This is a genomic window from Bifidobacterium sp. (genome assembly GCF_022640935.1).
GTDB lineage: Bacteria > Actinomycetota > Actinomycetes > Actinomycetales > Bifidobacteriaceae > Bifidobacterium.
This window is the reverse complement of the sequence record NZ_JALCCV010000001.1, coordinates 1-57,671: the sequence shown is the minus strand read 5'-3', so window position 1 is coordinate 57,671 and position 57,671 is coordinate 1. Positions and strand designations below refer to the sequence as shown.

The following is a 57,671-nucleotide window of genomic DNA, read 5'->3' as shown; positions in this document are numbered from 1 at the left end:
CAGTCGGTCGTATATGCCAGGCCGATCGTACCGTCGGCGTTCCAGCCATCGGCCAGCGCTCGCTCGAAGAGATGCTCGGCGGCCTCGATGTATGGCTGAGAGTCTTCGGCGTTGGCGAAGGAACTCAGCGCCCACTGCGTGATGAGCCGCGCCCATTCGATGCCATGGCCCGGGGTGGCGCCATAGGGCTTGAATTGGTCGTCCTTCTTGTCCGCGTTGAACTCGAAATCCGGCTCCCATTGGTCGTTGAAATGCTCGGGAATGCGCCATTCGTTGCCCCTCGCCCAAGAGACGACGTGGTCGATGATGCGCCCGGCGCGCTGCCGGTAGCGGTTGTCGCCCGTGGCGTCGGCGACCGCAAGGAACGCCTCGGTGGTGTGCATGTTGGCGTTGAGGCCACGGTAGGTGTCGAGAGTCGCGAACGCGGTGTCCCATGTATCGACTGCAAGGCCTTCCTTCTCGTCCCAGAAATGCTCGTCGTAAGTGTCGAGCGCCTCGCGCAGCAGTTCCTTGGCGCCGGGCCGCTTGGCGAGCAGCGCCGAACTGGCTGCGATGATGACGAATGCGTGCGCATAGCAGACCTTGCCGGGTTCTGGCGTGCCATCGGATTGAATCGAGGGATACCAGCCGCCGTGCTCGTCGTCGTGCAGAATGCCGGTCAGGCCTTTCAAACCCGCGTCGGCGAGTTCGCCGGCATTGGGATAGCCAAGCAACGACGCGATCGAGTACACGTGCGTCATGCGCCCGGTAATCCACGTTTGGATGCCATGCGAGGGATCGATGTCCCCGTTGTCGTCCAGCCAGCCGGAGCCGCCTTGAGCGCCAGGGAAACGGCGGCCAAAATCGAGCAGCTCGTATGTCTCGGAGGCCATGAAAGTCCGGTTGGCGACAGTGCCGAGACGGTATTTTGGATTCGTAGTGGTCATGATATGTGATTCCTTCCTTGGAATGATGTTCTTATGGTTCGTCCGAGCGGGTTTGTGGGTCGGCGCAGACGAAAGCTTGCAATTGCGATGATGGGAATACATGATGCGTTGTCCGGCATGATGAGCCGTGCGGTAGCAGGCCGGCCGACAATACGCCGGTTGGCGGCGCGTCGGGCGACACGACGGCGTATCAAGCGGCAGCCGCCGCACGGCGATCGGCAGGGGATGGTCCGCATGGCTACCGCCTCACTCGAATGTCGAAATAGTCCATGACGAGCTCGCAGAACATCATGTTCGCCCAGCTGAACCATTCGCGTGTGTATGCATGCGGATCATTGACATCGATGCCTTCATGCATCACATGGGTTCCGGCATCAATGGCGACAAGGAGATCGAGCACGCGCCCTTTTTCGTCAGCGCTTGCGCTGGTCATGCCTTGCACTGCCAGCGCGATCGGCCAGATGTAGCCTTTCGGCGTATGCGGCGAGCCTATGCCTCGGGCGTGCGAACCGGCGTAATAATACGGGTTCTCGCTGCTCAGCAGCGTGCGTCTGGTGGCTTGGTACACCGGGTCGTCGATGGCGCAGTAACCCAGATACGGGGCCGCCAGAAGGCTGGGTACATTCGCGTCGTCCATGATCAAGGCGTGGCCCAGTCCATCCGTCTCATAGACGTATATGCGCTCGCCATTTCGGTTCCTCGCAAGTCCATGCGCGGCGATGCCCGCGCTGATGTCCTCACGCAGCCGTTTCGCCCGGGATGCGATGTCCGGATCGTTCAGCGGACCGGCGAAGATCTGCTCGACATAGCCCATCACCACAGCCGCGAACATGTTTGCAGGCACCAGATAGTGGTAGGTGCAGGCGTCGTCGCTAGGGCGGAACCCGGACCAGGTCATGCCGGTGACGGCGACGGGCGAGCCTTTGCCGTCGTCACCCAGCGTCTCTGTGGGCAACGTGGTATCGCGGATGAAATAGTACGGCGAACCGGCGTGGTTCTGCTCGGTCTCGAAGACATCCAGGATGCGCCGCACGGCGGTCATGAAGCTGTTGTCGAAGTGATCGGTGCGCCCGGTGTTGCAATAGAGCAGCCACGCGAGCTGAAGCGGATAGCACAGGGAATCGGTCTCGTACTTGCGTTCCCACAGCCACGGGCTGCTGCGGTCGGACCGGTCGCCATGATCCCATGAGTCGCCGCTGGGGAACTCGTTGAAGGCGTTGGCATATGGATCGATGGCAATACAGCGCATCTGCTGGCGCACCAGCCCGGCGATCATCGACGCCAGATCCTCGTCCTGCGCGGCCAGGATGAGGTAGGGCCGCACCTGCGCGCTGGAATCGCGCAGCCACATGGCGGGGATGTCGCCGGTCAGCAGGAAGGTCGTCCCGTCGTCATGGCGGCGAACCGTGGTGAGCAGCGTATTGGCGAAGGCCGCATTGAAATCACGAGACCATGCCGCATGCTCCGGCCCGCACAACTTGGCGACATGCGCCATCAGAGCCCTGGCGGATTCGGGTACTGTGTCATAGCGCATAAGTCGATATCCCTAATCCTTACAGCCCGGCTGCGGCCAGGTAATCCGGCATGTGCTCGGGGTAGCGTGGCCAGGCGCCATTCTGCGTGCAGACGAAGGCCGCGGTGTTGACGGCCGCGCGATGCGCCTCGACTAATGAGGAGCCGGTGAGGATCTTCGCGGTGAAGGTGCCGGAGAAGGAATCTCCCGCGCCCACCGTGTCGGTCACCTCGACGCGCGGGGTCGAGAGCGTTGAAACCTCGCCGTTCTTCGCCACGATCGTGCTGAACGCCGAGCCTGCGGTCAGGATCACGTAGTCGAGGCCGTATTCGCTGATGAACCAGCGGCATGCCTCGTCGTCCGAAGCCCCTCGGATGTCGAACATGTCGCGCAGCAGGAGCAGCTCCTCGTCATTGAGCTTGAACACGCTGGCAAGACCAAGCAGCTCGGCGATAAGCTCCTTAGAATAGTGGTCGCCGCGCAGATTGATGTCGAAGAATCTGAGCGCATCGTGCTTGGCGTGCTTGAGCAGTTCGATGATCGTATCGTGCGTTTCGGGGGAGCGCAGCGCCAGCGTGCCGAAGCACACTGCGTCGGCACGCTCTACTTGCCCGATGAGTTCGCGGGTGAGCAGCAGATGGTCCCACGCCACGTTCTTGACGATCGTGTACTCGGGTATGCCGTTTTTGAGCGAGATCTCGACCGTGCTGGTAGGCCAGGCGTTGCGCTGGATGACCGAACGGACCCCGGATTCCTTCGCGGCCGCGAGCAGCTCATCGCCGAGTTCGTCTTCTCCCACGGCGCTGATCGCGCAGCCCTCGGTTCCGTTCATCGCGGCGTGATAGGCGAAGTTGACGGGTGCGCCGCCGGCTCGCTTGCCGCTGGGAAGCATATCCCACAGCAGCTCTCCCAGGGAGAGCACTATTGGTTTGGTCATGGTGTGTTTCCTTTCCTTATGTGACTTTTTATGCGACATCGAAAAACATCGAAGGATGGTCGAGGAATTGCGTGGCTGCCACCGCCGCCGCGCCGCAAACGGCGGAATCGCTGCGCAGATTAGATATTGAAATCGTCGTAGCCTCCCTGAGCTCGGGCAACACATGGCTGTCGACGACTTCGCGAATGGCCTGCAGCAGCGGCTGCCCGCCTTGGGCCACGATATCGCCGATGACGATGCGTTCGGGATTGTAGGCGTTGAAAATCGTCACGCAGCCGAAGCCGGCGTAATGGCCGATCTCTTCGACGAGCAGCTTGGCGCGTCCGTCGCCGGAATCAGCCAAAGCGAACAGGGCCCGGCACGCCTCGCTGTGAGTCAGCTCTTTCGCATTCGGCACGAGACCGCGGCTCACGATGGCCTCGTGAATGACCACGGCCGAGCAATAACGTTCCAGGCAGCCGACATTGCCGCACTCGCACGGCCGGCCATTGATGTCGATGCTCACATGCCCGATTTCAGTGGCGGTTCCCAATGCTCCGTTGATGAGCCGGCCGTTGTCGATGACGCCGAGGCCTACGCCTTCTCCGAGCAGGTAGTACGCGAGATTCTCGCAAGTGTTGCGCTTGTCGAACAAGTATTGGGCGAGGGCTCCGGCACGAGCGTCCTGCTCGATGAAGACCGGGACGTCAAAGGCGTGGACGAACTCCCTAGGGAAGTTGACGTAGCGCCAGCCGCGCATCGAGGAGACGACTGCGGTGCGTCCCGCCACGCGCAGATATGGTCCAGGCACCGCCATGCCGATGGCGACGATGCCAGGGTCGCTGGCGAGCAGTGAGGCGAGCATCGTATGGATGAGCCGGATGGTGTCGGGAATCGTGCTCTCGCTGACCGTCGGCAGCTCGTGCAGTCCGATCGGCGAGCCGGCGAGGTCGAAAACGCCGATCTGCACGAGGCTGCGGGCGAATTTGACGCCGAGAAGGTGGAATCGGGCGTCGTCAAGTTTCAGTCCGATCGAACGGCGGTTTTTCGCGCCTTCGATATCGCCGGTTTCCGCGATGATGCCTGCGTCAATGAGGCGCGCCGTGATTTTCGTGATGGCTGCTGGGGTGAGCCGCAGGGCTTTGGCGATTTGGGCTCGAGAGCAGACGCCGTTGTGGTAGAGATAGTGCAGGATGCGCGAGCGATTGGATTCGGAGACGCTCGCCTGGGACGTGATGCCCTGTGCGTTGCGCATCGTGACCTCCCACACTGGATTTGGAGCTGTTGCCGGCCGCCGTTCCTCATTGAGGCGGAACCTACGGAATAGGTTAACGCAGTTAATTCTCCTATGCAAATGACTGGAGAACATGCGTGTCGGATGGCCGATATCGCGGAACGTCTCGCGAAATTTACGTTTCGCGCCCCTTAGCGACCTGGTTTTTTATCAGTTTCCCGGGAAATTGACGGTTTGCAGCGCGTTTGCGCGGCATGTTCGTGCGAGCGGGCGATGATCTGATGCGGGAGAGCGCAAATCTGAGGCGAATGCAGCGGATTTGCGCGTCGGCCCTACATGGGCGAGAAGACTCGGGCCGCCGTATACCGCGCGACGGATACGCTTTCGCCCTGCATCGTAACATCCTCACCGAAGGCGCAGCGCCTTACGACCGTGCGGGTGCGGAAGGAAGAAGCAGTGGTGGCATCGAGACGCGCCTGCACAGCCTGCATGAATCCTGCCGTCAGGATATCGTCGGGGCCGTGCAGGCAGACATCGCTGACATCCAGCAGGCCGACCGGCATGGCCAAGGCCGTGGCGAGGTAATCGCCGGCCTGCGTCAGAATCGCCTCGCGTTCCGCCTGTCTGGAGCCTCGCATGTGCTGCCGCAGCACGGTTGCCGAGATGAGCGTCTCCAGGCAGCCGCGCTTGCCGCAGGCGCACAACGGACCATTCGGATCGATGGAGATATGGCCGATCTCTCCGCCTGCGCTCGTTTCGCCGAGCACAGGGACGTCGTCGATGAGCACGGCGGCGCCGATGCCGCGCCTGATGCGCACGAAGAAGAGGTTCGGTCCGCCTTGGCCGAAGAATCGTTCGGCCAGCATGGCGCTCGTAGAATCGTTGTCGACGATGACGGGCAGTCTGAAGCGCTGTTCCAAGGGCGTGCGCAGATCGAGGTTCGACCAGCCCAGCGCCGTCGACGTGCGCACGATCATATTGTTGTCGACCACGCCGGGCACCGCGATGCCGATGCCGACCGGGTGTTCGGCGTGCGCAAGCAGCCGCTCGACCAGTGTGCTGATCGTTGTCATGCCAAGCATGGTGCCGGCCGTGATCGCCAGCTGCTCGCAGTATCGCTGCGCACCCAGCAGATCGGTCACTGCGCCCTCGAGAAGTTGGGGTCGGGATGCGTCGATGCTGATGATGTCGAGCCTATCGGGGTCTATGCCCAGCAGCGTGCCGCGCTTGCCTTTACCGCGGGAATTTTCGCGCCCGCACTCGCGCAGCAGTCCGTCGTCCAGCATCGAGGCGACCACGTCGGATACCGCCACGCGCGACAGCCCGGTCAGCCGGCCCAGATCGGCCCGCGAATACTGATGGTCAGGCAGCAGCAGATCAAAGATCAGCGCGCGGTTGCTGCGTCGGATGTCCCCGGGGCCGGATTTTCCCAATCGGCGCGGAACGGGGGAGTGCACCGTATGCTCTGCCTGCTGTATTTGCATGGGCCCTCTTCGACAGTGGCGCAGGAACGAATCGGTCCTGCGTTCTCGTACAATTGTTTATGTAAGGTAAGTTAACAAATTGCAGCGACTCAATTCGTACGCGCAAAGAATCGTCGCCGTGTTATTGTGACGCGGTCTTGACGAGAAAGGTCGGAAAATGGCCGAAGTGATCATTGTCAAAGACGAAGACGAGGCTGGCGAACTGTACGCGTCGTGCGTGGCCGATCTCATCCGCTCAAAGCCTGACGCGGTGCTGGGGCTGGCCACGGGCTCCAGCCCGCTGGCCGCATACCGCCATCTCGCGCGGCGTGTCGCGCAAGATGGCATCGATGTCAGCAAGGTGCGAGGGTTCGCCTTGGATGAATACGCCGGACTCGATCCCAGGCATCCGCAGTCCTACCGCAGCACAATCACCCGCACCGTCGTCGAGCCAGTGGGCCTCAATCCCGATCTCGTGCATGTGCCCGATGGCAATTTGAAAACGATCGCAGGCGCCGGACGCGCCTATGATGCGACGATCGAGGCCGCGGGCGGCGTCGATTTGCAGATCCTCGGCATCGGCACCGACGGCCATATCGGTTTCAACGAGCCTGGTTCCTCGTTGGCTTCCGGCACCAGGATCAAGACCTTGGCCGAACAGACGCGCATCGACAACGCCCGTTTCTTCGATGGCGATATCGAACGGGTTCCCACGCATTGCATCACGCAGGGCATCGGCACGATACTCAAGGCGCGCCATCTGGTGTTGCTGGCATTCGGCGCAGGCAAGGCCGAGGCTATCGAAGAGACATGCGAGGGCGGCATTTCGGCGTTCTGCCCGGCTTCGGCGCTGCAGCTGCATCCGCACGCCACGGTCATCGTCGATGAAGCCGCTGCATCCCGGCTGCGCCACAAGGATTATTACAAGTATGCATTCGCGCATAAGCCGGCTTGGCAGGGCATCTGATCTGCCACATGCCCACACAGGCCACCGGCCGGGCATAGCGCGCCGTGGCAGTAGCATCAGCGGCCCGCATTGGCGAGCCGTGCGAAGGGAGTTCATATGGAAATCGTGCGGCACGAGCATGTCGACGAAATCACGGCAGCTCTGAAGGCATCGCCAGCGGGCCTCGCGATCCGCAACGCCAAGCTGATTGACGCCAATGGTGTGCGCGAGCATGCTTGGGCAGTGGCCGATCACGGCGTGATCTCGGCAGTGGGAAGCAATGACCCCGACTTTGCCCGCGCCTGTGAGCAGGCCGGCATCGCCCCCGAAGGCACGGAGGTCGTCGATGCGCGAGGCCGGATTCTGGCTCCTGGCTATATCGACACCCATGCCCATGGCGGCTGGGGCATGTCATTCGACGATGGGCCTCAGGGCATCGAGACCGCTCGCGCCGCGCACGCCTTCCATGGCACGACGCGCGCCGTGGTCTCGCTGATCACGAACCCGATCGACACCATATGCCGCAACCTGACAGCGTTGCATGCGGCGATGGCAGGCCGCCCGGACATCCTCGGCGTGCATCTGGAAGGCCCGTTCCTGGCGCCCACCCGCCGTGGCGCGCATGACCCCGAATGCCTGCGCGACCCACAGCCCGAGCTGGTCGAGCAATTGCTTGAGGCCGGCCAAGGGGCGATCCGTCAGATCACGATCGCTCCGGAACTGCCGCATGGGCTCGACGCGATCGGGCGTTTCGCCAAGGCTGACGTCATTCCCGCCGTAGGCCATTGCGAGGCCGATTACGAAACTGCGCGCAAGGCCTTCGACGCCGGTGCCGGGATCCTGACCCACATCTTCAATGCGATGAACGGCTTGAAGCACCGCGCCCCGGGTCCGGTCGCAGCCGCGATCGAGGATACGCGGATCTCCATCGAGCTGATTAATGACGGCTTCCATGTGCAGGATCCCATGGTCAAAATAGCCTTCCAGCTGGCCCCACACCGCATCGAGCTGATCACCGATGCCATGTCCGCAACCGGTTGCCCGGACGGCCATTATCTGCTTGGCGCGCTGTCGGTCAACGTCGTCGGCGGCCATGCGCGGCTTGTCGAAGGCGGGGCCATCGCCGGTTCGACGCTGCTGCTCGAAAAAGCTGTAAGCAGGGCTGTCCTCGAACTTGGCGTGGATCCCATCCAAGCCGTCGAGGCCGCCACGCTTAGCCCAGCGAAAACCTATGGTTTCGACCGGCCGAACGCGATCACCGGTGCCCCGTTGGGCCTTGTGGCCCCCGGGTACGCCGCCGATCTGCTGCTGCTCGACGACACGCAGTGGAGCGTGCAACGCGTGTGGTGCGGTGGCCGCTCGCTGCGGTGAAAAAGCATTCTCGGTAGCCTAGTCATCGATTTAGAGCGCCAGCAGCGCCCCGGCCGCGCCCCGATCGGCGACCAGGGCCGGACAGGTACCTGCCGACCGGGCAGACATGGATGGCCGGGACCTTTTCTCTGCCCAGGCCGCGCCGATGGCCAGCGGTATACGTTTGAGCCGTTCGAATTCCACAGAGACCGTCCTGCCGCACAATTCCGTGTGCGCGTGGCAGTCTTCGGCGCCGATGAGATAGATGCCCGCATAGGGTCCCGATCGCTCCAGGCTCCTTCATGTTCTAGATCATGCTGGCGGCGACGTAGGGATCGAAAATGGGCTGAGCCGGCCGTTGATGATGCCACCCGCCCTTTACCATGTCGGCATCGCCGCCGAGCGTTGGCGCCGCGGCCGATGCACAAACTGCAGCTATGAGACCACGCCGTTCGATGGGCAGGACGGTCCGCAGGCTCGGCACATCTGTGGCGGCAATAGCGTTTTGCGTTGTGTGGTTCTTCCCGGTGTATTGGATGGCCATCACATCATTCAAGTCACGCAGCGAAGTCATGACGGCGAACCCGACCTTCTGGCCGACTCACCCGACATTGTTCAATTACAAGCAGGCGATGTTCGCCACGACCTTCTTCACCAACTTGCGCAACAGCGTCATCGTGACGGCATTTGCGGTGATTTTCTCCATCATCGTTTCGTTCCTCGCGTGCTCGGCGTTGACGCAATACCGTTTTGGCTCGCGCAAGGCGATCATGATCGGCATCCTCGCCGTACAGATGATCCCGGGAACCGCGTTGCTCATACCCCAGTTCATCGTGTTCAACAGGCTCGGCCTCCTCGACAACTATTTCGGCTTGATACTTGCATATATTGGCGCAACGCTGCCTTTTTCAATATGGACGTTGCGCGGATTCTTCCTAGCGATACCGACCGAAATCTTTGAGGCGGCGAAGGTCGACGGAGCGAACGACTGGAAGATCTTGTGGAGGATCACTTTCCCGCTCGTCGCCCCAGGAGTCGTGTCCACATCAGTGTTCGCGTTCATCAGCGCCTGGAATGATTATCTTACTGCCTACACATTCATGAAAGACCAGAGCCGCTACACGTTGCCGTTGTGGTTGGCATCGTTTTCGACGCCGCCGACCGGGACCGATTATGGCGGGCAGATGGCTGCTTCGGTCATCTTCTCGCTGCCAGTCGTCATATTCTTCATGATCGTTCAGCGCAATATGGTCAAAGGCATTACGGCCGGCGCGATGAAGTGACATCACCTCAGAGGCGGTTGTCTGGGACAGTCTCGGCAGCCGGCCTGTTGCATTCGTCTATCGCATGCAACAGGCCAGCTCATTGCCCGCTACTGGGTAATCCAATATTCTTTACGAAATGCATCACAGAAAGGCACGACATGCGATATCGCACCGCGGGAGTGGAACGCGAACTGGAGCTGATACCTGAGCCTCGCCGGATCTCGGGGATAGGAGACGGCGCACAAGCACAAGAGGATACAGAAAAAAATGCACCTGAGACGGTGCTGCTGCCGTATTCAGACAGAATCGTTGAAGATCTTGATGGCCTAGACTTACCTTGCGTTCTCAGCTCGCAGCTTGCGGACGATATCGAGGCGGCCAGCGGTCTGCGCTGGGACGTGGCGCACGGCTCGCATTGGCGTGCCTTCATACGGCTCGAGCTTGACCATAATCTTGGCGCTGGGTCATATCAGGTGTCCATACAGGCTGATGGCATCGTGGTATCAGGCGGCGATTTCGAGACTGTACGTGACGGCGTGCAGACGCTTCGCCAGATCATTCGCCAATGCGGCATGGCGTTGCCCGCTCTCGAGATCGAAGATGCGCCGGGCTATGCGGTGCGCGGTTATTACCTTGATGCGACGCGCGGGCGGGTGCCTACGCTCGATTGGCTTAAAACATGGGCCGACAAACTGTGCCTATACAAATACAATCAGCTGCAGCTTTACATTGAACACAGCTTCATGTTCGACGGATTAAGCGAGGCGTGGCGTGGCGTCAGCCCGCTCAAACCGGCCGATATCATCGCCTTCGACGAATACTGCGCACGACTGGGCATCGAGCTGATTCCGTCCGTTTCCACATTCGGGCATCACTACATGGCGCTGCGCACCAAAGAATTGCGCGGGCTGGGAGAGTTTCCTCAGGACGCCGATCGGCCTTACAGCTTGGTCGAGCGGCAGGAGCATCATACGCTCAACATCACGAAGCCCGAGGCCTTCGCATTCTCCACCACACTGATCGATGCCTACCTGGAATTGTTCCGCACCAAGAAATTCAACATCTGTGCGGATGAGACCTTTGATTTGGCAAAGGCGAGTCGAAGGCTCGGGCCGATGAGGTGGGCGTGCCGACGATGTACGCCGATTACGTGTCCGCGCTGTGCCAGCATCTTGCCGAACGCGGCCACGAGGCGCTCTTGTGGGGCGACATCGCGGTGGAGATGCCGGAGATCTTGGGCAAGCTGCCGCATGACGCGATGCTGCTCAATTGGCTCTATTCGCCTGAAATCACCGAGGAGAAGGTCAGGCTCGTTGCTGAATCGGGTGCGCAGCAGTATGTGTGCTCCGCAGTGCACTGCTGGAATGCGTTGCTGCCGCATCTCGATGATGCCTGGAACAACATTTCACGGCTGGCGCGCTACGGTGTGAAATACAAGGCGGCGGGAGTCTTGGTAACCGATTGGGGGGACTACGGGCATGTCAACGACCCGCGCATGGACATAACCGGCATGATTTACGGCGCGCAGTGTGCTTGGAACCCGCTGGCCGATACGGATGTGGAATCATTGAACCGCAGCATCTCCATCGCGGAGTATGGCGACCAGAGCGGCGAATACGTTTCGCAGCTGCGGCAGGCGACGCAATGCGTGGCCTTCGGCTGGGATGACGCCGTGCACTATCTGGAACTGGACGAGGGCGGACACGCGCTCAACCGTGACGTCCTCGCATCTATGTGGACAGACGATGAGGCTGTTACCGCGTCGATTCGCAGCAGCGACAGCCTCGACGAGGCACGACGAGGCCTGTTGCAATGGCTTGCGCCGAAGCTTGAGCATGCTCAAGATATGAATCGGGATCTGAAGACCGCTGCGCTGCGTTTGTCGGTCGCGATCAGCCATTCGGCTGCGGGCCATGCAGACATCGCGCAGGCAGCCGTCGTCGCGATCGAAGGGCAGCGACTGTTCAACGATTTCGGGCGTCTTATTGCGCAGCAGGTTGGAGTTGTTGACGGAGCATATTCCGCTGACGTTGCACGAGCTACCGCCAGAGGACTTGAGGAATGGGGCGAACAGTACTGCGATGTGTGGCGCAGCGTCAGCGAGGAATCCGAGCTCAGGCATGTCAGGGATATCATCTGGCGGTGTGCTGATGCCTTGCGCGACGGGGAGCCAGAGGCTCCTGATGCTGCAGTCTCCCAAGTGCACTAGACCGGCTTATGTAAAGTTGCAGGCGCTGTACGACGTGATATGAAGGGAATGACATGAACGCACTCGAATTGGCGTCGCGAATCGATATGCCGGAGGGCATGATGCGGCGGTTGCGCGCGTGTGCTCGGCAGCATGCCAATCATGACGGCGTGCTTGACTGGCGGCGAATAGGGCCGCTGATCAAGGCGCTTTCTGACCCGGCGCAGGGGAGTGCGGCGCGCGATGAGCTCAAGAGGGCACTCGGGCCGGACGATGAGGGTTCGCGCATGCTGTATTGCATGCTCGCGTGCGCGGGAGCCTATACGCTTGACAGGTATCATGCGCTGGGCATCGGCGGCGCTGCGGATGATACGGTTGACGGCGCTGACGACGACAGGGTATTCCTCGATACCATGGGTTGTTTCCCACGGTTCGTCAACGAGCATAAGGTCAGCTACGGCGATTACGGGTTCGACCGGGACTTCTGGACTTATCGCCAGCTCGGCGCGAGCCTGTTCCGGCTGGGGCAGCTGGAATACGAGATCATCCGCGACGCGGAGAATGTGCCGGCAGGCGTTGATGTTCCGCGTGCCGTCGCCATGCACATCCCATCCGACGCGGTGCTCGGCCCCGTGCAGTGCTCCGATTCGATCGTTCGCGCACGAAGGTTCGTCAGGCGTTTCTTTCCGCAATGGGCGGGCGCTCCATACGTCTGCGAATCCTGGCTGCTCAGCCCGGCGCTGCCCCGTCTGCTGTCTGAGAGCTCCAATATTCTCGCGTTTCAGCGCCGCTTCCATATCGTTGCAACGGACGATGCCGCCGAGGACTGGCGCGAATGGGTTTTTCGCCGCTCACCAGCGCCGCTGTCCGAACTGCCCGAAAACACATCTCTGCAGCGCGCGATGAAGCGGTACCTGCTCGCCGGCGGCACAATCGGCATCGGCGTGGGGGTGCTGAAGAGCTAAGAAGGAGAAGTTGGCAGGCGAGCTCTGACGTTGATGATGCTTCGCACTGCACCCACGATGAGGTCGTTGAATTATCTGATAACAGCCGTGACGGACTTCGCCAATCAAACCATATGCGCATCGAAACTGAATAGGGCTCGGCGATTGCCTCCCTTGGCCCGGCGTCGATATTCGGCGACGTACGTCATGCGCTCCACCGTGGTGGCAGCGAGCGGTTTAGGCAACGAATCGAGGGCGAACCAGCCGACAGCAAGACTTTCCTCGTCGCCGACGAAGGGGACACCGTTGCCTTGCGGATCGAGCGTGCACAGGAAGAGGTGATCCATGTACATCGCTTGATCGCCATTGTCATAGCGTACCATTCGCGTCGAGGATTTCACGGCCACGAGATCGGTGACGATCACGTCGATGCCGGCCTCCTCCTTGGCTTCGCGCGCCACCGTAACAGCAGGCTCCTCACCGGGTTCGTTGACGCCGTAAATCATGGCCCATTCGCGGGTGTCCGAGCGCTGGCCAAGCAACACGCGTCCCTGAGCGTCCTCGATATATCCGGTCACGCCGGAAAGCCAGAGGGGAGCATGGCCTATTTTCTTGCGAAGGTCGAGGATGAATGGTGATGTTGGCATGGGAATAAGTAGGCCTTTCAGATGTGGATGGTTCGGGCGGTGTGGGGTGGGGCGCGTCGTGTCCGGACGTTTTGGATCATGCGGTGGTTCGTCGTGTGACGTAAATATCGGTGGGTGACATTTTCCTCGGAACAGAAATGGTGGAATTCTACAGTTTTGCGTTTTCCGAAAACCGCGCACAACGACAAATACGTCATACGATGAGGAAGAACCGCACATGACGGGGTTACTGGTGTGCAGGGGGGAGGGTTCGCCTGTGCTGGTGCTGGGTGTGAATGGGTTGGTGTGGTGCTGGGTTTGAGGGAACGACACCGCAAAGAGATATCTGTTCAGTTGGGATAGGACCCGTTGCAAAAGCGTTCTTGACGGAGCTTTCAGCACGGCCTTCGCGACCTCGGCGCTCGCTCGTCTCACCTACGGGCAGCATACTGTGCTGCCCGTTTCACGGTTCGGCCCACAGAGAGCGCGCCGCGCTCTCTGCTTTACGGCTCCGCATCCAAGCCTCCACGTCCTCAATCTGCTTGGGAATACCGGCGGAGAGCCATTCGGGGCCGTGCTCGGTCATCAGGACGTCGTCCTCGATACGGATGCCGATGCCACGCAGCTGGGGCGGCAGCAGCAGATCGTTCTGTGCGAAGTACAGACCGGGCTCGATGGTGAAGATCATGCCTGGCGTGATCTTCGCGCCTTGGTATGACTCGTAGCGGGCCTGCGCGCAGTCGTGCACGTCGAGGCCGAGATGATGGGCCACGCCGCAGGCGATCCAACGGCGGTGCTGTTGCCCTTCGGGAGAAAGCGACTCCTCCACGTCGACCTGCAGAATGCCCCAATCGTGCAGCCGCTCGGCGATCACCCGCATACATGCGTGATGGATGTCCGAATACGTGGCACCGGGCTGTGCAGCCTCGAATCCGGCCTGCTGGGAATCCAGCACCGTCTGATAGAGCTTGCGTTGCAATGACGTGAACTTGCCGTTCGCCGGGAATGTGCGGCTGATATCCGCCGTGTACAGGCTCTCGACCTCTACGCCGGCGTCGATGAGCAGCAGCTCGCCGTCGCCGACCACGCCGGTATTGCGCATCCAATGCAGGATCGGCGCATCCTTGCCCGATGCGATGATCGTGTCATAACCGACCGTATTTCCCTCTTCGCGTGCCACGGCGTTGAACGCGCCCTCGAGCATGCGCTCCGAGCGTGGCTTGCCGATCGCATCGGGCAGACGGGTCAGCAGTCGGTCGAAGCCTTTCTTGGTGGCGGCGATGGCTTTGCGCATCTCGTTGATCTCGAAGGAATCCTTGACCAGCCGGGCTTCGGAGGCATATTCGAGGAATTTGTCGTCGTCGGCGTTGGCGCCCGGATCAGCGAAACCGTTGGCCTCGCGCGCCTGCTCGACCAGGCCGGTGACTTCCGGGTCGCTTTGACGGATCACGCGCACGCGCACGGCCCCCGCATCCGCGCCGACGTCTTTGCCGATCGCGTCAGGCAGCTGCGCAATGTCATGCGTCTCCAAACCGGTCATCGCGCGCAGCTCTTTGAGCCCGGCGCGCGGTCCGACCCAATATTCGCCGTAATGCGCATTGGCGTAGTAATCTTCGGTGCTGTTGTCAGCGCGGGGGGCCACGAACAGCTCAGCGGTATGGGTCTCGCCGGACTTGGCTGACGGATCATCGGGATCGATCGGGTTGAGCACAAGAACCGCGCCAGCCTCGTAATCCTGGCCCAGACCCGTGTAATACGAGAACACGGTGTCGGGGCGGAAGGCGTAATCATCGTCGTTGTTGCGCACCTTGGGCTGACCGGCCGGGATGACCAGCCGCTCACCGGGAAACTCCCTGCCGAGCGCCTCAAGCCGAGCGGGAATGTAGGCGCTGGATTCCAGCGGCTTGATATCGGGCTCCTGATTGTCCCAGCCGGTCGTCATGAACTCGCGGAACGCTTTGCTGCGCGGTCTCAATGTGCGGTTGTTTGTCCGGTCATGCATCGGCTGGTCGGCTCCCGGCGCCTTCGCCGACTCCTGCGCCTCGTATTCCTTGTCTTTGTCAGTCACGACATCTCCCATCGAAGACTCTCCTTGCATTTGCGTATACGGTTGCGTATGCAGCCCATCGTAGTTCGACCGGCCTGACAGTGTAAGACAGACTAAAGTCGAATGCCTGAAAAGATGTGGGCTGTTGTCGTGTCTATTATCTTGGATTGACAGCCGCACTCGCCGACGAAGGAATATGTATGGTGTCTCTTTCTGTGACTACCACCGCTAGGGCGTATCTCAGCACGCCGGGCGAAATCCTCGAGGAAGGAGTTCCTTGGGCCGTTGGTCGTGAGCGATTACCGGCTTGCCGAAGTCATCGGGACGGGCGAGGGAGCCATCGGTGAGTGTGTGCGCGGCAGGCGCGGCATATCGACGGCGATGGCGTTCGGACCCGCCAAGTCATTCGATATGACGCCGGAGTTCTGGATGAACCTGCAACGCGATTATGATGCGCTCACCCTCGACGCCGGCGGCATCGATGCCATCAAGCCTTTGGCCACCGGGTGAAACGTCACCCTATGAAATGCCACTGGGTGAAACACTCTCGGCTCGTCCCCGGGCGAAACGGGTTGTCGGTTCACCCGCTCGCCTAGAATAGGGCGGGTTGTGCAGGGTTAAGGAACAAGGGAACAGACGAGGTGTCGCCAAGCATGTCATATGAGCATCCGAATGAGCGCAAGTCCACGATCCGCGAGGTGGAACGCGAGATCATGAGCCGGCCGACGGAGCACAGCACTACGAATCTCGATCTCGATCGGATGGCGATGATGCTCGACCTGTTGGGCCATCCGGAGGATTCCTTCCGCATCATCCACATCACCGGCACGAACGGCAAAGGTTCGACGGCCCGTATGGCCGAGGCGATCTGCCGCGCGTACGGCATGCGCACCGGGCTATACACTTCGCCGCATCTTGAGCGCATCAACGAGCGCATCGCGATCGACGGCCAGCAGCTGAGCGACGACGATTTCATCGACGCCTGGGAGCAGATCAGGGATTTCGTCGCGCTTGTCGACGCAGCGATGGCGAAGCGGCAGAAGCCGAAGATGAGCTTCTTCGAAGTGCTCACCGCCATGGCCGTATGGAAGTTCGCCGACGCGCCGGTCGATGCCGCCGTGGTCGAAGTGGGTATGGGCGGCAAATGGGACGCGACGAACGTGCTCAACGGCGACGCGGCGATCATCGGGCCGGTCGACATGGATCACATGGAATGGCTCGGCGACACCGTAGAGAAGATCGCGACCGAGAAATCAGGCATCATCAAGCCCGAATGCACGGCAATCATCGGCGCGCAGCCCCATGCCGAGAAGGTTATGCCGATCCTCGAGGCCGCGGCGGCGAAGAACCACGCGGCGTTGATCCGCGACGGCAGCGAGATGGAGGTCGTCACGCGCACGCCTGCCGTAGGAGGCCAGGTCGTGACCATGCACACCCCCAACGGCACCTACGAGGACGTGCCAATCGCTAAATTCGGCGAGCACCAGGCCCATAATGCGCTGGCTGCGCTGGCCGCTGCCGAAACGGTCATCCCCGTCAACGGAGTGCTCGACGGCGATCTGGTCGCCGAGGGCCTAAGCGGGGTGAAGATTCCCGGGCGCATCGAGCAGATCCGCACGTCGCCTACAATCATCCTCGATGGCGGCCATAACTTGAATGCGGCCGAAGCCTTGCGCCGCGCCATCGAAGAGAACTACGACTTCAGCCAGCTCGTCGGCGTCATCGCGATGATGAAGGACAAGCAGGTCGAGGAATACCTCGGCGTGCTCGAACCGCTGCTCAGCCAAGTGGTCGTCACCGAGAATTCCTGGCGCGACCGCGTGATGCCTGCCGATGAGCTCGAAAAGATCGCGGTGGACGTTTTCGGGAGCGACCGCGTCATCCGCGCGGATGCGCTGCCGGACGCCATCCAGACCGCAGTCGACATGGTGGACGCCGAAGACGAGCTGGGCGTGGGATACGGCCGCGGCGTGCTGGTGTGCGGCAGTTTCGTCACCGCAGGCGACGCCCGCATCCTGCTCAAAGAGCACGTCGATCCTGATTTGCAGCGCACGAAGGCCGAACGGGTGCATCAGCAGGCCGTGGAACCGCAGCGCGCGCCGGAGGGCGAGCCCGAACAGCAATCGCCCTCACCGTCCCCGTCTTCGCCCCGGAACTGAGCCGCAGGCCACGTCATGTACCTCAAAGAACTGACTCTGCGCGGATTCAAATCCTTCGCCTCCGCCACCACTCTGCGTTTCGAGCCGGGGATCACGGCGGTCGTAGGTCCGAACGGCTCCGGCAAATCGAATATCGTCGACGCGCTGACTTGGGTGATGGGGGAGCAGGGCGCGAAGAATCTGCGCGGCACTTCGATGGAGGACGTGATCTTCGCCGGCACGTCGAGCAGGCCGCCGCTGGGCCGTGCGCAGGTGACGCTGACGATCGACAACACGGACCATGTGCTTGACATCGATTACACCGAAGTGACGATCAGCCGCACGATCTTCCGCAACGGCGGCTCGGAATACGCGATCAACGGCACGGCTTGCCGCCTGCTCGACATCCAGGAGCTGCTTTCGGATACCGGGCTCGGCCAGCAGATGCATGTGATCGTAGGGCAGGGTCGCCTCGACGCCATCCTGCGTGCGGACCCGAGCGGGCACCGAGCCTTCATAGAAGAGGCCGCCGGCATTCTCAAGCATCGCAAGCGCAAGGAGCGGTCCTTGCGCAAATTGACGAATACCGAGGCCAATTTGGCGCGGCTCGATGATCTGCTGCATGAGATCCACCGGCAGCTCGGGCCGCTCGGCCGGCAGGCTCGCATCTCGCGCCGCGCCGAAAACATCCAAGTGGCGCTGCGCGACGCCCAATCGCGCATTTATGCCCAAGACGCGATCGAATCGTTGAAACGGCGTGAATCGCTGCGTACGGAATTGACCGGTGTCCGGGGCGAATTGACGCAGCGGCAGCGGGATCTTGCGCAGGTTCGGCTGCGCATCGAACAGGTCGAGGCGCTGGGATCCGCGGCGAGCCCGGCCATCGCGAAGGCTAATCAGACCTGGCATGAGCTCGCGGGCATCGAGGAACGGCTGCGGTCGCTGGCACAGCTCGCACAGGAACGCGCGCGGGCATTGACGACGCAGATCGTGACGAATTTCGGCGAGGATCCAGAACTGCTTGAGCGTCGTGCCGCCGAGCTTGACGGGCAGACCCAAGCTTCGCAGCATGTCGTCGAGGAGGCTCGGCTCGCCTATGACAAAGCGGTCGAGGAGCGTGCCGGTGATGAAAAACAGCTCGCCTCGCTGCGTCAGACGTTGGCCGAGCTGCGCGTCAACGCCCGGCAGCGCGAAACACGCGTGGCAAACTTGCGCGAGATGGTGGCGCGAGAGGAATCGGCGGTGCAACTGGCGCGCACCCGCTCCACTGATTTCACGGCGCAACATGCGGATATCGCAGGGCAGCGCGATGCAGCGCAGGCGCAGTATGACGATCTGATCCGGGCGGCTGCCGAGCTCGGCGGCGACAACGGCAAGGCATTGGACGATGCGCGTGAACGATTGCGGCAATGCCAGGAGTCATTGGCTGCGCAGGAGGATGCGCTGCGCAAAGTCAATGGCGAAATCATATCGCAGCAGGCCAAGGCAGATGCTTTGAATGACACGTTGGACAGCCGTAATGCTTCCGGCGCATTGGAGCATGACGGCGATATCACGGCCTTGGGGCGGCTCACCGACTTCATCCATGTTGCCGACGGTTGGGAGGAAGCCGTCGCGCATGCCTTGGGCGAATTCGCCAGCGCCATCATCGTCCCCGATGCTGACACGATGCTGCAGGCTTTGGAAGGCGCGAAAAATCGGCAACTTGGCAGGGCGGTGCTGCTGCGTCCGATCGACGAACCGGGCGTTGCGCAGGATGACGTGCAATCGCATGAATCCCGGTTTTCTGCTGCAGCTTCATTAGTCACGCTTAACCCTTCTGCTGACGATAGCCAGCGTTCGCGTGCCATAGTTGACGCGGTGCGCACGTTGCTGGCTGATGTATGCGCAGTGGAGAGCCGCGAGGACGCAGTTCGTGCGGTGCAAGGCGGTTCATGGCGCCAAGCGGTGACGAGGGATGGCGAAGTCGTCAACTGTGTCGGTGCGATCGGCGGATCGTCGCTGTCGCAAAGCGATCTGTCGCTGGCGGCGCGCCGCGACAAGGCGTTGGAGCGCGCAACGACCTTGCAGAAAAAGCTTGCGCAGTCGCAGAATCAGGTCGAGCGGGCGCGTCAGGCCCGGGATCACGCCCGGCTTGCTGTCGATGCGGCTGCGCAGCAGCGCACCGAGGCCAGACTCAAGGTCCGGCAGGCACAGGAATCGTTGCATTCCGCGCAACAGCGTGTGGAGTCGCTCGCGCGTCAGCTCAGTGCCCTCGACGCCAAACTGGCTTCAGCCAGGGAAGACGAGGAGGCGCATGGGCTGAAAGTCGCTGATTTGGGCCGCGCGCTGGAGCAGGCGCAGACATCATCGGGTGAGCAGGATGACTTCGATGAACTCGCCGAACGCGAGCGCGACCTCGAAACGCGGCTGACCGGCTCGCATGAGCATGAAATCACGGCAAAACTCGCATGGAACGAGGCTATGCGCAAGGGCGAATCACTGCAGCGGCAGGCGGGAATGCTGCACGACAACGCCAAAGAGGCCATTGCGCGGCGCGCCCGGCTGGAGTCCCTCAACGAGACGCGGCGCCGGCAGGCGGCGAAGGTCCAGCAGGTGGCGGCTGACGCGCTTGATGTGGCCGGTATCGTGCATCGCGATCTGGAAGGTGTCGCCGCTGAACGCGAACAGCTGCAGCAGGCTGCGTCCAGCCATGACGAGGAGGTCAAGGAACTGCGTATGCAACGCAATGCGATCGAGCCGCAGGTTGCAGGTCTGCAGCAACGCGAGCACGCGCTCGACGTCGAACGCGAACGACTGGCGGCCAGCCACGGGCAGCTTACGCAGAAGATCTCCGATGATCTGGGTATGGGCATGGACGAGCTGGTATCCGGATACGGCCCCGACCAACCGGTGCCCCTGCTCGACGAGAATGGCCGGCCTATTGCGCTTGAGGATGCGGCACCTGAACATGAGGCGCCTGCTGATGGGGCACTTGGAGACGGCTCTAAGAAGGCCAAATCCCAAGGTTCTGCGCAGGGCATGGCGCCGCGATACAAAACCGTGCCCTATATCCGCGAGGAGCAAATCAAGCGGCTGGAGACGGCGAGGCGCGATCTGCGGGCGCTCGGCAAGGTGAACCCGCTGGCCACTGAGGAGTACGACTCGCTGCAGGAGCGCAACCAGTACCTCAACGGCCAGCGTAACGACGTGGCCAAGAGCCGCGACGACCTCATGCAGCTCATCAAGGATCTCGACGCCACCATGACGCAGGTCTTTGCCAATGCCTTCAACGATACGGCCCAAGCCTTCAGCAAGGTCTTCGCCACGCTCTTCCCCGGCGGCACCGGGCGCCTGCGCTTGGAGAACCCCGACGATATGCTCGCCACCGGCGTGATCGTGGAAGCCAGCCCGGCAGGCAAACGGGTCAGGCAGCTCAGCCTGCTATCGGGCGGCGAGCGCTCCCTCACCGCGCTGGCGCTGCTCTTCGCCATCTTCACCGCCCGGCCCAGCCCGTTCTATGTCATGGACGAGGTCGAGGCCGCGCTCGACGACATCAACCTCACGCGTCTGCTTGGCGCGCTCCAGGATCTGCGCGAGCACGCCCAGCTAATCGTGATCACCCATCAACAGCGCACCATGTCAATCGCTGACGCGCTCTACGGCATCACGATGCGTGCCGACGGGGTCACGGCCGTGATGAGTCAGCGTCTCGAGCATATGGGTGATGGCGGTGCGCGGTAATTGGCGCGGTGGATGCTTCGCGGTCTTGAGCAGCGCATCATTTGTGACGCCGGCTTGCTGCAAAAGGCATAAATGAAGCATGGGGGAATTGAATGATGATCACTATCGACTTTATACGGCATTGCGAGTCGGATACGAGCATTCATGATGATGCTGAACGTCCCTTGACACAGGTCGGGGAACGGCAGGCGGCTCGGCTTGCGCAATGCTTGCGCGGCAATCGGTATGACGCGGTGTATGCCAGCCCACTGCGCAGAGCGGTGGAAACGGTCATGCCGCTGGCCGCTGTCCGGGGCATGGCCGTGCAGGAGAGCGACGCATTGGTCGAACGGATAATGCCGGGGTGGATCGATGACTACGAACATTACGTTGAACGCCAGTGGCATGACCTTGCGTTTTCGTTGGCGGGCGGGGAAAGCATCCGGCAGGTGCAGCAGCGGTATATGGGGTTTATAGCGCAACTGCCGCAGGCACAGACATATATCGCAGTGGGATCGCATGGCACGGCTATGAGCGGCTTGGTCGAATGCGCGAATCCTGGAGGAGGATACCAGTTTTTCAGTGAACTGCGTTATGGCGATGTACTGCGTGTCATGATGCACGATGGAATCATCGACTCGTGCAGCCGATACAGTACATCGGCCACTGGCGAGGCCGTAATGCCCCGCTTTGCGACAGGGGAAGGTGCTCGTCGGGGTGATGGCGATGCGTGCTAGTGACGCTGCAGATGGGCCTCGACCACTTGGCGAGGCCTCACCTCTGTTTTTGAATGCGAGCTGGTCGCGAAGTGTAAACGCAGCTAAGCTGGCGCTGCTGCCGCCAGGATCTCTCCGATCGCTGCAGCGGTCCATGCAGGCCGGCGGCACTGTGATCGACGCCCTGCCCCATGGCAACTGCGTCCATGTCATAATCAACTCGGTGAATATGTCGCTTGGCGAGCGCATGCAGATGGCCGGATTTGAGGCGCTCGTCGGCTTGACGATGTCGATCGTGGCCTCGCTGATGTACATCGTCTTCTGGCGGATGACGATGCCCAGCTGCCCAGAACAGGTAAGTATTCGCATTTGCAGTCATACACAACAACAGATATGACAGAGAAAGAGCTTGATATGAAAATTGTTATCGCCCCAGACTCCTTTAAAGGCTCACTTACCGCGCAGCAGGCGGCCGAGGCGATCAGGCGGGGCGTGCTTCGCGCGCAGCCAGGCGCCGAATGCGTTATGGTCCCCATGGCGGACGGCGGCGAAGGTACCGTGCGCTCGCTCGTCGACGCGACCGGCGGGCGGATAGTCACGGCTCGCGTCACCGGCCCGCTTGGCGGAGGCGTCGAAGCATCATACGGATTGCTCGGCGATGGGCGCACCGGCGTAATCGAGATGGCGGCGGCCAGCGGCATCCGATTCGTCGATGCGCATACCGGGAACCCGTTGATCACCACGACTTACGGCACCGGCGAGCTGATGCTTGACGCGCTGGACCAAGGCGTCGACTCGCTCATCATCGGGATGGGCGGCAGCGCCACGAATGATGGCGGCGCCGGCATGGCCCAGGCGCTGGGCGCCAGGCTGCTGGATAAGGAGGGCAATCCGCTGCCCTTTGGCGGCGCTGCATTGGCCGATTTGGCGACGGTCGACTGCTCTCAACTCGACCCGCGGCTCGGCGCGGTCATCATCAAGCTGGCTTCCGACGTGACCAATCCATTGACCGGCGAACATGGAGCTTCGCACGTCTTTGGCCTGCAGAAAGGCGCCACGCCCGAGATGATCGAGCGGCTCGACGCGTGTCTGGCTCATTATGCCCATACGATTCTCGAGCAGACCGGCCGCGATGTCGCGCAGGTGCCGGGCGCAGGAGCCGCCGGAGGACTGGGAGCCGGATTCCTGGCTTTCACAAACGCCACCATGCGTTCCGGCGTCGATCTCGTCGTGGACGCCACCGGATTGAAGGCCAAGGCCGCCGGGGCGCAGTACTGCATCACCGGCGAAGGCGGCATCGATCTCCAGACCCGTTATGGCAAAACGCCGGTAGGCGTGGCCCAAGCGGTAAAAGAAGCCGTGCCCGACTGCACGGTGATCGCCTTGGCCGGCAATGTAGGCGGCGGCATCGAACAGCTGTACGATGCGGGCATCGACGCCATCTTCGGCATTCTGCCCGGCGCATGCACGCTCGAAGAAGCAGTCGCCCTCGAACAGGCGCAGGCCAATTTGGCAAGAACCGCCGAAAACGTCGCCCGGCTGTTTGAGTAGCATTGCGTTCTGTCTTTTATCATCGGTGGGCGGCCGATGATAAAAGACAGAACGTTTACGCCCTATATCGGCCTAGACGGATTCGGCCAGCAACGTCTTGGCGCGGGCGACCGTCTCCTCGACCAGGACCTGTTGGGCGTCGACGATGGGCAGCTCGGGCAGCGGGAAGGCTTCCGCCAGCACCGAGAGCTCGGTGCAGCCGAGAATGACCACGTCGCAATGCCAGAGGCCACGCGGGTCGAGCAGCGCATCGACGATGCTGCGATAATGCCCTTCGTTGAGCGGCAGCCCGCCTTTGACCTCGTCGTAGATCAGCGTGTCAATGCGCCGTTGCAGCGCCTCGTCCGGCTCGATATAGTCGTATCCCGCCGCCTTCACCGCATCGCGGTAGATGCCGATTGCGCGCGATCCGCGGGTGCCCATGAACCCGACGCGCGGATGGCTGCGCGCCGGGTAGCGCTGGGCCATCTGCGCGACTGCGCAGCGCGGCATGTGCACGATAGGCACGTCGGTTGTCGCCTGCAGCGCATCATAGAAATAATGCTCGGTGTTGCACGGGATGACGATGAAACTCGCGCCGAGCGCAGTGGCCTTGGCGACGTCGTCGAGCAGCGTAGGCATGGGGCTTTCCGCGCTTTTCCCGAGGATGAACGCGGTGCGGTCGGGCACTCCGGCGTCGTTGAGGACCACGTAGTCGAGGTATTCCTGGTCGCTGTGCGCATGCGTGGCCTTGTCGACCTGCCGCACGTAGCTTTCGGTGGCCAAGGTTCCCATGCCGCCGATCACGGCGAAGAACGGACGTCTCATAGATCCTCCTTGTGGCTGAAATATCGTGCGTAGCGCCTCTTGTAGATCGAGAACATATGACGGATCATCAGCCAGCGTGTCGGGTTCATGTCCTTGCGATATTCCAAAGTGGTGCCCCAGTCGCCGCGCCTGATCATCGCGAGCCCACGCTGTTTGTCGCCGCCGTCGCGCACGTATTCGCGGAAGATCGAGCGCGGGATCTCCATCCACAGCTTGGAGCCGCGCGCGAACAGCGTCCGCCCGTCGAAGGCGGTGTCCTCGACCAGGTCCTCGACGAAGTAGCGCGCCAGATTGCAGCCGTTAAGCGTGACGAAGTAGCTGCTGCGGCCTTGTCTCAGGTTGATTTCGAAGAGCTTGTATTCGTCGTCGCGCTCGTCGTATTTCATATCGAAGTTCGCGACTCCCTGATAGCCGATGTCCTCGAGGAAATTTTTGATGCGCAGCATGATCGGCTCGTTGTAGTCGGGGATGATGGCCGCGTAGTTGCCCACGGCTTCGGGGGTGGGGTCCTCGAGCAGCGGATGGCCGAGGAACATCATGCGCACATGATGATGCTGATCGACATATGCGTTGAGCACACGCATGCGGCTGTCGTCGCCGGGAATGAAATCCTGAATGATCATGTCGCCGGTGTATCCGGCCTCATACGCCCGCCGGATCAGCGTGTCGAGTTCGGCCGGATCATCGATGACGAAGGCCTTCTTGCGGCCGGGGAAGTCGATGTCGAGCCATAACGCGCTGTCCGCGGGCTTCATGGCGACCGGGTAGCCGAACGGCAGTGTGTGATGCTCGCCGCGCGACACGCCTTCAGCAGACACGACCTTCGTGGCCGGATGCGGCAGATCATACTGCTCGCATGTCGCATAGAAACTTGATTTGAGGCTCAGCCGCCGGTTGAGCGCCGGTTCGAGCGTATTGAAAACGAAGTAGTCCTGCAGTTTGCCGGCGCATTCGCTCAGCAGATTCGCATACAGATCGCCGCACGGTATCACCAGCAGCGTCGTGTCCGGATGCTCCTGTTTCATGCGTCTGCCATAGTCCAACAAGGCGGAGCGGAAGATGCTTGGCTCGCCGAATCCAGGAATGATGCGCAGATCAAGGATACGGCTGAACTTGGTGGGGGAGAGCGGGAAGTGCGCGAACGCGACGGATGTGAGCCCGTATTCCTCGTGGAATGCGCGGGCCATGCCGTAAGCGTTGATGTCGCTGCCCAGCAGGATGGGTTGGAATTGCTTCATGCCGCTACCTTACCTCGGGGTGCCGCGTAGATGAATGCTACATGTCGGCCGGTTGAGCGAACAGTCCGGCGATCACGGTTGCGTCCCCGAGATAAGGCTCCGGCCTGCCGTCGATGATATTGGCGGTCTCGTTGCCCTTGCCGATCAGCACAAGTATGTTGAGTCGGTCCGGATGCGCGCGGGCATCCTGCAGCGCGACGCCGATCGCCTGCGCGCGGTCGATGACGATATGCGTCGCGGCATGCGAATCAGTCACATAGGAGCGCATCTGCCGGGCGATCTGCGCGGGGTCCTCATGATTCGGGTCGTCGGTGGTGAAGACGAAGGACTCGGCCCGGCCCAGCGCGCCTTTGACAATGCCTTCGCGCCGATCCAGCGCTTTGCCGCCGGTGGATCCGGCAACCAAGACGATGCGTGGATTGCGGCCTGCGTACCGCCGCTCGATCTCGTCGAGCAGTGTCTTGGTACTCAGATAATTATGGGCGTAGTCAACATAGGCGATGATGCCGTCGCGGCTGACGAAGCGCTCCATGCGTCCGGGCACATGGACATCGTTGACGGCCTGCAGCGCCGCATCGTCGGGAGCCACATCAGCCTCGAGCGCGATGGCGATGGCTGCCGCGGCATTCGCGATGTTGAATTCGCCATGCATGGACAGCCGGAAATCCTGTATTTTCGTGCCGTGGACGTCCACGCTGAACGCACCTGGATCCTCGACGTCATCCGTGGCGATGACGTCGGCGGGTGTCGAGAGCCCGGCGGCCTGGTCGTGCAGCGCAAACGATGTGACGGCGATGCCGCTTGCCGCGGCGTCTTCGCGCAGCAGGTCGGCGTGGGCGCAATCGGCGCCGAGCACCAGCGCGCGGCTGTTGGCGATGATCTGGCGTTTGCAATAGAAATAGTCTTCGAACGTCGGGTGCTCGATCGGGCTGATATGATCAGGACTGATATTCAGGAACGCGCCGACATCGAAGGTCAGCCCGAACACACGCTCGCGCTTATAAGCCTGCGAGGAGACCTCCATCACGAAGTAGCGCATGCCATTGCCAGCGGCCTCGCGCATCATGCGGAACACATCCAATGATTCCGGCGTCGTCAGATGCGAGGGCTCGAAATGCTCGCCGTCCATGCAATGGACGAGCGAGGACGAGAGCGCCGCCCTGCCATGCGACACAGCCTGAAGGATGGCATGCGTGAAATACGCCGTGGTCGTTTTGCCTTTGGTCCCGGTGATGCCGATCAACGTCATGGAGCGCTGTGGATTGCCGTAGAACTGCGCGGCGAGCAGACTCATGGCCTGCTGCACATCGTCGACGATGATGCCCGGCGCATCCGTGTGCCGCGAATAATCTCGCTCGGCCACGTAGCAGGCCGGGGCGCCGTTTTCGAGCTGTGCGAGAAACTCCGGCTTGAACTGGCCCTTGATGAACAGCAGGCTGTGCGCATCGGCCTTGCGCGTGTCGTAGGTGAGCGATGCGATGGGGGCGTCAAAACCCGCGATCAACCGGGCGTCCAAAGTCCAACGTTCGCCATTGATGATTTCACGCAGCAGATGACGACGCCGCAACAGCGTGACGGCCGCTGCGGGAGTCAGGGAAGACTGGTAGGCAGGCATTCTCGGAGTTCCCTTCATAGCCAGGTGTCGTGGATCGGCTGGCGGCCTTTGCGCTGCAGCCAAGTGTTGAAATTGTCGCGCCAGGCGACGAAGGCTTTGCGCTGCCAGCCCATCAGCTCGGCGAGCGTCAAATGGCCGACCTGTGGGTACAGCGCGCTGATCGGCGCAATGAGGTCGACGGCGACCGTGGTGTCGGCCGTGGCGTCGTGGAAGTCGCCGTGCGGTTCCACGCCATAGTATTCGGCCGTATATGAGAGGTTGCGTTTGCCGGAGCGCTTCGAAATCGCGCGGTCGATGACCAGCGGATCCGCGACCAGCAGGTCGTCCGGCAGCGTGCCGAGCTTCCAGCGGCGCAGATCGCCGGCGAGCATGCGCACGTCGAACGGCGCGTTATAGGCCAGCAGCGGGATGCGTTTGGACTGGGCGGTCTCGATGAGCTGCACGATGCGCGCGATAGCCGCCTGCGGCTCCTCGCCATGTTCGGACAGGAATTCGTCGGTGAAGCCGTTCACCGCGCTCGCATGCGGGTTCATCGGCCGGTGCGGGCTGATGATCCATTCGCCCACCGTGTCGCCCGCATAGCCGGCCTTAGGGTCGCGCAGCACCAGCGTGGCCGAGACGATGGCGTCGCGGCCGGCATATGTTCCAGTGGTCTCGGTGTCGAAGCCGAGCAGCAGGGAATCGGGGAGCAGCGTGTCTTCGCCTTGTTCGGGCGCTGCCGACAGGGCGGCTGCAAGTGCGTCGTGGGAAGCGGTCGTAGCGGTCGTAAGGGACGTCATACAGGACATTGTGCGCCAGCAAACAGACAAAGCTGTGCGACTGCAAATCAACGATGCCCTGTCAGCTTAACGGTTCGACATACCTGTCGACGGGCGTCGCGCAACGGGTGCCTAGAATAGTGTGCGTGACGAACGAGCAGACTGAGACCATCGCGAGCAGGCGCGCGCGCTTTGAGCAGCTTGCCATGCCCGCCGTCAATGCGCTCTACCGCCAGGCGATGAAGCTGACCAACAACACCGAGGACGCGCAGGACTTGGTGCAGGACGCATACGAGCGCGGGTTCAAGGCTTTCGACAGCTTCCAACCGGGCAGCAATTTCGAGGCGTGGATGAGCACGATCGAACGCAATGCCTTTTTCAACCAGTATGCGAAGGCGAAACGTCGTCCCCGACGGGCCAATGATTCGACCGGCGAATATGACGACTGGGATATTTATTCGGCGTCCGAGCACGCTTCGGAGGGATTGCGCTCCGCGGAGCAGGAATACCTCGACAATTTCGCCCCCGAGGAGATTCTCAAGGCTTTCGGCAAACTCAGCCCCGAACGCCGCCAAGTGTTCATCGATACGGCGATCGATGGCAAGTCCTACCAGCAGGTGGCCGATGAGCAGGGCATCAAGATCGGCACGGTGATGAGCCGCCTCAATCGCGCCCGCAATCAGCTCAAACGCGAATTGGCGTCATACGCGCGTGAGCGCGGATATGGCGATGGTGGCGGCCAGGGCGTGCGCGGGCAGTTGAAGAGTTCACCATCCGCGAACCCGGTGGCGGCATCAAACCGCCATAATGGGGTGAAGAACGGCGTCTCGCCGGCCGTGGACGTTGCAAAGAGCAGTATTGCGGCGGACGACGTCATGGAAGATGCCACTATCGGAAATGTTGGTATAGGGAGCACTGTGGCAGAAGACACTGCGGGAAAGGAGCGGGCATGAGCGAGTCGATGGGCCAGCGCCATATCCGTATCACACGGGACGCCAGCATGAGCGTGACGCGCACCGAGGTGGAGATCACCACTGACGCTGCCGGGGCGGTCACCACTGCGGCGGTCACCGAGACGCAGCTGCTGTCGATGAACACGCACCCGCACGAGCCTGGCAATCAGCATGCCCACGACGGCCGTGCCCATGACACCGGAGAGTGTTTCGATCCCTCGTGTTGCGACGCGCGCGAGAAGGCGCTGATTCGATCGTTGCGCGCCTACCTTCGCCCGCAGATAGCCCCAGATTGCCTTATTACTCGGCTCAACCAGGCGTTGGATCGCTATTGCGAGGTGAACCTGCCCGAGGTGCGCGACGATGAGAAGTAGTGCATGGAGCTTTGACTCGTACTTTTTCGACGATGAAGGGGACGTGTGGGACATTCAGCGCGAAACCTGTCGCAGCTGGCCGCAGAAAAGAAATGCGCTACAATCGGTATTTCATGAATAGGCGGCTGATTGCCGCTCGCATATGCACGAACGTGCAGTCGCGCCGGGATAAAAGGCGTTGCAGGAACAACGGCGCAGGAGAGACGAGAGATAAATGACATTAGGCAAAAGGCAGATCAGGCAACTACGTTCGCTGGCGAACCCATTGCAGCCGCTATTGTGGATCGGCAAAGGCGGCGTGAACGAGGCCACGGCGGCGCAGGCAGCCGAGACGCTCGACTCGCATGAGCTCATCAAATGCGTGGTGCAGGACGGCTGCCCCATCGATGCGCGCGAGGCGGGGCAGGATCTGGCCGGGCGTCTTGCGGCCGAACTTGTCCAAGTCATTGGGCATCGTTTCGTCCTCTTCCGCCGCAGCGACAAGGAAGGTATCAAGCACATCGAATTGGCGCGGTAACGCTCTGCGGGACGGTTGTCTCCCATGCGTGGCTGGCTCATGCTTTTTGGATCGGGTCTAAAAGGCGCGGGCCAGAACGGCCGTCTCATGTTTGATTTCCACGAGTGGGACCATTGAATCTCTGCCATTCGCACGGTCCAAAGCCGTCATTCGTGCTGTTCGTTTAACTCGTTTTTTCGTCAGCATCGACAAGCGTGAGCCGGAAACGCCTTATTTCCGTTGGGTTGCGTACAGTGGGGCGTGTTGCGACCAGTAGATTTGGAGGTTCTTCATGCCAGAGCGCACCCCGCAAGTGGCGGTGATCATGGGATCGGCGAGCGATTGGAAGACGATGAGGCATGCTTGCGACATTCTCGATCGTTTCGGCGTTCCCTACGCCAAGCAGGTGATATCCGCGCATCGCACGCCCGAGCTGATGGCCAAGTTCGCTGGCGGCGCCCGCGCCCAAGGTTTCAAAGTCATCATCGCCGGTGCTGGCGGAGCCGCCCATCTGCCGGGCATGGTCGCCGCGCAGACCACGCTGCCGGTCATCGGCGTCCCTGTGCAATCGCATGCCTTGTCGGGGTGGGATTCGCTGCTTTCCATCGTCCAGATGCCGGCAGGCATACCCGTGGCGACGACGGCGATCGGCGACTCGGGAGCCAGCAATGCGGGCCTGCTCGCGGTGGGCATCCTGAGCACGAATGACGAGCGGTTGGCGGCTGCCTTGCACGACTATCGCGAAGAACTCAAAGAATCAGTGGAGGCCTCGAATGCCAAGCTTATCTGAGGAAACGAACGGGAAAATCTCCCAGCTGATGCCGGGCGCGACCATCGGCATCATCGGCGGCGGCCAACTCGGCCAGATGATGGCCATATCCGCGAAATACCACGGGTTCCGCGTCGGCACGCTCGATCCGACGCCCGACTGCCCGACCGCGCAAGTGGCAGATTTCCAGATTGTCGCCGAATACGACGACAAGACCGCGATTCATGAGCTCGCCGAGCGCAGCGACGTGCTCACCTATGAATTCGAGAATGTGGACGCCGATGCCATTGACGAGGTGCGCGATCTGGCTGCGGTGCCGCAGGGAACCGATCTGCTGCGCGTGACCCAGGACCGCGTGCACGAGAAGCAGTTCATCAACGATCATGGCACTGCGACGGCCCCGTGGAGGGCTGTGGATGATGCCGTTGGCTTGCGCGCGGCGATCCGGGAGATTGGCTATCCGGCGGTGCTCAAAACCCGCTGCGGCGGCTATGACGGCCACGGCCAAGACGTGCTGCGCGGTGACGATGACCTGGAACGTGTGCTTGCCCGCGCGCAGGAGGAGGGGAGTTTCGCCGCCTCGATCCTCGAAGGTTTCGTCGATTTCGCCTTCGAGGCTTCGATTCTGGTGTCGGGCAACGGCACGGATTTGGTCACTTTCCCGATCGTGCGCAACGAGCATCGGAACAATATCCTGCATCTGACAATCGCTCCGGCTCGAGTGGAGCCTAGCATCGAGCGCGAGGCGCATGAGCTCGCCGTGCGGTTGGCGAAGGGCTTCGAACTGGCGGGTACGCTGGCCATCGAGCTGTTCATCACCAAGGACGGTCGCGTGGTGGTCAACGAACTCGCGCCAAGGCCGCACAATTCCGGCCATTACACCATCGAAGCCTGCTCGCTCGACCAGTTCGATGCGCATATCCGCGGCATCGTCGGCTGGCCGCTCGAACAGCCGTGTCTGCTCAGCTCGGCGGTCATGGTCAATGTGCTCGGCCAGCATGTCGCGCCCACGCGGGCGCTGATCGCCGAGCACCCCGAATGGAACGTCCACGACTACGGCAAGGCTGAGATCAAGCATAACCGCAAAATGGGTCACATCACCGTGCTCACCAACGATACGGCGGCTACGGTTGACGCGCTGGAAGAAACCGGTTGCTGGAATGATCTGAAAGCCGGAGAATAGGCTACGAGGCGGCTACCGCGTGCGGCAATATATGGTAATACGGCATTGCGGCAGATGAGGTGTGATGGTTGTGATGCGACGGATGCCATGTGACGGTTACGCCTGCAGGGCAGGGCATTGGCGTGCGATGGACGATGTATGAGGGGATGGCGGCATTGTGATGGCTGTGAGGAAATCAATGGTGCGGCACACCAAGCAGAAGGACACGGTGCTTCAGGCGCTGCGCGGATGCGATGACTTCGTTTCCGCACAGGAGCTGCATCGTCGGCTCACCGAACAGGGTGAGCGCATCGGCTTGGCGACCATCTACCGCCAGCTCAATACGCTAGCGACCAACGGCAATGCCGACACGATACGGCTCAACGAGCAGCAGATGTTCCGCATCTGCGACGACAACGGGCACCACCATCATCTGGTATGCGAACTGTGCGGCAAAACCGTGGAAATCGAGCCGCCGGATGAGCTGTGGCTGCGCAGCGTGGCGCAGGAGCATGGCTACACGGTCAGCTCGCACACGCTCGAAGTGTTCGGACTGTGCCCCGACTGCCAGCAGAATCAGCGCGAATCGGCATCACCGGCGCAATAGCGGCGATGATGCGGTGGCGTAGGTGCCGATGGAGACGCGGCAGCCTGGTCATCGGCACCTTGTGCCGCCCGTGTGGCATATTCGCCGCTCCCGTTGCATGACGTATCTTTCGTCGTGCGCGGTTTCCAAGAAACGCAAAACGTTGGAAATTCGTTATTCCTGTTCTGGTGAAAACGTCGCACAGCGAAAAATACGTCGCATAACGGAGGATGCGTCACACGACGAAGTAAAAACGGATTAGGACTTCGAATTCTGTCCGCGCATCGCTTTGAGCATGCCGGCGATCTGTGAGGGCTTCAGGCCTGGCACGTAGGCGCTGACGACGGCCAGCCCGATCTGCGGGAGCTTGACCGGATCCGGATAGCACAAGTAGATTGGCGCCTCGACCGGCTGAAACTTACGTTTAAAGAAAAACAATGACCGGAACCCATAGGCGGGCTCGAGCATGTCGGCGACGATCTGCAGCGCATGCTCGATGACTTCGGCGTCAGCCGTGCCCTGCGGCGAACCACCTTCGCCCATGCCGGCAAGCGGAGCCGCGGACAGGCTCATGAATTCCACGGCATGCTCCGGATCGGCCATGCCCTCGTCACGCAGGCGTTCGGCCATACGCGCGATAAGGAACTCCATGATGCCATTAGGCGAGTCGGTGCGGTGTCGCATGAAATCAAGCGTCCAGCCGATGACGCGGCCATCGCGATACGTCGGCATCCAGCTCGTGACGCCCAGCACCACGCCTTGAGCATCGAGCGCATAAAGCAACGCGACACGGCTGTCGCGCAATTCCTCTACGCCACCGAGCGTGAATTTCATTTCGGGCAGCGCTTTGAGCTGCGCCCACTGTTCGGAGATGTCGACGATCTGCTGCTGAATCTCCCAACCGGCGTCCTCGAACGTCGTGAGCACATCGGCAACGCCATCGCGTTTCGCCTTGTTGATAGCGGTGCGGATGTCCTGCCACTTCTTGCCGCGGGTCTGCCACCGGCTGGGAATCACGACCATTTCGGTGCCCACATTGATGCACAGGCAGCCGAGACGCTCGAGTTGCTCACGCATCGGTTCATGCACGGCGTAGAACGCGGGCGTCCAGGAATTGTGGTTGCAGAATCGGATGAATTCACGCAACGAGGAACCATACTCCCTCGGATCGCCGAAGGGGCCGGTCACGGTCAGTGCCACGCCGTGCAGCACGCGATAAGCGACCGCGCTGCGTGTGCTGGCGGAGAACCAATAGCGATTGTCTTCCCACGTGGTCATGAAGCTCATCGATTCGCCATTGCGCTCGACCAGTTGGCCGGCGGCCTGCCTGCCGTGGCCAGCAGAACCGGGAGCATCGCGGAACCAGAGGAGGAACACCGCCAGCACCACCAGCCAGAACCCTGCGACGAGCATCTGAGCGAGCACCAGCAACGGCAGCGTGCGTGGCTGCAGCCCGGAGGCGATGCGCCCAGCGAAGCCCACCGGCAGGAGACGGTGCACAATGTCGAGCAAGAGCGTGGAGAAGCGGGCCCGGGGAACGAAATCCTGCGGACGTGCGATGCCAACCAGAAGGTAGAGCGACCCTGCGGCGAAGCCACTCAATGCTATGGCCGCGCAGCCGCGAACGATGCGTCGGGTTCCTGTTCGAATCGGGAAATGCTGCAGATTGCAGGCTATCGCGGCGGTCAGCAGCAATGGTGGCAGCGCGGTGATGACGAAGACTGGAGCCAGCGCATAATGGTGTTCCAGCGGTTTGTCGGCGAGATCAGCCGCCAGCGGATAGAGCAGGTAGTCGGTGATGGCGATCACCGCCGTCGACGTGTTGAACAGCATACTGGCCCAGGCGGCGAGTCTACGTCCGCGATAGAGCCCCCAGGCCACAGCGGCCAGCGCGGCGACCGGCAACAGGACCCTGATCCACAGGGCGGCCAGGGCGGCGTGATGGACGCCGGCCAGCACAAGGCAGCTGCCGATCGAGTTGTTTCGCTCACAAGCCTGCACCAGCACGGCATTGTCGAAATCGTTCGTTATGAGCAGCCCTAAGCTGGTCAGGATGCCGGCGTGAGTGCGCGAAGTGATCGCCAGGATCGGGCCGATGGCCAGCACGAGCTGTATCGCTGCCAGCAGCCGGCGCATTTCATAATCCGTGCCGCGCCACCATTGGGCGTGGATTTCATCCATGCGCGTTGAAAGTTGCAACGGCAACGACGAGCGCGGGGAAGCTTGAGAGATTGGAGACGAAACTTGCGCAGACAGCGGCTGAATGGGCTGCGCGGCAGGCTGCGCCAGCCCTTTGCGCCGCCGACGATAGTCAAGACGGTTCAGCACGATTCCCGTGACGTGCCCAAGCGCCACCACTGCCAGCGTGCAGTAGTCGCCGGGGTTGCCGGTGAACAGCAGTCCGGAGCCGACGATCGCATAGCACAGCAATACGATTCTGCGGCGCCAGAGCACCGAGACGAACGCGCTCGCCGCCATGAGCGTGCCGGCCACCATCGTGAATGGCGAGAGCGATACGGCGATCTGCTGCAGCCGCGGCCAATCGGCGAAAGGACGGTTGATGATGATGCACGCCAGCAGTCCCAGCGCGGTTCCCGCTGCAGTGTTGACCACGAGCATCGCCAAGGTTTTAGGCCAGCCGAACCTGGTCTGGGCGAAACCAGCGCCGCCGAGCAGCAGCGCCGCGAATATCAGCAGCGATATCGGCCCGCGTACGAAGAACACGGACTCAAGCAGATGAAGGAATTGGAGAAGAGGCGCGTCTCGCGCGGACAGAGCGGTGTGGCCTGGCCCATGCGGATGCGGAGCGGCCATCCATTGCACCAAGCTGAATGATGGGCCCGATGCGGCGTTGGTGATATGCCGCACCGCACGCCAGATCCAGCGCACGATGTTGGCGATCACGAACAGGCCGCTGGCGACGATGGCGAACTTATGGGTTGAAATCCAGACACGCAGATCGTTCACAAGCAGCGTCCAGCTGGAACGCCTCGGTTTTTTGGCTGCGACGTTGCTCATGCGGATGTCCTTTCGCTGCTGTGCGTATTGGAGTCGCCGGACCTGCTCGAGTTGCCGGGGTTGTTGAGTCCGTGAGGTTTGCGGGCGCTGGATGCATGCGTTTGGCGTGAATCAGCACCGCGCAGGTCGACTGTTCTCAAATCTGTATACGAAGAAAGCGGCGCGACGTCGTCGCCCAATCCGGTCTGCCTGCAGAAGCGCTCGAGCGCCGGTTTCAGTGACGCCTGCACGGTATGCCAATCATGGCCTGCATTGTGCACGACCACTGCGATGACCTGCATGCCCGAACGCAAGGCCGCCTGGCCGATGGCTTCCTGATTGCGCTGAGAATTGCGATCCCAGGACCCGGCTGCGCTGAACATGGTTTGGCTGCTGGGCGTGTGTTCGGCGATGATATGGGTGGGAACATGGCGCTCATAGTCCTTCACGTTGCCTGCGAAATATCGGTCGATGGTGTTCTCCCGCGTCCGGTCGGTGGGTTCGAGCTCGCCATCCGCCGCAAAAATGTGACCATAGAGCTCCGGATGTGCGGGGCCGAGCTGCGTGCTGCAAGTGCCGCCCTGCGAGAATCCCCCGATCAGCCATTGGCTGGGGGAGTGCGAGACGGGAAGATGCCCTTTGATCCAATCGGTGACGTCGATCGTCAGATAGGTTTCCGCCTTGCCATACACCGGCGTGTCGGCGCATAGCGAGTTATGGGCCGCCGAGCCGTTCTGGTCGGGTGAGACGACGATGGGAGCCAGCCCGTCGTGGGCGGCGGCATATTCGTTGAGCATGTCGACGATACCGCTGGCTTCGAAGAAGCGGTCGGGGCTGCCGGGCTGCCCGGCGAGCATGATCATCACCGGCAGCCGGGGAGGCCGTTTGCTCAGCGCGGCCGGCGGCAGATAGACGTCGGCCTCGCGGGCAACGAAACCGGATGCCGTCGGCGGGATCGGAACCCTGCGCACCTCGCCCTGCCCGGGCATGATGGGCGTGCGCCCTTCGCCTGCCATGAGCCGCCATTGCGCGACGCTTGTCGTCCCTGATGCCCGTCGCACGGTATGCCGGCCCAGCGGCCGGTAGTTGGGCGCATTGAACAGCGATCCGATGGTCGTGTACTCGCCATACGACATATCGATCAGCAGGGCGCTGCTGGCGATGACCAAGGGAACCGTCACAGCGGCGATTACGCGGCGAACATTGTTCGAATCGACAATGACGACAATGAGCAGCGCCAACAGCGCGAAAGCCAGGGCGACCGCCGCCATGGCCAGCAACTCCAGATTGACGCCGAAGACCATCCACACATCGGATATCAGCCAGACCAAAACGTAGCCGAGCACGCCGCCGACCAAGGCCGCCAGGAATTCCTGCATGCGGCCGAGCCTGCTGCGCATGCTCATAGGCTGATTGCCTCGGGCACCCTGCTGCCCGCTCCCTTTGCCGGGCTGACTCAGATGCCTGGGATCGCCGTATCGATTGCCGCTGTGCCAATTGCCATTGTGCCTTGCGGACAATCTCGCGTGCCGGCTTTTGTCTGGCTTCATCGCCAGCACAAGAACAAGGCCGATGATGGTAATCGAGAAAAGGCTGGTCGGCAGCCAGCCGATCAGCAGATGCGTGTGCATGACAGCGTTCATATCAACCCCCTCTGCCGGCACCCACGTCATTGATATGACGCGTCGATATAACCGATTGCCGATGATAGCCGTTTTCGCGCGGCTGTTCCCTCATCCGTCGGGATGAGGGGCGCAAGCCAATAGAGGGAGGTGAGTATAGTGCGTGGTGCTACTGGCCCAGCGCCTTGTAGTCCAAAGCCTTGGCGCCGATGTCGTGGCGATAGAACATGCCGGTGGTGTCCGCTGAGTCAAGCAGCGCGTAGGCACGCTGCTGCGCAGTGGCGATATCGCGGGCGGTGCATTCAACGAGCAGGACGCGCCCCGAGTCGGCGACCAGCCCTGAACCGGCCTGCGCCCGCACTGCCTGCTGCACAGCCTCGTCCTGTTCGATGTTGGCATCGGGGATGGTGACTGTGATGCCGTCCACCACGGTGCTGTCGGTCTGCGCCAGGGCGATGTCGCCGGTGAGCGCGCTGGCGTTGCCCACTCCGGCGTAATAGACATGCTCACGCTCGGCTGTGTGGATGACGGGCACTGCGGCGCCTGTGACGACGTGGTCGGGGTAGCCGTCCGAGGCGAGGATGACGCCTACGGTGGCGACGTCGTCATTCCATGTGAATTGCGGTTCGCCGCCGTCGAGTATCGCGCTGATGCCGGCGCCGAGGTCCGAGGCGAGCTGCGGCAGCACGACTTCGGTTTCCGGGTCGCCGAAACGCGCATTGAATTCGATGACTTTGGGCCCTTCCGCTGTCGCGATCAGCCCGGCATAGAGGATCCCGGTGAACGGCGTGCCCTCCTCGTTCATCGCCTTGACGGTGGGGCGTACGATGCTCTCTATGGCCTTGTCGACAACATCTGCACCGATCTGCGGAACTGGGCTGTACGCGCCCATACCGCCAGTATTTGGCCCCTTGTCGCCGTCGTAGGCGCGTTTGTGATCCTGAGAGATGGGCATCGGCCAGAAGTCGGTGCCATTGACGAAGCTCATCAGTGAGAATTCCTGGCCCTCCAGAAACTCTTCGACGACCACTTTGGCCCCGGCCTGGCCGAAACGATGGTCGAGGAAGATGTCTTCGAGGGCGTGCATCGCGGTGCGCTCGTCCATGGCCACGGTCACGCCTTTGCCGCCGGCCAGCCCGTCCGCCTTGATGACGATGGGCGCGCCCTGCTCGCGCACATAGCGCTGCGCCTCGGCGAGCGAATCGAAGGTCTGGTACCGGGCGGTCGGTATGCCATGGCGGTCCATGAGTTGCTTGGCGAAGTCTTTGGAGCCTTCGATCTGCGCGGCGGCCTTGGTCGGGCCGAACGCCTTGATGCCGGCGGCGGCGAAATCGTCGACGAGGCCCTCGATCAACGGCACCTCGGGGCCGACGAGCACCCAGTCGTAGCCGTTGTGCTGCACGAAACCGATGAGCGCCGCATGGTTGGCGGTGCTCAGGCTGGTGGTGCGGATGCCGTCGGCCAGCATGCCGGGGTTGCCTGGGGCCACGGTCACCTCCTGCACGCTGCCGCCGCGCAAGAGGGTATGCGCGATCGCGTGCTCGCGCGCGCCTGAACCAATCACCAGAACCTTCATGCCCATAGCAACTCCTTGCCTGCGTATTCGTCGTATTCGTTTGTCATGCTTTTCGTATGATGGACGCGTGTGCCAGCGCCATGCTGCCCGCATGCGCCGCCGGCATGCGATATCGTACTCGGCGGGCGGGTGCCTGCCTTATCCGGTTCTTTTATTTCTGTTGCGCCTGTCACTGCTGCTGCGCCTCTACTGTATATCTCGCCGCAGCTCGACGTCGGCGTCGCCGCGCGGGACGATTTCGCCGATGATGCGGGCGTCCTCTCCTGCATCATCGAGCAGCGCCATCGTCTCTTCCGCATGGTTCGAGGCGACAGCAAGCACCATGCCGATGCCCATGTTGAACACGTTGAACATCTCCATATGGTCGATGCCGCCCGCCTGTTCGATCACGTCGAAGATCGGCGGGATGTCCCAGCTGCCGAGCATGATGCGGGCGGCCAAGCCGTCGGGGATCATGCGAGGGATGTTCTCGATGAAGCCGCCGCCGGTGATATGCGCCACGCCTTTGATAAAGTCCGCCTTGAACAGCGGCTTCAGCGCCTTGACATAGATCTTCGTCGGGGTGAGCAGCACGTCGCCCAGGGCCTTGCCCCCCAATTCATCGAGCTTGGTATTGACGCTGTATCCTGCCTGCTCGAACAGCGCCTTGCGCACCAGCGAGAAGCCGTTGGAATGCACGCCGCTTGAAGCCAGCCCGATGAGTGTATCGCCCTGCGCGATGGCGGAGCCGTCGACGATGGCCGGCCTCTCCGCCACGCCCACGGTGAACCCAGCCAGATCGTATTCATCCGGGTCATACATGCCGGGCATTTCGGCGGTCTCGCCGCCGATCAGCGCGCAGCCGGCCTGCACGCAGCCGTCGGCTACGCCGGCGACGACCTGCTCGAGCAACGCCGGGTCGTTGGCGCCGCAGGCGATGTAGTCGAGGAAGAACAAAGGCTCGGCGCCTTGCGCCGCGATGTCGTTGACGCACATCGCAACGCAGTCGATGCCTATGGTGTCGTGCCTCCCAGCCATCTTCGCCACCATGAGCTTGGTACCGACGCCGTCGGTGCCCGAAACGAGCATCGGCTCCCGATATCCCAGCGAGGCGAGATCGAAGAGTCCGCCGAAGCCGCCGATGCCGCCCACGACTCCCGGACGCTTCGTGCGCTTGACGTGCGAAGCTATGCGGCGGACGACTTCGTAGCCGGCTTCGACGCTGACTCCGGCGTGTTCATAGGCTTGTGGCATGACGGCTCTTTCCTCGTAGTTTGGTGGTCGGGTGGTGTGGGGATGAGAAGCGGGGGAATTGAACGGTTAAGGAATTGTTTTCCGTGGCAGCAGACACAACAGCCGCTGCCACGTCACATTGGATTACGCTGCCGCAGTGGACTACGCCGTCGGCCCGTAAGAAGGCTGGGTGCGATATTCGTTGTTGGCATAATGGCTGGTCTCGCGTGCGTATTCGGTCAGCCGCAGGCGGTCCTCGGGGGAGAGCGAGCGCAGGAAATCGCGTTCGTAATCGCCCAGCGAAGTGGGGTAGTCGCCGTTGAAGTAGGCTACGCACAGCCCGCCGTAAGGCGCGTCTTCATGCATGCCGATTGATTCGACAAGGCCGTCGAGGCTGAGGAATTGCAGGGAATCGGCGCCGATGTAGTCGCGTATTTCAGCCACGGATTTCTTGGCGGCGATGAGCTCCTTGGTGGTGGAGATGTCGATGCCGTAGAAGCAGGGGTACTTGAGCGGCGGGGAGCTGATGCGCATATGCACTTCGCTCGCCCCGGCTTCGCGCAGCAGGCGTACGATGCGCCGCGAGGTGGTGCCGCGCACGATCGAGTCGTCGATGACCACGACCCGTCTGCCTTCGACCACGCCTCGGACGGCCGAAAGCTTCATGCGTACGCCTTGTTCGCGCAGTTCTTGGGTCGGCTGGATGAAGGTGCGGGCCACATACTGGTTCTTGATCAGGCCCATTTCGTTGGGCAGCCCGCTTTCCTCGGCGTAGCCGGAGGCAGCGGACAATGAGGAATTCGGCACGCCGATCACCATATCGGCATCTACCGGATCCTCTTGCGCGAGGCGCCTGCCCATGCGTTTGCGGGCCGAATGGACGTTGATGCCGTAGATATTGGAATCCGGCCTCGCGAAATAAATGAATTCCATGGAGCAGATCGACAGCTGCGTCTTATCCGTATACCGCTCGATCCGATAGCCGTTGTCATCCACGACGATGATCTCGCCGGGTTTGATATTGCGCACGAGCTCGGCGCCCACGACGTCCAACGCGCAGGTCTCCGAGGCGAGCACATAGGCGCCGTTGGTCATGCGGCCCAGGGACAGCGGCCGGAAGCCGTTAGGATCCAGTGCGCCGATCAGCGCATGCTCGGTCATGAGCAGATAGGCGAAGCCGCCGTGCACGGCGTTCAGCGCATCTTTGAGCTGATCCATGAACTCATGTTTCGACGATCTGCGGATCAAATGCATAAGCACTTCGGTGTCGGAATCCGAGCGGAAGATCGCGCCCTCGTCTTCCAGCCGGGTGCGCAGCGAGACGCAGTTCGTCAGATTGCCGTTGTGGCACAGCGCCATATCGCCGTCGTGGAAACGGAAGAGGAACGGCTGGATGTTGTCCACGCTTTTCGAGCCGGATGTGGCGTATCGCACATGGCCGATCGCATGCTCGCCCGAAAGCCGGGAGAACTCCTGCTCGTCGGAGAAGACCTGGGTGAGCAGACCGAGGCCGCGATGTCCCAAGAGCTGACCGTGGTCATTGGTGACGATGCCGGCCCCTTCCTGGCCGCGGTGCTGCAGGGCGTGCAGTCCGAAATAAGTCAATCGGGCGGCATCAGGGTGACCCCAGACGCCGAAGAGGCCGCATTCCTCATGGATGTCCTCGAGTTCAGCTGACAAGCCAAATCCCCTTTCGAGAAGGCAGGGAAAGATAAGACGTGTTACGGGTTCACCCTACCAATCGCAGGCTACATCGGTGTGACTCCCGGTGGCGCTGCGGCGGGATCCGGCCACGGGCCGGGTGAAGTCGGCGATGCCTGGCTGTACCTGTCATAACTGCTGCGTTACAAGCTATGTGTCTGCCTGCTTGCTATGCTCTCAGATAGTCAAGAGCGTCAAAAACACAATCAGCCCAGCATGCGGTGCCGCAAACACGGCGAACGCCCACAGCGAATTGTGATCTGCGCGCAGTCTGGCATGGACATGCGGGAGCCGTGGGCGCGAGGCCGGCGGCAAGGCCAGGAATCGGGGATTCGATCATGATCATTCGCAATGTGCACGTGGAGAATGATGAGGCGATAGGCGATGTGCGCATCGACGATGGGGTTTTTGCCCAGATCGGCGGCAGCGCGGATAGCGTAGGCATCCGCGCTGCAGGTACTGATCGGGCAGGTGTTAACGGCGGACGTGCGGCAGCTGATCATAGAGACGGCACTTCGGCCCAGGTTTCGCGGCCAGGCGAAACCGTGATCGACGGGCAGGGCGGCGTATTGTTGCCGCCTTTCGTGGACCCGCATGTGCATCTCGACGCCGCGCTGACGGCCGGGGACCCGGAGTGGAACGAGACCGGGACACTGTTCGATGGCATCCGCATCTGGTCCGAGCGCAAGAAAAGCCTGTCCGTCGCAGATGTCAAGGACCGCGCACGGCGCACCATCGACATGATGGTGCGGCACGGCATCCAGCATATCCGCAGCCATGTGGACGTCACCGATCCTGGCTTGGTCGCACTGCATGCGCTGCTGGAGCTGAAATCGGAGGTCGAACAGTACGCGGACTTGCAGCTCGTCGCATTTCCGCAGGAGGGGATTCTCTCGTATCCCAATGGCAAAGCGCTGATGCAGCGTGCCGTCAGTGAAGGCGCGGACGTGATCGGCGGCATCCCGCATTTCGAATTCACCCGTGATTATGGTGTCGAATCCTTGAAATTCCTAGTCGATCTGGCGGTGAAGAACGACCGACTGGTGGATGTCCACTGCGATGAGATCGACGATCCGGCATCGCGGAATCTGGAAGTGTTGGCCACGCTGGCGCTGGAGAACGGCATCGGGGATCGTGTCACCGCCAGCCATACCACGGCGATGGGCTCGTATAACGACGCGTACACGTACAAGCTGTTCCGTCTGCTGAAGATGTCAGGCATCAGCTTCGTCTCGAATCCGCTCGTGAACATGCATCTGGGCGGGCGCTTCGACACGTATCCCAAGCGCCGCGGACTGACGCGGGTCAAGGAGCTGGACGCGGACGGCATCAATGTGGCCTTCGGCGAAGACGACATCCGCGATCCGTGGAGCCCGCTCGGCGCGGGGAACATGCTCGACGTGGTGCGCATGGGCGTCTATGCGGCGCAGCTCATGGGCTATAGCCAGATCATGGACTCGTACAAGTACGTCACATACAACGGGGCCAAAGCGCTGCATATCGACGATCATTACGGCATCGAGGTCGGCAAACCCGCGAATTGCATCATTCTGAACGCGTCGAACTTCTACGAGGCGCTCAACGAGAACGACGAAGTGCTCTACAGCATCCGCGCCGGCAAGGTCATCGTCTCCACCCGGCCCCATGTGACGACGCTGCGCTAGACGGCAATCTGGCGGACGGCGACAGGCGACATATCGCGGCAACTGAAGTATAGTGTGCATAATGTGCAGGTGTGAATCCGCAGCAGTCGGCGCGTAGGGGGCGCAATGAGATCGTCGCAACATCCCAGGCATACCAAGGGCGTGCGGCAGATGCGTAGTTCGCCGTGGCTGGCGCCGCTGGTGGTGCTGGCTGTGGCGTTGCTGGCCATCGGCGGCTGGTTCGTGGTCCAGCAGCTGCTTGACGCAAACCCCCGGACCGGCGCCTCGCAGACAGCAAGTTCGCAGGGGCAGCGGCCCTCTGCGAGCGGCGGTGCAACCGTGTCGCAGAGCGCCGCACCGGCCGTGCATCACGGCAACTCGCCTGATTGCCCGGACACCGACTGCATCGCCATGCTGGTCAACGGCGATCTGCTGTTTCACGAGGGGTTGTGGAAGAACTTCGCAAACAATCCGCAGGCCACCGACGGCAGCGCCTTCGACTTCACGCCGCTCTTTGCCCCGATGAGCCGATATATCAAGGCTTCCGATATTGCGGTGTGCCAGTTCGAGACGCCGATAGCCCAGCGCGGCGGCCCATATGCCGCCTATCCGGTATTCAATATTCCGCCCGAAGCCGTGGATGCTGTGGCGTCGGTCGGCTATAGCGCCTGCACGCATGCCAGCAACCACTCATGGGATCAGGGCGCGGCCGGCATTGCGCGTCTGACCGCAGCCCTGCAGGCGAACGGCATCGCACAGACCGGCTCGTATCTCACCGAGCAAGATTCGACGAAACCGCTGGTGGTTGCTTCGCCGACCGGCGGCGGCAGCCTTGGCATCGTGGCCGGTACGCTTTCACTCAACGGCGAGGTTCCCGATCACGATTGGCGGGTCGACCGGCTGCGCGAATCAGGGGATCCGCATCACCAATCTGACATCGACCGGGCGGTCGCCAAGGCGAAGGCGGCGCGCGCGGCCGGCGCCGACATCGTGGCGATCGCAATGCACTCGGTCCAGGAATATCTTGATTACGCCGACTCATGGCAGCAGTCCGAGGCCCACGAATTGGCGGATACGGGCGCGTTCGATCTCATTTACGGCGCCGGATGCCACTGCGCCCAGCCGATCGAGCACTATCACGGTACATGGATCATCTATGGTCTGGGCAACGCGGTGACGGTGACGACGCATATCCCGGGGCATAGCGTGAACAACCAGGGGGTCACGGCACGCATCCAATTCGCCGGGAAAAAGGGTGTCGCAGGTTCGTGGCGGGTCAGCCGCATCGATTGGGTGCCGACCGCGAACGTGCGGCAGGGCAAATACCGATGGTGCCCCATTGCGTCCGATCATCCCGATGGCGTCTGTTGGGACGCGCAGGAGGACGCCCGGGTCCGCCAGCGGATCAGTGACGTGATCTACTCGAAAAATGCAGACCGCACCATCGTGCGAGAATGGCTGATCACCAAGGAAACGAAGCAGTGAATACGGCTCTCGAGACGCTGCTGGCGTGCTGGAGCCCCACCTGATGCTTGCACGTAACGGCCGACGTGGCCTCCTCGCGAGTATCCATGGAATGATTGGTACGGTTTCTTGTGATGTCTTGTGATGTCTTGTGATCTTCCTATGTGCGCCATCTGAAAAACTCACGTATCTGCGTTGCGTGAGACGTTATCGGGATGTCTCGGCGGTCTAGCTACGCTGTGTGTAGCGCTAATCTCGCGGCGCCCCAAATAGCACTGCCCGAAAATGGCGATTGCTGACCACCTTATATTCGTCCTTCCGCGGAATAGGTTGCAAACAGGGCAGATAGACCTCCGTGGGCGGCAGATAACCCACATCGAAGAGTGGGCAAACCCGCGGCGACACACCATGGGGATCGTTTTGCGAACGACACGCGTTCGAACATATGTTCGATTATTTGTGTATTGTATGACGTACCGAATCGAAGAACCCGGCCACGAAGGAGCGCACAAGGAGGCGGACTATGGAGCATCATGCAGAAGCGCGAACCTACATCGCGATCGATCTCAAATCGTTCTATGCTTCCGTCGAATGCGTGGAACGCAATCTTGACCCGCTGACGACCAATCTGGTGGTGGCTGACGTCAGCCGCACCGAGAAGACAATCTGTCTGGCAATCTCGCCGTCGCTCAAGGTCTATGGCCTTCCCGGCCGTGCGCGGCTGTTCGAAGTGGTGCGCAAGATGGCCGAGATCAATGAGCGCCGGCGTCTGGACGCTCCGGACCGGCGCCTCGAAGGGGAGTCATTCGACGCCGGTGAGCTGAACGCATCGCCGAATCTGAGGGCGACGTATATAGCAGCTAAGCCCAAGATGGCGCGGTATCTGCAGCGCAGCGCGGAAGTATATGCCATTTACCTGCGGTATGTAGGAGCGCAGGATATCCATGTGTATTCGGTTGATGAGGTGTTCATGGATGTAACGCACTATCTCAAATCATCGGGCATGAGCGCGCATGAGATGGCGGTCGCCATGGTGCATGATGTTCAAAAGAACACAGGGCTTACTGCCACGGCCGGGATCGGCACGAATATGTACCTGAGCAAGGTCGCGATGGATATCGTGGCCAAGCATATTCCGGGCGACAAGGATGGTGTGCGCGTAGCCGAGCTTGACGAGATGTCATATCGGCGGCTGCTGTGGGCGCACAGGCCGCTGACCGATTTCTGGCGGGTCGGGCGCGGCTATGCGAAGAAGCTCGAATCGCACGGGCTGCTTACCATGGGGGATGTCGCCCGATGCTCAGCCGGAAGACCCTGCGACTACTACAACGAGGATCTGCTCTACCGCATGTTTGGCATCAACGCCGAGCTGCTCATCGATCACGCGTGGGGCTATGAGCCGTGCTCCATCGCCGAGATCAAGGCATACAGGCCGGCAGCCACCAGCATGAGCTCCGGCCAAGTGCTGCAAACGCCCTACGACTGGAAGCATGCCCGGCTCGTGATCAAGGAAATGATCGATATGCTCGTCCTGGAAATGGTGGACAAGCAGATGCAGACCGATCAGATCGGGCTGTATATCGGCTACGAGCGGCTGGACGACACTGCTCCGAGTGCTCGACAGACCAGTGCCGGGCAGGCCGCCAGGGAAGGCAGAGCTGCCGGCACTGCCGCTGTCGGTTCTGATACTGCTGGTTCCGGCGGCACTGGTTCCGATACTGACATCGCAGGCTTTGAAAGCATCGATGTCGGAGCCGTCGTGCGCAAGCCATCACTGCGGGCCGTGGTGCACGATCATTTCGGCCGCACGGTGCCTAAACCGTCGAGAGGCAGCACAAGGCTTGGCTCATACACGTCGTCGTCCAAAGTCATCCTTGACGCCATGATGGCGTTATACGACCGCGTGACCGACCCGGATCTTCTGGTGCGTCGGATGAACGTCGTCGTGGGTCGGCTGCGTCCAGAGCAGGCTGTCATAGGGGAACGGCGCTATGAGCAGCCTGATCTGTTCTCATGCAGTGACGCGGAAGCCGCCGCGTGTCGGGCAGCCGGGCAGGAGCGGCGCAACGAACTCGAAGTGCAGCGCGCGATGCTTGGCGTCAAACGCCGATTCGGCCGCAACGCAATTGTCAAAGGCATGGACTTGGAAAAGGGAGCCACCGGCATCAAACGCAATGCGCAGATAGGAGGTCACGCCGCATGACATTTGAAGCAACCCACCGCTACGACGACATCATCGCGCTGCCGCATCACCAGTCACGCGGCCGCGCACGCATGGCTCCGCGCAATCGCGCCGCGCAGTTCATGCCGTTCGCCGCGCTCACCGGATACGACGCCATCATCATGGAAGCGGCGCGCGAAACGCGGCAACGTGTGCTGCTGGACGAGGACGCGCAACGCGAACTCGATGCGAAGCTGCAACGCGCCCTGAATCGGCTCGGCTCCCGGCATCGGTTCGCAATCACCTATTTTCGCAAAGACAAGCACAAGGATGGCGGTGGCTACATCACTGCCGAAGGCGTCATCCACCTCCTCGACCAAGAGCGGAAAGCCCTCGTACTTGAGGATGACACCGTAATTCCGCTTGAAGAAATCATCGCCTTAGATGATCTGGATAAGCCGGGCGATGGGGAAAGTATGGGTAAGGGCGGCGAATGAGCAATGTGGCGCGATCGAGCGGGGAACCGCGCAGACTTATGTTGGCGCTATGGGCGCTATGGCCAGCTATCCGACTTGGATCAAACCATCGAGAATCCGATTGTTCTGGACGCTTTCGGTGGCGATTGCGCCTGTGACGGTTGTAACTGGCGCCATCTGGAGGCTTGGTTCCGCGTCACGGTTGACTTTTCGAATGGTGAATTCGATCGGGTGATCAGGTGCCCGCATCCACGAAGTCAGGGATGTTGGAGACAAGGCCACGAGCGTTGCCGAGGCCATCAGGGTTCTCGCCGAAAACGGTCGTTTTGCCTTTGTCGATCTGTCCGATGATCCGAAGATCTGCGGAAGCCGCGGGCGCGTATTGGCTGCTATACGTGATGCCAGCGGGCGAATTGAGGGGCACAACGCGCTGTCTGCAAGGCCTCTTTGGCATGGCCGATGAATACCGCCAAAGGTCCTGCGTTAGGTTGTCATCATCTCCGGAGCAAAGCGCATGGCAAGCCCATCGCACAGCGCCGAGCTATGGCAAGTCGTATTCTTTATATCCAGGAAGCTGCCGGTGAACCGAGACCGAGGTAAATTCGGATTCGCGCGCAACGTCTGCCTGAAGTCGGATGGATTGCGCCAAGCGTTTGATGCCCATCAGCTGCATTCATCATTCGTAACTGCGAATAAGTCGTATTGCCACAGTGAGGAATGAAATTTACCAGAGATAAGGCCGATCTCCTCGGTGGAACGCGATTCCAGCCAGAAATCGAGGATGTGATGCCTGTTTATTGACAGATATGCGGACGGAATGACGAACAAAGCCGACATGGAATCATCCGGCACTCATGTGGTGTCCGATTCCCTGTCGGCCCTGTCTTGCGTATGCCGATTTGCGCTAGCGATCCGCCCCTCTCAAGCGGTGAAGTATTCGACTCCAGCCTCGAAAATCGGCTGACGTTCGGTGCCCGGGACGTTGCGGTACAGGCCCGCGCCCGAACGCTCGGAGTGGGCCATCTTGCCGAAAACGCGGCCATCGGGGCTGGTGATGCCTTCGACGGCAAGCAGGGATCCGTTCGGATTCACGTCCAAGCTCATGCGCGGCACACCGTTTTCGTCCACATATTGCGTCGCTATCTGTCCGGAGTCCTTGAGCTGGTCGAGCACCGGTTTCGGGGCGACGAAACGGCCCTCGCCATGGGAGATCGCAATGGTATGGATGTCGCCGACCTCGGTTTTGGACAGCCACGGCGACAGGTCGGAGGCCACGCGCGTATGCACCAGGCGGCTCTGGTGGCGGCCGATGGTGTTGAAGGTCAGCGTCGGGCATTCGGCCGTCATCGGCACAATGTCGCCGAAGGGCACCAAGCCGAGCTTGACGAGCGCCTGGAAGCCGTTACACACGCCCAGCATCAGCCCATCGCGATTGTTCAGCAGGTCGCGCACGGCCTCGGCGACCTGCGGCGAACGGAAGAACGCAGTGATGAACTTGGCCGAGCCGTCCGGTTCGTCGCCGCCGGAGAAACCGCCCGGAATCATGACGATCTGGCTGCGGGATATCTCTTGGGCCAGATGCGCGGTCGATTCCGCGACGGCATTGGGCGTGAGGTTGTTGATGATCAGCGTGCTCACCTCGGCGCCCGCCTGTTCGAAGGCCGCCGCGGAATCGTATTCGCAGTTGTTGCCGGGGAAGACGGGTATCACGATGCGGGGCTTGGCGATGCCCTTTCCGGAACGATGCGCGGTCTGTCCGGCAACGTGGCTGATCGTCTCGACCTCAGGGCCGTCCGCGCGGTAGGGGTACACCGATTCGATGCCGCTCTCCCAGACCTCCTGCAGCTGCGCGAGATCCAACGTCTCCTCGCCCGTGCGGAACTCGTAGTCCGTCATCGTCTCGCCGACTGTGCCCACGCATACCTGGTTTGTCACTTTCGGCAACGGGGCATCATCGGCCAGTTCCACGAAGAACGAGCCATACGCTGGCTGGAAGAGATCATCAACGTCGATATCCGGCTCAAGCGCGAGTCCGATGCCATTGCCCACGGTCATCTCGAAGAGCGCGGCAGCGCTTGCACCATAGCCAGGCGTGGAAACAGCCAGGGCTGACCTGTCCTCGATAAGCTCCTCGACGGCGGTCATCGCCCCGAGCAAACCTTCGACGTCCGGGGTCGGGCCATCGGCGGCGTAGCGCGGCGCGATGCGTACGACGCGGTGGCCGGCGCCTTTGAACTCGGGCGAAGTGGCGTGATCCACCGATCCGATGGCCACGGCGAAGGAAATCAGACTCGGTGGCACGTCGAGAGCCTCGAAGCTGCCGCTCATGGAATCCTTGCCGCCGATGGCGCCCACACCCAGGTCGATTTGCGCATTCAGCGCGCCGAGCACTGCGGCCAACGGCTTGCCCCAGCGACTCGGCTCAGTACCGGGCTTGCCGAAATATTCCTGCAGGCTCAGATAGGCGTTCTCGCGCTTGAATCCGCTGGCCACAAGCTTTGCAAGCGACTCGACCACGGAAAGATACGCGCCGGTGAACTGGTCGCGCTCCATGATGTAAGGATTGAAGCCCCATGCCATCGCCGACGCGGTAGTTGTTTCGCCGAAGACCGGCAGTTTTGCCACCATCGCCAAGCTCGGCGTGAGCTGACGCGAGCCGCCATAGGGCATCAGCACGGTGCTCGCGCCGATGGTCGAGTCGAATCGCTCGCCAAGCCCTTTGTTCGAGGCGACGTTCAGATCGCTCACCAGCGCGCGCATGCGCGTCCCAAACGACCCTGTATTCCATGATGTCGGCGTGGTGTAGCTGCTGCTCGGTCCCACCTGCACCTGCTGATGCTTTTCGGCGCCGTTCGACGCGAGAAAGGTGCGGCTCAAGTCGACGATGGTGTCGCCTCGCCAGTTCATGCGCATCCGGGCTTCTGCCGTGACAGTCGCGATGACGGTGGCTTCAAGATTCTCTTGGCGCGCGTACTCGAGAAACTCGTCCACATCGTCGGCGGCGACATCCACCGCCATGCGCTCCTGCGACTCGGATATGGCCAGCTCAGTGCCGTCGAGGCCCGCGTACTTCTTGGGCACCGCGTCCAGATCGATGATCAGCCCGTCGGCGATCTCGCCGGTCGCCACCGACACGCCGCCCGCACCGAAATCGTTGCAGCGCTTGATGAGGCGGCAAGCATCCTTGCGGCGGAAGAGCCGCTGCAGCTTACGTTCGACAGGCGCGTTGCCCTTCTGCACTTCGGCGCCGAGCTCGGTGGTCGAGGTGACATCCAAGGACTGCGAAGCTCCTGTGGCTCCGCCAATGCCGTCGCGGCCGGTACGGCCGCCCAACAGAATGATCTTGTCGCCTGGAGTTGGGGTTTCGCGGCGCACATGGTCGGCCGGCGTAGCTCCCACCACGGCGCCGACCTCCATGCGCTTGGCCACGTACCCGGGGTGGTAGATCTCGTCGACCTGCCCGGTGGCCAAGCCGATCTGATTGCCGTACGAGGAGTATCCGGCGGCGGCCCCGGTCGCCAGCTTGCGCTGGGGGAGCTTGCCCTGCAATGTTTCACTCACCGGCACGGTCGGATCGCCGGCACCGGTGACCCGCATCGCCTGATACACATAGGAGCGGCCGGAAAGCGGGTCGCGGATGCAGCCGCCGATGCAGGTGGCCGCGCCGCCGAAGGGCTCGATTTCCGTGGGATGGTTATGCGTTTCGTTTTTGAACAGGAACAGCCAGTCCTCGTCGTGCCCGTTCACATCGACCTTGGTCTTGACCGTGCACGCGTTGATTTCCTCGGACTCGTCCAGCCCGGTGAGCAGACCCTTGGCTGCAAGCCATTTCGCGCCGATGGTGGCCATGTCCATAAGACATATCGGCTTCTCGTCGCGGCCCAGCTCCTTGCGCAGCCCAAGATAGCGGTTGAAAGCCTCGCCCACCTTGTCGTCGTCGAAGGCGATGTCGTCGAGTCGCGTGCCGAAGGTCGTATGGCGGCAATGATCGGACCAGTATGTGTCAATCACCTTGATCTCGGTGATGGTCGGCTCGCGGCTCTCACTGGCGAAGTAACGCTGGCAGCATTGCGCATCCGCCAGATCCATCGCCAGACCGCGATCCGCAAGGAAGACGCCCAGTCCCTGTTCGTCCAGTTCGTTGAAGCCTTTGAGGATTTCGACCGATTCGGGCTGCTTGACCTCATCGTTGAGGTTGGCCACCGGTTCGAGCGAGGCGGGTCGCGATTCGACCGGATTGATCACGTAGCGCCTGACGGCCGCCAGATCCGCGGGGGAGAGGCTGCCAGAGATGATGTAGATTCTGGCCGTACGCACGGTGGGGCGCTCTCCTTGGGAGATCAGCTGGATGCATTCGCTCGCAGAGTCAGCACGCTGGTCGAACTGGCCGGGAAGGTATTCCACGCCGAAGATTGCGCTGGCCGCGGTATCGTCGGCGGCTTCGGGAAGCGTTGCGGAAACCGTATCGACCTGCGGCTCGCTGAACACGGTCGCCACGGATTGGTTGAACAATGCGGCATCGATGCCTTGGACGTCATAGCGGTTGATCATGCGCAGCCCGGTGATGCCCGTGATGCCGAGAATCGTGACGAGTTCGCCGCGCAGCTGCTGTGCCTCGACGTCGAATCCGGGTTTCTTCTCCACATAGGTGCGGAAAACGGTCGTGCCGTCGTGGGCCGTTGCGCCGGATGCTGCGTTGTTCCGCGTCGCTGTACTGTGAGTCGCTGTATTTGCCTGAGCCACTGTCGTCCTGTCTTCCGATCAAATTGTCTGTTGACTAACAGTCCTGTTAATTATCGTCTTTTGCCGGCTATCGGTACCCGCCGCATGAGCACGCATGAAGCCCTGAAATAGATGTCGCCTGCATCCGTCAATTTCGGATGCAGGCGATTGCGATCATGCGCTGGGGGTGATGCCCTCGCTCTTGGCCAAGGTGGTCAGGCGGTCGTAGATTTCCTCGTAGGCAGGGATGATATCGCCCAAATCCCTGCGGAAGAGGTCCTTGTCGAGATGCTCGACCTCGCCATCCTTGCTGTCCTTGTTCCACAGGCGGCAGGTGTCAGGGGTGATTTCGTCGGCCAGAAGAATGGTTCCTTCACTGGTTTTGCCCTCTTCGATCTTGAAATCGACCAGTTGCACGCCGATCTTCGTGAAGATATCGAGCAGCGCCTCGTTGACCGCGCGCGCCTGGCGCGAAATCTCGGCAAGCTCCTCGTCGCTGGCCAGCCCCAGAGCAAGGATGCCGTCATCGTTGATGAAGGGGTCGCCCAACTCGTCGGACTTCACGCAGAACTCGAGGATCGGCTTTTTGAGTTCCGTGCCCTCGGCGACGCCATAGCGCTTTGCGAACGACCCCGCGGCGGTGTTGCGCATGATGATCTCCAACGGGAACATGGTCATGCGTCGCACCAGCTGCTCGGTGTCGGAAACGCGCCGCACGAAGTGGCTTTCCACGCCCCGGGCTTTGAGCAGATCGAAGATAACGGAGGTGATGTGATTGTTCAGCTCTCCCTTGCCCTCGATCTGGGCTTTCTTTGCGCCGTTACCGGCGGTCGCCTGATTCATGTATTCGACCCAGAGAATGTCCTGATCGTTGGTTGCGTAAAGTTTTTTGGCCTTGCCCTCGTAGAGCTTCTCCAGTTTCTCCATGACCCGCCTTTCGCGTGTGTCCATGTTCGAATGGGAGGTGATTTGACGCTCATAGAGTAGCAAGCAGAGGTTACAACGACACGTATGCGGCATTGCTGATGCCGATCGGGGGCATCTATGTCCTATGCAACCACAACATGCAAGGTGTCTGCCACGTTCGCGGCTCGCGCTCGCGCCTCGTCAACGTCTCTCCCGATTGCCAGCGATACCGCCATGCGCCGATGGCCATGCACGGCCGGCTTGGCGAAAATGCGCAGATCGGCGTCCGGTCCGGACAGTGCTTCAGGCAGATTCGAGAACACGGCTTCGCCCTCGCCCTCGACCACAATCGCATGGCTCGCCGCGACCGAGCCTTGTCGCAAGGTCAGATTCAGATGCTCCTGCGTCACCGGCAGTCCCAGCACGGCCCGGGCGTGCAGCGCGAACTCGCTCAGGCGCTGTGACAGCATGGTCACCATGCCGGTGTCATGAGGTCTGGGGGAGACCTCGTTGAAAAGCACGGTGCCATTGTCGAGCACGAACAGTTCCACGCCGAACACGCCCCAGCCGCGTTCCCCCTCGCGCTGTGCCTGATCGACCATGCCCAGCACCGCAGTGCAGGCGATGCGCTGGGCCGTCGCCAGCGTCATGTCATCGACGTTGGCCGGCTGCCAGGATTCGCGGTAATCCCCATGATCCTGCCGTTGCCCGATGGGCGCGCAGGTGACCACGCCCGCACGTGAGCTGACAGTCAGCACGGTCAGCTCATAGGCGAGTGGCACCAAGGCCTCGACAATGACGCGTGAAACGGTGCCGTCGTTTGCCGCTCGGCGGCCGGTCTGCGCCTCCCGCCAAGCCTGTTCGAGCTGTTCCGAGCGTTCGACGACCGACTGCCCATGCCCGGACGAGCTCATAATCGGCTTGACGACGCAGGGGTAGCCCACGGCCTCGGCGCCGGAGCCGAGCTCCTCGAAGGATCCGGCGAAACGGTACGGCGTCGTGGGCAGGCCAAGCTCGTCGTGCGCAAGCGTGCGAAGGCGTTCGCGGTCCATGCAGATTGCGGCTATGCCGGAGCTCGGCACCACTTGGATGCCGCGATGGGCGGCTTCGGCCAGTTCCGAGGTGGCGATGGCCTCCACTTCGGGAATGATGATGTCCGGCTTCACCTGTGCGATAAGCGCGTTGAGCTTCTGCGCGTCCGCCATATCAAGCACCTGCGCCTCATGTGCCACTTGGGCCGCCGGGGCACCAGCATAGCTGTCCGCGGCGCATACCCAAGCGCCCAGCCGCATCAGCTCAATGGTGACTTCTTTGCCCAGCTCGCCGGAGCCCAACAGCAGCACGCGGGTCGGCTGTGGACCCAAGGGCGTGCCGAGCGGGCGGTCAACCGACAAGGGCGAATCGGGCAGCGCTGAAGCGGAAACTGAAGAAGTGGATTGGGGGGTGGCAGACGATGGGTCAGGACGATTCTGGGTATTTTCGTTCATGCGACCATTGTGCCATTCCGCATGTATAGACGGCAGCCAAGAATGCGCATAAACCGCGGTGGCAATGGTTCGAATACGCTGTGATGGTTCAGCCAACGCAAGATATGCTGATGAAATGTGATTTCCGTTAGATGCAACGGCATACTGACCTCATTCGACGAAAAGCTTGCGCTGTCGTGAATGATCCGAATGTGAACCTGCCATGCAGCACGATCCGAAATAGGCTGCAAGCCAGCATTTGGATGATGATTCGATGGCATGCCCTTTAGCCGCGACTGGGTGTTTTCGCCTCATCTGTCTATGAGCCGGGAGAAAACGTGTCATGGCGAAGGGTGGTATTGTGCAGCAGATCATGCGCCGCTTGCCTTATGCATCGCCGCCGGGCATGCGCTGCAGTGTTCGCCGGAATCAGCGGTATGCTGCCTTGGGCGGCACTGGGATCCATCCAATCTATTCTTGTCGCGGTGCATGAAATGGTCGCCGCTGCCTGCGATGGCATTGCAACGTCACAGCAGCGCGATGAGCTGGTCCGTGTGCTCCTGCGTGGTGGCCCAGCTGGTGCACAGGCGCATGATCGTATGCCCATCGTCGACCTTGCGCATGAAGCCCATCTCCACGTCCCTCGACAGGCGTTCGATGGTGGCGCCGTCCATATTCACCATGATCTGATTCGTAGGGTTCTCATAGGCCAGTTCGTAGCCTTTGGCCACCAAGGCCTTGCGAATCTGCGTGGCCTTGTCGTTGGCGTTCCGGGCGATGTCGAGATACAGCCCGCCGGTGAACAGCGTGTCGAACTGCAATCCGGTCAGCCAGCCCTTGGCGAGCAAGGCTCCGTGCCGCTTGATCAGCGTCAGGAAGTGCTTCGGACTATTGTCTTTCGGGAAGACCACCGCTTCGCCGCACAGCGCGCCGACCTTGGTGCCGCCGATATAGAACACGTCGGTGAGTCTGGCGATATCCTCGAGCGCCACATCAGTGCCGTCGGCCGTCAGGCCATAACCGAGCCGTGCGCCGTCGAGGAAGAAGGTCAGTTCATGGCGATGGCATACCTCGGCGAGTGCCTCAAGCTCCGCTTTGGAATACAGCGTGCCATATTCGGTGGGATGGGAGATGTAGAGCGTGCCGGGGAAGACCATATGCTCGTAGTTGCCGTCGGCGTAGAAATCCTTGCAGTACCGGTCGAGCTCGCCGGCATCAACTTTGCCGTTGTGCTCCGGCAGCGCGAGGACCTTGTGCCCGGTGTATTCGATGGCACCGGCCTCATGCACGTTGACATGTCCGCTGGTCGCAGCTATGACGCCTGCATAGGGGGGTGTGACGGCGTCGATGACGGTCTGGTTCGTCTGCGTGCCGCCGGTAAGGAACCACACGTCGGCTTCTGGAGCGCCGCAGGCCTCTCGGATTTTCGCCATAGCGTCTTCGGTATAGCGGTCGCAACCGTATCCCGGGAGCTGTTCCAGATTCGTTTCGGCGAGGCGTTCGAGTATGCGCGGATGCGCGCCTTCGCTGTAATCGTTGGTGAATGAAAGCATGGCAGGCTCCTTGGCTGGGCAACGCGGAATCGTAAACAGCTGCGAGTCTATCGCGCGCGGCTCCCCACGGTTTGCACTTAGCACCATACTGGCCGCATGCACGCAATAAGGAAGGGCCATAGTGAGACAAGTCTGCAAGTCGTGCAGATAAACAAGACGGCCCCGGGGACGGTCTGCTCCCCGGGGCCGTCTTAGTGGCAGCCCTCGCGCCCTTGTGTTCTCTTGCCTCCATGCCACTTCCGTACCTGTGCATCAGTACCTGCCGCAGCGCCACATTGCGCGGCTTGTATTTTCACTGCCTCACTCAATCATCTGCAGCGACCGCCGGCATCGCCTCAATGCGGTGCGTCATCTTTCGCCATCTTTCGCATCATTCCGACGCCGTCCCTGGCGTCCGTGGCCCGGTTCACGAACCCTGCATCACCGTTGTCACCGTCATCATGTTCTTCAATTATCTATTTTCAATTATCATCAAGGAAGGTGTTGCGCAGAGGCCCTTGGACATTCCTCAGGTTGTGCGCTTCATTGCGGCCCATCGGCTGATCGACCGGCTGCAACTCCGACCCTCAGTTATTAATTGTAGTGGGCATGGCTCTGAAAATCCAGTGTGCGAAGTGCCAGGGCCATAATGTTCAGTAGTGTTTACGCATGGGCCTTATAAACGCACAGCATCCAACATCGAAACGGTCTGATTGTGTGATCGGGGGAGAAACGAACATGGCCTCGAAGTGCGTCGGCGTGTCGCAATAGTCGATGGCGCAAGACGAAGCGAGGCTGGGGGAGGAGATAACTGTTCGGGCTGCGATGCGACCTGGGCGACTCGCCGCGAGCGGGGGTCGCGGGAATCATGTATAGTATCCATCTGTTGTGCGAATTCGCTTGCGAAATCGTCACACACGGTGGACGTAGCTCAGTTGGTAGAGCACCTGATTGTGGTTCAGGAGGTCGCGGGTTCGAAACCCGTCGTCCACCCCACTTCATCGTTCTCGGCTCCTGTCGCGCTGACGAGTGGGGATCGTTGGCCGGACTGAATATGGTAGTTGCGGTTCTGCTATCGACAGAGGATTTTACCGTGCGGCCCATGGCCTTATCGGGGCGAGCGTCAATACACGATTGAAATCGACTTCATCATGGGTGCGGAACCGCAATGCTGCCGAGGTATGCCGAAAGATTGACACAGCGTCAATGGTGGCGTATGGTCATTCCGTAGTTGACATCGTGTCAATAGCTGTTGGTCGTCGTGGCGCTAACAAATAGGGGACTTCATGCCTACACAGACGTTTTTTGGTCTCGGCGCGGTTAAACGTAACCGCATCGAGCAGGCGCTGCTGCATGAATTCTCATCCCACCCGCTATGTGAGGCGCAAGTGGGGAGGATCGTGCGTGACGCCAGCATCGCGCGAGGTGCCTTCTATGTCTATTTCGATGATTTGGACGACGCCTATCGGCATGCGCTTGCCATCGCGTTGCGGGATATCCACGGCGGACTGATTGACGCCTTGGAGAACAGCCCCGGCGACACTCTTGATGTCTTCTATCAATACACCTTCGCGGTGGTGCGCCAAATGGCTTCGTCGCCTTATGCTGATCTGCTTCGTCTGCACTGGCAGATCAATGAAGACCAGCTCCAAGGCCATGAGAAGTCTGCCGATCTCAGGGGCGGGGTGGGGACGAGAAGGAGCGAAGTGGAACGTTTCTTCGACGACCATTCCCTTATCGTTGCTGGTCAGCCGCTGCACGACGGCGATGCGAACGTCGTCGCAGTCCGCATGCTCACGCAGGCCAGCCATTGCTGCGTGCGCGATGTGCTTGCAGGCAGACCGGCAGGGAGCGTCATGGCGGACTTCGCCACGCTGCTTCGGATCATGCGAGACGGCTTGCGATGCCGT

Annotated in this window: 43 protein-coding genes, 1 tRNA gene and 2 pseudogenes (1 of these 46 running past the window's edge); 24 read left to right on the top strand and 22 right to left on the bottom strand. The window is 61.4% G+C overall.

Annotated features, from left to right (window positions below; translation table 11 throughout):
• The 5 genes from LKG04_RS00230 to LKG04_RS00210 form a co-directional block, all read right to left on the bottom strand.
• Positions 1–926, bottom strand: the 5' portion of a protein-coding gene (locus LKG04_RS00230; protein WP_291759290.1) for an AGE family epimerase/isomerase. Its footprint begins 316 nt before the window's first position; the window shows 926 of its 1,242 coding nt (coding positions 1–926); its start codon is at positions 924–926; the stop codon falls past the left edge of the window.
• A 238-nt stretch (positions 927–1,164) separates the two neighbouring features.
• Complete coding sequence (locus tag LKG04_RS00225; RefSeq protein WP_291759287.1) at positions 1,165–2,460, bottom strand: glycoside hydrolase family 125 protein; 1,296 nt, start codon at positions 2,458–2,460, stop codon at positions 1,165–1,167.
• A 19-nt stretch (positions 2,461–2,479) separates the two neighbouring features.
• The gene (locus tag LKG04_RS00220) at positions 2,480–3,376 is read right to left on the bottom strand and encodes a carbohydrate kinase family protein (protein WP_291759284.1); all 897 of its coding nucleotides are present in this window, start codon (positions 3,374–3,376) and stop codon (positions 2,480–2,482) included.
• Positions 3,377–3,404: 28 nt separating this feature from the next.
• Positions 3,405–4,610 (bottom strand): ROK family transcriptional regulator, encoded by a 1,206-nt coding sequence (locus LKG04_RS00215; RefSeq protein WP_291759283.1) that lies wholly within the window; start codon positions 4,608–4,610, stop codon positions 3,405–3,407.
• A 311-nt stretch (positions 4,611–4,921) separates the two neighbouring features.
• Entirely contained in the window at positions 4,922–6,073 is a 1,152-nt protein-coding gene (locus LKG04_RS00210; RefSeq protein WP_291759281.1) for an ROK family protein, read from the bottom strand.
• 157 nt (positions 6,074–6,230) lie between these two features.
• Here LKG04_RS00210 and nagB point away from each other — a divergent pair, with 157 nt between their 5' ends.
• Positions 6,231–7,019, top strand: a complete 789-nt coding sequence (nagB, locus tag LKG04_RS00205; RefSeq protein ID WP_291759279.1) for a glucosamine-6-phosphate deaminase — start codon at positions 6,231–6,233, stop codon at positions 7,017–7,019.
• A 96-nt stretch (positions 7,020–7,115) separates the two neighbouring features.
• A complete protein-coding gene (gene nagA, locus LKG04_RS00200) occupies positions 7,116–8,369 on the top strand; it encodes an N-acetylglucosamine-6-phosphate deacetylase (protein ID WP_291759277.1) in 1,254 nt (417 codons plus the stop codon).
• A gap of 286 nt (positions 8,370–8,655) precedes the next feature.
• Here nagA and LKG04_RS00195 read toward each other — a convergent pair whose 3' ends face one another.
• Positions 8,656–8,922 (bottom strand): hypothetical protein, encoded by a 267-nt coding sequence (locus LKG04_RS00195; RefSeq protein WP_291759275.1) that lies wholly within the window; start codon positions 8,920–8,922, stop codon positions 8,656–8,658.
• Between LKG04_RS00195 and LKG04_RS00190 the strand changes: the two genes are divergently transcribed.
• The 4 genes and pseudogenes from LKG04_RS00190 (at position 8,804) to LKG04_RS00175 (ending at position 12,766) form a co-directional block, all read left to right on the top strand.
• A complete protein-coding gene (locus tag LKG04_RS00190; protein WP_434734833.1) occupies positions 8,804–9,631 on the top strand; it encodes a carbohydrate ABC transporter permease in 828 nt (275 codons plus the stop codon). The genes LKG04_RS00195 and LKG04_RS00190 overlap by 119 nt on opposite strands.
• A 140-nt stretch (positions 9,632–9,771) precedes the next feature.
• Positions 9,772–10,635 (top strand): annotated as a pseudogene (locus tag LKG04_RS00185) (glycoside hydrolase family 20 zincin-like fold domain-containing protein); the annotation flags it as partial.
• 104 nt (positions 10,636–10,739) lie between these two features.
• Positions 10,740–11,822: a hypothetical protein gene (locus LKG04_RS00180; protein ID WP_291759391.1), complete on the top strand. Its 1,083-nt coding sequence runs from the start codon at positions 10,740–10,742 to the stop codon at positions 11,820–11,822.
• 53 nt (positions 11,823–11,875) lie between these two features.
• Complete coding sequence (locus LKG04_RS00175; RefSeq protein ID WP_291759271.1) at positions 11,876–12,766, top strand: acyltransferase domain-containing protein; 891 nt, start codon at positions 11,876–11,878, stop codon at positions 12,764–12,766.
• Between the two features lie 104 nt (positions 12,767–12,870).
• Here LKG04_RS00175 and LKG04_RS00170 read toward each other — a convergent pair whose 3' ends face one another.
• Together LKG04_RS00170 and LKG04_RS00165 are read right to left on the bottom strand one after the other, a co-directional pair.
• Positions 12,871–13,392, bottom strand: coding sequence for an NUDIX hydrolase (locus LKG04_RS00170; protein ID WP_291759270.1), 522 nt, complete (start codon positions 13,390–13,392; stop codon positions 12,871–12,873).
• 442 nt (positions 13,393–13,834) lie between these two features.
• Complete coding sequence (locus LKG04_RS00165; RefSeq protein ID WP_291759268.1) at positions 13,835–15,451, bottom strand: aminopeptidase P family protein; 1,617 nt, start codon at positions 15,449–15,451, stop codon at positions 13,835–13,837.
• Positions 15,452–15,709: 258 nt separating this feature from the next.
• On the opposite strand from LKG04_RS00165, the gene LKG04_RS00160 reads away from it, so the two are divergent.
• The 6 genes from LKG04_RS00160 (at position 15,710) to LKG04_RS00135 (ending at position 23,525) form a co-directional block, all read left to right on the top strand.
• Positions 15,710–15,928: a helix-turn-helix transcriptional regulator gene (locus LKG04_RS00160; RefSeq protein WP_291759386.1), complete on the top strand. Its 219-nt coding sequence runs from the start codon at positions 15,710–15,712 to the stop codon at positions 15,926–15,928.
• 143 nt (positions 15,929–16,071) lie between these two features.
• Positions 16,072–17,577: a bifunctional folylpolyglutamate synthase/dihydrofolate synthase gene (locus LKG04_RS00155; protein WP_291759267.1), complete on the top strand. Its 1,506-nt coding sequence runs from the start codon at positions 16,072–16,074 to the stop codon at positions 17,575–17,577.
• A 15-nt stretch (positions 17,578–17,592) separates the two neighbouring features.
• Positions 17,593–21,279 carry a chromosome segregation protein SMC gene (smc, locus tag LKG04_RS00150; RefSeq protein WP_291759265.1) on the top strand — a complete coding sequence of 1,229 codons (3,687 nt, stop codon included), beginning with the start codon at positions 17,593–17,595 and terminating at the stop codon, positions 21,277–21,279.
• A gap of 92 nt (positions 21,280–21,371) precedes the next feature.
• On the top strand, positions 21,372–21,995 hold the full coding sequence (locus LKG04_RS00145; protein WP_291759263.1) for a histidine phosphatase family protein: 624 nt from the start codon (positions 21,372–21,374) through the stop codon (positions 21,993–21,995).
• Positions 21,979–22,371 carry a hypothetical protein gene (locus tag LKG04_RS00140; protein ID WP_291759261.1) on the top strand — a complete coding sequence of 131 codons (393 nt, stop codon included), beginning with the start codon at positions 21,979–21,981 and terminating at the stop codon, positions 22,369–22,371. Before LKG04_RS00145 ends, LKG04_RS00140 begins: the two co-directional genes overlap by 17 nt.
• A gap of 17 nt (positions 22,372–22,388) precedes the next feature.
• Positions 22,389–23,525 carry a glycerate kinase gene (locus LKG04_RS00135; protein ID WP_291759383.1) on the top strand — a complete coding sequence of 379 codons (1,137 nt, stop codon included), beginning with the start codon at positions 22,389–22,391 and terminating at the stop codon, positions 23,523–23,525.
• 72 nt (positions 23,526–23,597) lie between these two features.
• Here LKG04_RS00135 and LKG04_RS00130 read toward each other — a convergent pair whose 3' ends face one another.
• From LKG04_RS00130 to LKG04_RS00115, 4 genes are read right to left on the bottom strand one after another with little or no spacing between them, the layout of a single operon-like run.
• On the bottom strand, positions 23,598–24,332 hold the full coding sequence (locus tag LKG04_RS00130) for an aspartate/glutamate racemase family protein (RefSeq protein ID WP_291759259.1): 735 nt from the start codon (positions 24,330–24,332) through the stop codon (positions 23,598–23,600).
• Complete coding sequence (locus tag LKG04_RS00125) at positions 24,329–25,570, bottom strand: carboxylate--amine ligase (protein WP_291759257.1); 1,242 nt, start codon at positions 25,568–25,570, stop codon at positions 24,329–24,331. Before LKG04_RS00125 ends, LKG04_RS00130 begins: the two co-directional genes overlap by 4 nt.
• Before the next feature lie 37 nt (positions 25,571–25,607).
• Positions 25,608–27,185, bottom strand: coding sequence for a Mur ligase family protein (locus LKG04_RS00120; RefSeq protein ID WP_291759255.1), 1,578 nt, complete (start codon positions 27,183–27,185; stop codon positions 25,608–25,610).
• A 14-nt stretch (positions 27,186–27,199) separates the two neighbouring features.
• Positions 27,200–27,964: an exonuclease domain-containing protein gene (locus tag LKG04_RS00115; RefSeq protein ID WP_291759253.1), complete on the bottom strand. Its 765-nt coding sequence runs from the start codon at positions 27,962–27,964 to the stop codon at positions 27,200–27,202.
• A 185-nt stretch (positions 27,965–28,149) separates the two neighbouring features.
• Here LKG04_RS00115 and LKG04_RS00110 point away from each other — a divergent pair, with 185 nt between their 5' ends.
• The 6 genes from LKG04_RS00110 to LKG04_RS00085 all read left to right on the top strand — a co-directional run bounded on the left by LKG04_RS00110 (position 28,150) and on the right by LKG04_RS00085 (position 32,304).
• Positions 28,150–28,896: a sigma-70 family RNA polymerase sigma factor gene (locus LKG04_RS00110; protein ID WP_434734832.1), complete on the top strand. Its 747-nt coding sequence runs from the start codon at positions 28,150–28,152 to the stop codon at positions 28,894–28,896.
• Positions 28,893–29,270 (top strand): hypothetical protein, encoded by a 378-nt coding sequence (locus tag LKG04_RS00105; protein WP_291759252.1) that lies wholly within the window; start codon positions 28,893–28,895, stop codon positions 29,268–29,270. The genes LKG04_RS00110 and LKG04_RS00105 overlap by 4 nt, the downstream gene beginning before the upstream one ends.
• 214 nt (positions 29,271–29,484) lie before the next feature.
• A complete protein-coding gene (locus LKG04_RS00100; protein ID WP_291759250.1) occupies positions 29,485–29,787 on the top strand; it encodes a YhbY family RNA-binding protein in 303 nt (100 codons plus the stop codon).
• Between the two features lie 271 nt (positions 29,788–30,058).
• On the top strand, positions 30,059–30,556 hold the full coding sequence (purE, locus tag LKG04_RS00095; RefSeq protein ID WP_291759248.1) for a 5-(carboxyamino)imidazole ribonucleotide mutase: 498 nt from the start codon (positions 30,059–30,061) through the stop codon (positions 30,554–30,556).
• The gene (gene purK, locus LKG04_RS00090; protein ID WP_291759246.1) at positions 30,540–31,718 is read left to right on the top strand and encodes a 5-(carboxyamino)imidazole ribonucleotide synthase; all 1,179 of its coding nucleotides are present in this window, start codon (positions 30,540–30,542) and stop codon (positions 31,716–31,718) included. Before purE ends, purK begins: the two co-directional genes overlap by 17 nt.
• 178 nt (positions 31,719–31,896) lie before the next feature.
• Positions 31,897–32,304, top strand: coding sequence for a Fur family transcriptional regulator (locus LKG04_RS00085; protein WP_291759244.1), 408 nt, complete (start codon positions 31,897–31,899; stop codon positions 32,302–32,304).
• 237 nt (positions 32,305–32,541) lie between these two features.
• Here LKG04_RS00085 and LKG04_RS00080 read toward each other — a convergent pair whose 3' ends face one another.
• The 5 genes from LKG04_RS00080 to purF all read right to left on the bottom strand — a co-directional run bounded on the left by LKG04_RS00080 (position 32,542) and on the right by purF (position 41,370).
• The gene (locus LKG04_RS00080) at positions 32,542–35,301 is read right to left on the bottom strand and encodes a bifunctional lysylphosphatidylglycerol flippase/synthetase MprF (protein ID WP_291759242.1); all 2,760 of its coding nucleotides are present in this window, start codon (positions 35,299–35,301) and stop codon (positions 32,542–32,544) included.
• Complete coding sequence (locus tag LKG04_RS00075; protein ID WP_291759241.1) at positions 35,298–36,923, bottom strand: alpha/beta hydrolase; 1,626 nt, start codon at positions 36,921–36,923, stop codon at positions 35,298–35,300. The genes LKG04_RS00080 and LKG04_RS00075 overlap by 4 nt, the downstream gene beginning before the upstream one ends.
• 148 nt (positions 36,924–37,071) lie before the next feature.
• A complete protein-coding gene (purD, locus tag LKG04_RS00070; RefSeq protein ID WP_291759239.1) occupies positions 37,072–38,484 on the bottom strand; it encodes a phosphoribosylamine--glycine ligase in 1,413 nt (470 codons plus the stop codon).
• Positions 38,485–38,664: 180 nt separating this feature from the next.
• Complete coding sequence (purM, locus tag LKG04_RS00065; protein WP_291759237.1) at positions 38,665–39,711, bottom strand: phosphoribosylformylglycinamidine cyclo-ligase; 1,047 nt, start codon at positions 39,709–39,711, stop codon at positions 38,665–38,667.
• Between the two features lie 141 nt (positions 39,712–39,852).
• Positions 39,853–41,370, bottom strand: coding sequence for an amidophosphoribosyltransferase (gene purF, locus LKG04_RS00060; RefSeq protein ID WP_291759235.1), 1,518 nt, complete (start codon positions 41,368–41,370; stop codon positions 39,853–39,855).
• 359 nt (positions 41,371–41,729) lie between these two features.
• Between purF and codA the strand changes: the two genes are divergently transcribed.
• From codA to LKG04_RS08825, 4 genes and pseudogenes are all read left to right on the top strand, one after another.
• Positions 41,730–43,055 carry a cytosine deaminase gene (gene codA / locus LKG04_RS00055; RefSeq protein ID WP_291759233.1) on the top strand — a complete coding sequence of 442 codons (1,326 nt, stop codon included), beginning with the start codon at positions 41,730–41,732 and terminating at the stop codon, positions 43,053–43,055.
• A 105-nt stretch (positions 43,056–43,160) separates the two neighbouring features.
• On the top strand, positions 43,161–44,519 hold the full coding sequence (locus tag LKG04_RS00050; RefSeq protein ID WP_434734829.1) for a CapA family protein: 1,359 nt from the start codon (positions 43,161–43,163) through the stop codon (positions 44,517–44,519).
• A gap of 502 nt (positions 44,520–45,021) precedes the next feature.
• Entirely contained in the window at positions 45,022–46,701 is a 1,680-nt protein-coding gene (locus LKG04_RS00045; protein WP_291759232.1) for a type VI secretion protein ImpB, read from the top strand.
• Positions 46,698–46,907 (top strand): annotated as a pseudogene (locus LKG04_RS08825) (hypothetical protein); the annotation flags it as partial. The gene LKG04_RS00045 and the pseudogene LKG04_RS08825, both read left to right, overlap by 4 nt.
• Positions 46,908–47,370: 463 nt before the next feature.
• Here LKG04_RS08825 and LKG04_RS00035 read toward each other — a convergent pair.
• The 5 genes from LKG04_RS00035 to LKG04_RS00015 form a co-directional block, all read right to left on the bottom strand.
• The gene (locus tag LKG04_RS00035) at positions 47,371–47,559 is read right to left on the bottom strand and encodes a hypothetical protein (RefSeq protein ID WP_291759227.1); all 189 of its coding nucleotides are present in this window, start codon (positions 47,557–47,559) and stop codon (positions 47,371–47,373) included.
• A 497-nt stretch (positions 47,560–48,056) separates the two neighbouring features.
• On the bottom strand, positions 48,057–51,779 hold the full coding sequence (locus LKG04_RS00030; protein ID WP_291759376.1) for a phosphoribosylformylglycinamidine synthase: 3,723 nt from the start codon (positions 51,777–51,779) through the stop codon (positions 48,057–48,059).
• 252 nt (positions 51,780–52,031) lie between these two features.
• Positions 52,032–52,784, bottom strand: a complete 753-nt coding sequence (purC, locus tag LKG04_RS00025) for a phosphoribosylaminoimidazolesuccinocarboxamide synthase (RefSeq protein WP_291759225.1) — start codon at positions 52,782–52,784, stop codon at positions 52,032–52,034.
• Positions 52,785–52,906: 122 nt separating this feature from the next.
• A complete protein-coding gene (gene purT, locus LKG04_RS00020; RefSeq protein WP_291759223.1) occupies positions 52,907–54,250 on the bottom strand; it encodes a formate-dependent phosphoribosylglycinamide formyltransferase in 1,344 nt (447 codons plus the stop codon).
• A gap of 506 nt (positions 54,251–54,756) precedes the next feature.
• Complete coding sequence (locus LKG04_RS00015) at positions 54,757–55,782, bottom strand: threonine aldolase family protein (protein ID WP_291759221.1); 1,026 nt, start codon at positions 55,780–55,782, stop codon at positions 54,757–54,759.
• Between the two features lie 899 nt (positions 55,783–56,681).
• Here LKG04_RS00015 and LKG04_RS00010 point away from each other — a divergent pair.
• Both LKG04_RS00010 and LKG04_RS00005 read left to right on the top strand, forming a co-directional pair.
• Positions 56,682–56,757, top strand: a tRNA-His gene (locus LKG04_RS00010).
• Between the two features lie 290 nt (positions 56,758–57,047).
• A partial coding sequence (locus LKG04_RS00005; RefSeq protein ID WP_291763127.1) for a TetR/AcrR family transcriptional regulator occupies positions 57,048–57,671 on the top strand: 624 nt, incomplete at its 3' end.

Bases quoted from the DNA above. Each gene is read 5' to 3' on its own strand.
- LKG04_RS00225 (WP_291759287.1), bottom strand. From the start codon at position 2,460: ATGCGCTATGACACAGTACCCGAATCCGCCAGGGCTCTGATGGCGCAT.
- LKG04_RS00220 (WP_291759284.1), bottom strand. From the start codon at position 3,376: ATGACCAAACCAATAGTGCTCTCCCTGGGAGAGCTGCTGTGGGATATG.
- LKG04_RS00215 (WP_291759283.1), bottom strand. From the start codon at position 4,610: ATGCGCAACGCACAGGGCATCACGTCCCAGGCGAGCGTCTCCGAATCC.
- LKG04_RS00210 (WP_291759281.1), bottom strand. From the start codon at position 6,073: ATGCAAATACAGCAGGCAGAGCATACGGTGCACTCCCCCGTTCCGCGC.
- nagB (WP_291759279.1), top strand. From the start codon at position 6,231: ATGGCCGAAGTGATCATTGTCAAAGACGAAGACGAGGCTGGCGAACTG.
- nagA (WP_291759277.1), top strand. From the start codon at position 7,116: ATGGAAATCGTGCGGCACGAGCATGTCGACGAAATCACGGCAGCTCTG.
- LKG04_RS00190 (WP_434734833.1), top strand. From the start codon at position 8,804: ATGGGCAGGACGGTCCGCAGGCTCGGCACATCTGTGGCGGCAATAGCG.
- LKG04_RS00195 (WP_291759275.1), bottom strand. From the start codon at position 8,922: ATGACTTCGCTGCGTGACTTGAATGATGTGATGGCCATCCAATACACC.
- LKG04_RS00175 (WP_291759271.1), top strand. From the start codon at position 11,876: ATGAACGCACTCGAATTGGCGTCGCGAATCGATATGCCGGAGGGCATG.
- LKG04_RS00170 (WP_291759270.1), bottom strand. From the start codon at position 13,392: ATGCCAACATCACCATTCATCCTCGACCTTCGCAAGAAAATAGGCCAT.
- LKG04_RS00165 (WP_291759268.1), bottom strand. From the start codon at position 15,451: ATGGGAGATGTCGTGACTGACAAAGACAAGGAATACGAGGCGCAGGAG.
- LKG04_RS00155 (WP_291759267.1), top strand. From the start codon at position 16,072: ATGTCATATGAGCATCCGAATGAGCGCAAGTCCACGATCCGCGAGGTG.
- smc (WP_291759265.1), top strand. From the start codon at position 17,593: ATGTACCTCAAAGAACTGACTCTGCGCGGATTCAAATCCTTCGCCTCC.
- LKG04_RS00145 (WP_291759263.1), top strand. From the start codon at position 21,372: ATGATGATCACTATCGACTTTATACGGCATTGCGAGTCGGATACGAGC.
- LKG04_RS00140 (WP_291759261.1), top strand. From the start codon at position 21,979: ATGGCGATGCGTGCTAGTGACGCTGCAGATGGGCCTCGACCACTTGGC.
- LKG04_RS00135 (WP_291759383.1), top strand. From the start codon at position 22,389: ATGAAAATTGTTATCGCCCCAGACTCCTTTAAAGGCTCACTTACCGCG.
- LKG04_RS00130 (WP_291759259.1), bottom strand. From the start codon at position 24,332: ATGAGACGTCCGTTCTTCGCCGTGATCGGCGGCATGGGAACCTTGGCC.
- LKG04_RS00125 (WP_291759257.1), bottom strand. From the start codon at position 25,570: ATGAAGCAATTCCAACCCATCCTGCTGGGCAGCGACATCAACGCTTAC.
- LKG04_RS00120 (WP_291759255.1), bottom strand. From the start codon at position 27,185: ATGCCTGCCTACCAGTCTTCCCTGACTCCCGCAGCGGCCGTCACGCTG.
- LKG04_RS00115 (WP_291759253.1), bottom strand. From the start codon at position 27,964: ATGACGTCCCTTACGACCGCTACGACCGCTTCCCACGACGCACTTGCA.
- LKG04_RS00110 (WP_434734832.1), top strand. From the start codon at position 28,150: ATGCCCGCCGTCAATGCGCTCTACCGCCAGGCGATGAAGCTGACCAAC.
- LKG04_RS00105 (WP_291759252.1), top strand. From the start codon at position 28,893: ATGAGCGAGTCGATGGGCCAGCGCCATATCCGTATCACACGGGACGCC.
- LKG04_RS00100 (WP_291759250.1), top strand. From the start codon at position 29,485: ATGACATTAGGCAAAAGGCAGATCAGGCAACTACGTTCGCTGGCGAAC.
- purE (WP_291759248.1), top strand. From the start codon at position 30,059: ATGCCAGAGCGCACCCCGCAAGTGGCGGTGATCATGGGATCGGCGAGC.
- purK (WP_291759246.1), top strand. From the start codon at position 30,540: ATGCCAAGCTTATCTGAGGAAACGAACGGGAAAATCTCCCAGCTGATG.
- LKG04_RS00085 (WP_291759244.1), top strand. From the start codon at position 31,897: ATGGTGCGGCACACCAAGCAGAAGGACACGGTGCTTCAGGCGCTGCGC.
- LKG04_RS00080 (WP_291759242.1), bottom strand. From the start codon at position 35,301: ATGAGCAACGTCGCAGCCAAAAAACCGAGGCGTTCCAGCTGGACGCTG.
- LKG04_RS00075 (WP_291759241.1), bottom strand. From the start codon at position 36,923: ATGAACGCTGTCATGCACACGCATCTGCTGATCGGCTGGCTGCCGACC.
- purD (WP_291759239.1), bottom strand. From the start codon at position 38,484: ATGGGCATGAAGGTTCTGGTGATTGGTTCAGGCGCGCGCGAGCACGCG.
- purM (WP_291759237.1), bottom strand. From the start codon at position 39,711: ATGCCACAAGCCTATGAACACGCCGGAGTCAGCGTCGAAGCCGGCTAC.
- codA (WP_291759233.1), top strand. From the start codon at position 41,730: ATGATCATTCGCAATGTGCACGTGGAGAATGATGAGGCGATAGGCGAT.
- LKG04_RS00050 (WP_434734829.1), top strand. From the start codon at position 43,161: ATGAGATCGTCGCAACATCCCAGGCATACCAAGGGCGTGCGGCAGATG.
- LKG04_RS00045 (WP_291759232.1), top strand. From the start codon at position 45,022: ATGGAGCATCATGCAGAAGCGCGAACCTACATCGCGATCGATCTCAAA.
- purC (WP_291759225.1), bottom strand. From the start codon at position 52,784: ATGGAGAAACTGGAGAAGCTCTACGAGGGCAAGGCCAAAAAACTTTAC.
- purT (WP_291759223.1), bottom strand. From the start codon at position 54,250: ATGAACGAAAATACCCAGAATCGTCCTGACCCATCGTCTGCCACCCCC.
- LKG04_RS00015 (WP_291759221.1), bottom strand. From the start codon at position 55,782: ATGCTTTCATTCACCAACGATTACAGCGAAGGCGCGCATCCGCGCATA.